The sequence below is a fragment of the Streptomyces sp. NPDC023573 genome (assembly GCF_055559735.1).
On record NZ_JBVHKB010000004.1, the window covers coordinates 509208 to 561784 of the forward strand.

Genomic DNA, 52577 nt, shown 5'->3' on the forward strand with positions numbered 1-52577 from the left:
TCAGCTGGCCGCGAGCGGCCACCAGATAGCGGCCGTCCTGCTCGGTCACGGTGATCCTCGTGCGTGCCAGCCGGTGCAGGGCGACGGCCACCGCCACGACGATGCCGATCGCCACCCCTTCGAGCACCCCGGCGAGAATTACGCCGCTGATCGTGGCGCCGTACACCAGGAACTCCCGGTGCCTGTGGACCTTGCGGATGTGGGCGAAGTTGACCATCTGGACCCCGACCACCATGACGAGCGCGGCGAGGGCTGCCAGAGGAATCCATTCCAGGGCTGTGACCAGCAGTACGGCTGCCAGCAGCACCCAGACGCCGTGCAGCACGGTGGAGGCGCGGCTCGTCGCGCCCGCTCGCACATTCGCGGAGCTGCGCACCGCGCCGCCCGATACGGCCAGTCCTCCGGCGAGACCCGATACCGCGTTGGCGACACCTTGGGCCCGCAACTCCCGGTCGAGATCCGACCGCTTCACAGGGGCGTGCGGCATCGACCCGTCTTTGGTCGCGGTCGTCGCTCGGTCCGCGGCCAGCTTGTCCACCGAGACAGCGGCCAGCAGGGATTCGAGGCTCGCGACGAGCATGACGGTGAACACGGCTGTCACCAGGGCCGCCACCGGGCCCCGTGGCATTTCAGGCAGTGCGTGCGAGTGCCATGAGGGCAGGTCCACCCGGGCGATGCCGGGCGCCGCGGCGGCGGCGACAGCCGTCGCCATGACCACGGCGGCGAGCGCGGCAGGAATTCTGCGCAGTGCCGCTCCGACCCTTCCGGGCAGACGCGGCCACGCGACGAGAAGGGCGATGGTCAGGGCTCCGATGAGGGGCCCGGCCGGCTCGAAGTGCGCGAGGTGGGAGGGGAGTGACAGGACGTTGTCGAGGGCGGAGCTCCGAGGCACCTCGCCGAACACGATGTGCAGCTGGGCGAGAGCGATGGCCACCCCGATGCCTGCGAGCGTGCCGTGCACGATGGCCGGGCTGACGGCAAGGGCACTGCGGGCCGCCCTCAGCGAGCCCAGCAAGATCTGCAGGAGGCCCGCGCCGACGGTGATCGCGCATGTGGTGCGCCAGCCGTAGATCTGGATCAACTCGGCTGTGACTACGGTCAGTCCCGCCGACGGGCCACTGACCTGGAGCGGTGTGCCGCCGAGCAGTCCGGCGACGATGCCGCCGATGGCCGCGGAAACCAGTCCGGCGGCGAGCGGGGCGTCCATGGCGACGGCGAGACCGAGCGACATGGGCACGGCGATCAGGAAGACAGTGATCGATGCGGACAGATCCGCACCCGAGACGCGGAAGCGTCCGCGCTGGGGCGGGGGTGGCGGACTGTGTGGTCGCTTGAATCCCGAGGCCCGGGAAGGGCGTGAACTGCGGGATGAGTGGTCGTTACGGGTGGGTACGCAGGCAGACATGTTCCCGTCTCCTCCGGGGCAGCGCGGTCGCGGTATGTGAAATGACGACGGCCGTAGGTCACGGCGTGCAGCGGTGGGGTACAACGGCGGGATTTCTCAACTCTCCGTAAACGAATCGTAATGGAGAGTAAAGAATAGTGTCCATGCTTTCGAGCGAATAGCCCATTCAGTCACTCTTCTCAGTGAATAAGCAGCTTTTCATCCGGCTTGTCGTACTGATTCCGGGAGAGCTGCGTGTGAGGTTGACCGCGCCGTGTCGGCACTTCAACGCACAAATCCTGCAAGGAAGAGGGTGGACGGATGATGGCCGCCACGAAGCGGATCGCCCTGGGTGCCGTGGTCACGGCGCTGATCGCCGGCCTGGCCGGCTGCTCGGACCCAGGTACGGGGGCCGCGGGTTCCGCGCCCGGAGCCGGCAAGCGGTCCGCCCCCGGCGCGGACGAGAACTCTCCGGCAGCGGCGCCGAAGGGTGCGGTCAAGCTCATCGGTGACGGTTCCACCGCCTTTACGGGAGCCCAGCCGAAACTCCCGGCCGCCGAGCGCCTCAAGCCCGGCCAGAAGCCTCCGCAGTTCGTGGTGTTCTCCTGGGACGGTGCGGGTGAGGACAGTCAGAAACTGTTCTCGCACTTCCGCTCGGTCGCGAAGAAGTACGACGCGAAGATGACGTACTTCCTCAGCGGCGTCTACCTCTTGCCGGAGAAGAAGAAGGAGCTCTACGACCCCCCGCAGCATTCGGCGGGCCGCTCCGACATCGGGTTCAACGACGATGAGGGAATCCGCAACACGCTGACGGAACTGCGAGCCGCGTGGTTGGAAGGCAACGAGATCGGCACCCACTTCAACGGGCACTTCTGCGGTCCGGACGGGGGTGTCGGCACCTGGTCGGTCGACGAGTGGAAGAGCGAGATCCGCCAGGCGAAGTCGTTCGTGAAGAGCTGGAAGACCAACGCTCCGGACCTCAAGGGCGAAGCGCCGCTGCCCTTCGACTACGACAAGGAGCTGATCGGCGCTCGTACCCCGTGTCTCGAGGGGCAGAAGAACATGGTCGCGGCCGCGCGCACCATGGGGTTCCGCTACGACTCCAGTGGCATCGGCAACCAGGTCTGGCCTGCGAAGAAGGACGGGATCTGGGACCTCCCCCTGCAGCTCGTGCCCGTGCCGGGCCGCGCGTTCGAGACGCTTTCGATGGACTACAACTTCATGTTCAACCAGTCGGGTACGACGCAGGGTGACCCGGACAAGCACGAGTACTGGGGCAACCAGATGCGGGACGGTCTGCTTCAGGCGTTCGACCGCGCCTACAGCGGGAACCGAGCCCCCCTGATCATCGGCAACCACTTCGAATCCTGGAACGGCGGCACCTACATGCGCGCGATCGAGGAGACGATCAAGACGGTCTGCACCAAGCAGGACGTGCAGTGTGTTTCCTTCCGCCAGCTCGCCGACTGGCTGGACGCGCAGGATCCGGCGACGCTCGCCAGGCTGGGGACCCTGAAGGTCGGCCAGGAGCCCAAGCCCGGCTGGACCGCGTTCCTCGCGGGGACCGCTCCGGGCAAGCCCGCGAGCAGCCCCGTGCCTGCCAGGCCGGCGGACCAGTCGGCAGGCAGGGGGGCCGACGGCAACGCGGGACAGGGGTAGACCTCCGGCGCGCCGCTCCGTCCGGTCAGGCCGGCTGGGCGGCGCCCGTCTCCGCGCGGTGCTCCTGCAGGACGAAGGCGGGGTCGACCTGGGCAGCCAGGTCGGCGCCCGTCTTCTCGTTGCCCCAGCTCTCCGCGTTCTTCAGGTGGAAGTGCACCATCTGCCGCGTGTAGCGCTCCCAGTCGCGCAGCCCGTACGAGTCCTCCGCGGCGTTCTGCAGGGCCTGCAGCGCCATCCGGTTGTCTGCTTCCAGCAGTTCGAACGGGGCCGGCCGGCCCTTCTCCATCGTCCGGACCCAGTCGGACTGACCGACGCCGACCAGCAGGTCGTCGCCGACCTCGGCGCGCAGGAAGTCCAGATCATCCTCCCCCTGCACCTTGTTGCCCACCACCTTCAGGGCGACACCGAAGTCACGCGCGTACTCCTTGTACTGGCGGTAGACGGAGACGCCCTTCCGGGTCGGTTCGGCGACGAGGAAGGTCATGTCGAAGCGGGTGAACATTCCCGATGCGAAGGAATCGGACCCTGCCGTCATGTCGACCACGACGTATTCGTCGGGTCCGTCGACCAAGTGGTTGAGGCAGAGCTCGACCGCCCCGACCTTGGAGTGGTAGCAGGCGACACCGAGGTCGGACTCGTCGAACGGTCCGGTGGCCATCAGCCGGATTTCCCCGTCGTCGAGCCGGACCGTGCGGGCGCAGGCGTCGTAGACCGGGTTGTCCTCGCAGACGCGCAGGAGCCGGGACCCCTCCCCGGGGGGCGTCGTCTTGATCATCGTGGCGGCGGATGCGATGCGGGGGTTGCTCCCGCGGAGGTAGTCCTTGATGAGGGGCAATTGGGCGCCCATGGCCGGCAATGCGGCGGCTTCCCTCTCATCCAGGCCGAGGGCGGCCCCGAGGTGCTGGTTGATGTCGGCGTCCACTGCGACGACTTGGGCTTCATTGGCAGCGAGGTGACGGATGAAGAGCGAAGACAGCGTGGTCTTGCCGCTGCCGCCCTTCCCTACGAAAGCGATCTTCATGTTCACCTAGCGTAGCGGCATCATCGCTCACTGCATTCATTCTTGGTGAAGAAGGCCACTCCGGGGCGGCATCCGTGGCAGGGGCGCGTAGCCTCGCTACCTATGAGTACGACTTCCCCTGACCCGCTTGCCGCCCTGGGTGACCTGCCGGGGGTCTCCGACGCGGTGGACTCCGTACGCAAGGCTGTGGACCGGGTCTACGGGCACCGGGTCATGCGGCGCCGCAGTAACGAGGTCACCGCGGAGGCGGCCCTGCGCGGAGCTCGCGGTTCGGCGGCTCTCTCGGGGGCCGACTGGAATCTCGAGGAGGTCCGCCGGCGCACGGACTTCAGTGGTGAGGACGAGGCCCGCACCATCGGGGCGGCGTTGAGGCTGACGGCGGAGGCGGGGCAACTGCTTTCGATCTGGCGGCAGTCACCGCTCAGAGTGCTTGCCCGCCTGCATCTGGTGGCGGCGGGCGGCGCGACTCCGGACGAGACGGTCGGCAGGCCGCGACTGGTGGGCGAACCGGTCGACGAGCCGTTGATCGAAGCGGCCGTGCCGGGCGCGGACGAGGTGTCAGGACGTCTCGAAGGGCTGTCGCAGCTGATCATCGCCGGCGGTTCGGCACCCGCGCTTGTGACGTCCTCGGTGGTCCACGGCGAACTGCTCGCGCTGCGCCCCTTCGGCTCGCACAACGGCTTGGTCGCCCGGACCGCCGAGCGGATCGTGCTGATCGGCAGCGGGCTCGATCCGAAGTCGATCTGCCCTGCCGAAGTCGGTCATGCGGAGCAGGGGCGCGCGGCTTACGTGGCGGCGTTCGAGGGCTATCTGTCCGGCAGGCCGGAGGGAATGGCGGCCTGGATCGCTCACTGCGGACGCTCCGTGGAACTGGGCGTGAGGGAATCAACGGCTGTGTGCGAGGCGCTGCAGCGCGGCGCGGCCTGAGACTCGTCGGCCGCAGGGCTGATTGCATGGGTTGTCCGGCCGGGCCCGGAGAGGTGCGGCTGCGTGCGGCTGCGCCTGCGCGTCACGGAAAGGGTTGCGGCGGTACCGGTCGCGGTACCGCCGCTGGCACGTCCGCCCAGTTACCAAGCGTCCTCGTTGCAATGCCCATCAGGTCGGGTTCTTTGCCCTCACCTGGTGCGGCTGGCCCGTAATCGACGGGTCGACGTCGCGTGGGTGCTCGGCTTTCGTGCTCGGTCCGTGGGGCCTACTGCGTAAGAGGTGATCCTCGCGGATGTCCCTGGTCTCGCGGGCCGTTGAATCCTTTGTACTCCGGGACAAGGGGGAGCGGAAGCCCTGGCCGTTTTTCTTTACTTTTACGTTCAAATGTCAGCGAGTCGGACATGTTGGGGCGAGGGTGGACCCGGCTGTCCTCGCCCCTGCCTGTCAGGTCGTGAGTGCGGCCGCCCGGCGACGACTGGCGTACCAGACCAGCCCCGCGGTCACCGCGGCCGCACCGAGCGCCGCTGCCGCCACGAGCGCCGGCCGCGGTGGCATCGAGAAAGCGGGCAGACGCTGCTTGAGTCGGACCGGACGGTCGAAGGCGAGAATCGGCCACTCCCGGAGCGTGGCCTCGCGCCGCAGGGCCCGGTCCGGGTTGACGGCGTGCGGGTACCCCACGGACTCCAGCATGGGCACGTCGGTGGCGGAGTCGCTGTACGCGTAACAGCGCGACAGGTCGTACCCCTCCGATTCGGCGAGCGCCCTGATCGCCTCTGCCTTGGTCGGCCCATAGGCGTAGTACTCGACCTCGCCGGTGAAGCAGCCGTCGTCGCCCACGACCATCCGGGTCGCCACGACCCGGTCGGCGCCGAGCAGTTCTCCGATGGGTTCGACGACTTCGGCGCCGGAGGTCGAAACGATGACCACATCGCGCCCGGCGGTGTGGTGCTCCTCGATGAGGGTCGCGGCCTCGTCGTAGATGATGGGGTCGATCAGGTCGTGCAGGGTCTCGGCGACCAGATCCTTGACCTGCTGGACGTTCCACCCTTTGCAGAGCGCTGAGAGGTATTCGCGCATCCGCTCCATCTGGTCGTGATCGGCACCCCCGGCAAGGAACACGAACTGTGCGTACGCGGTGCGCAGTACGGCACGACGGTTGATCAGCCCACCTTGGTAGAAGGACTTGCTGAAGGTCAGTGTCGATGACTTCGCAATGACCGTCTTGTCCAGGTCAAAGAAGGCTGCTGAGCGCGGCGAGAAGCAGTTTTCCACAAAGGTGAGCATAGGGGCCCGCCATTCGGCGTAAAATCCGGCAGGTGGGTTTGCTTGAGAGGGGGCTCGGGTACACCATGGAAGTCACGGATCGTTCGCGACCGTGCTAACCCGGTCCGGCTCCTCCCCCCCCGAGTCGGCCGTGGGGACGACCCCCGCTCTCCCCCCCGGCGGGGGTCGTCGCATGTCCGGATGCGTTTTGCGGCCAGGGATCCCGGCCCTTCCTCTCGCTCGCCGGTGTCTACCGCCCTCTCGCACGGATCCTCTCGATCGTGACTCATCACTGTGCGTGGCGGAAGAGATGCGCTGTGAAAGTCCCCTGTACGAGCTACCGAGATATCCACAGCGCTTGAGTTGTCCACAGTTCTTGAGCAAGATCCACATGTTTTTCCGCGCCGTTGCATGTTGATTCCACCCGCGAAGTCCGCGGGTTCCGGAATCGTGGGTCTCGGAAGCGTTCGAGATCGCCGCGAAACCGCACCGGAGGAGACAGTGAGAGGGCGAGATCATGGCTGGATCTTTCGCGGACGAAGGTTTGTCGAGCGCCGAAGGGCGGCGGCACGGACCGCTGATCCTGACCGAGGACCCGGATCTGCTGGACGATCTGCTCAGGTTGTGCGCGGCGGCCGGGGCGGTACCGGAGGTGCAGCACGGGCCGCCAGGCGTGAGAGGCGGCTGGGACCGGGCATCGATGGTGCTGGTCGGGGATGACGCGGCGCGTAGATGCCGCGGGATGCCACGCAGGCCTGGCGTCGTGCTCGTCGGACGGGACCAGAAGGACCCCGACGTCTGGCGCCACGCGGTGGAGATCGGGGCCGAATACGTGCTGAGACTGCCCGCTTCCGAAGGCTGGCTCGTCGACCAGATCGCCAATGCGGTGGAGGGCGTGGGCAGGCCTGCGCTCACCGTGGGAGTGATGGGGGGCCGGGGCGGCGCCGGCGCGTCCACGCTGGCCTGCGCCCTTGCCGTGACAGCCGCCAGGTCGGGCCGGCGGACGATGCTGATCGACGGCGACCCCTTGGGCGGCGGGATCGACGTCCTGCTCGGTGGCGAGGAATCCGAGGGATTGCGGTGGCCGGATTTCGCCCGTTCGAAAGGGAGGCTGGGCGGAGGCGCGCTGGAGGAGTCACTGCCGGCATTGCACGGGCTGCGGGTGCTCAGCTGGGGTCGGGACAACGAAGTGACCGTTCCGCCACAGGCCATGCGGTCGGTGCTCGCCGCCGCTCGCCGGCTGGGTGGAGTGGTGGTCGTGGATCTGCCGCGCCGGTTCGACGAGAGCGTGACGGAGGCGCTGGCGCAGCTCGACGTAGGTCTGATGGTCGTGCCCGGGGAGTTGAGAGCGGTCGCGGCGGCACAGCGCGTGGCGGCTGTGGCCCGCACGGTCCTGGAAGACCTGCGGGTCGTCTCGCGGGGGCCCTACACGGCCGGCCTGGACGAGCAGTGGCTGGCGCGGACACTGGCCCTGCCGCTCGTCGGCGACCTGCCGGCGGAGCCGGCGCTGGCTTCGGCTCAGGACAGCGGTGTACCCCCTGGCGGGAATTCCCGCGGCCCGCTGGCCCGCTTCTGCACGGCCTTCTGGGAGCTGGCGGATGTTCCGGCCCGTCCGGACGTCGCTCCGGCCCGGTCTCTCGGGGGAGTGCCGTCATGACCGACGCGCTGCTCGACGCCGTACGTCAACGACTGGCCCGCAGCGGTGCGGCGCCCACTCCGGCGGGGGTGGCTGCCGCGCTGAGGGAGCAGGGCCGCCTGCTCGGTGACGCGGAGGTGCTCGGCGCGGCCGAGGAGCTGCGGGGGGAGCTGGTCGGCACAGGAGTGCTGGAGCGGCTCCTCGCGGACCCTGCGGTGACCGATGTGCTCGTGTCCGCTCCGGACCGGGTGTGGGTGGACCGCGGCGGTGGACTGGAACTGACCCGGGTCGTCTTCCCGGATGCGGCGGCGGTCCGGAGGCTGGCTCAGAGGCTCGCCGCGGTAGCGGGACGACGGCTGGACGACGCCCGGCCGTGGGTGGACGCGCGGCTGCCGGACGGGACGCGTATGCACGCCGTCCTGCCGCCGGTGTCCGTCGGGTCGACGTGTCTCTCGCTGCGTGTGGTGCGCCCCCGCGCCTTCGCCCTTGCGGAGCTCGTGGCGGCGGGGACGGTTCCGCCCGGTGGTGACCGGCTGCTGAGAGCTCTGGTGGAGGCCCGGGTTTCGTATCTGATCAGCGGAGGGACGGGCGCGGGGAACCCGGAACAGGGCCTATGACACCCCTGCTGAGAACGACGCGCACCTGGTCCGTAGAGCGTGCGTACCAGCTCTCTCACCTGCGGGTTTGTGGGTGCAATTGGCGGCGAAGGTGCGGGGTGGGTGCAGCCTTGGAATCCAAGGAGCGGGTACGAAACGGACACGAGAGAGCCCCGGCCGCGTGTGCGACCGGGGCTCCCGGTGTCCTGCCCGCACCCCGGCCGCCGCCGACCTCGGGTACGGGCAGGAGTTCAGCGGGCCAGCTCTTTCGCCGACCAGTCTCTTCGGTCCGCGTCGGCGTACCAGTCGTGATGGTCGCCGTCGTGTCCCGGGCTCAGCGTGCAGCGGGCGCCGCCCTCGGGGCGTGCGGCCCAGCAGTAACCGTGCGGGTGGTCAGGTGTCGATGCCATCAGCGGGCCTTCGCCATGGCGGTGCGGTGCCTGGCCCGCAGCTCGTCACCGTAGGCGCAGGTCGTGCCGTCCGTGTTGCAGGGGCGGCACTTCTCGGTGTGGCTGAGTACCTGCTCGTATGTGTTCTCTATGGCCCTGTCCGTCTGGGACTGGGCGGCGGTACCGTATGCCATGTCATCAGCTCCTCAGGCTGGTGTCCGCACCCCCGGACCGGTGACACGGTCGCGGGGGTTCTTCGTGTTCGTGCAGCGTAGACCCACCATGCTATGGCGTGCTAGGTATGCCACATCTCGCGTGACATGCGGTGCCATGCCAGCTTGGACGCGTGATCGAATTCGTCCCTGACCAGCCGCGATGGCGCCAGGTCGCCGAGGTGATCCGGCAGCGGATTGCGGACGGCGTCTATCCGCCGCGCTCCCGTGTGCCGTCGGTTCTCCAGCTGCAGGCCGAGTTCGGCATCGCTGCGGCCACCGGGCAGAAGGTGCATCGTGCGCTGCGCGAGGAGGGGCTGATCTACACCGAGCCCGGGCTCGGCAGCTTCGTCACCCGCACAGACGCCTGACCCGGGTTTTCCCGGGACCCCAGGAAAACCCCGGAGACACGAAAGCCGCCCCCCGTCCCGGCCGAAGCCAGGGCAGGGGGCGTTGTTCATGGGTACTGCCGGCGGAACGGGTCCAGGGCCAGCGGCCCGGGCTCGGGGTCCGGTTCGGTCGGTGCCCCAGTACGGCGACAGACCAGGGCATCGGGATCGTCAGGCGGCGGCTGGAGGCTGTATCCGTCCGGGCAGGACGGCCCGGCGGGACCGGCCGGTCCCCGCTCTCCGGGTGCTCCGTCCGTGCCGTTGGTGCCGTCCTTCCCCGCGGGCCCGGGAGGACCAGCAGGACCAGCGGGACCAGCAGGGCCGACCGCCCCGTCGGTACCGGCCTGCCCCGGGGCGCCGGTGGCAGCCGGCCCGGGCTCGCCGGTCGCCCCGTCCTTGCCCGCGTCGCCCTTCGGGCCGCGCGCCCCGGTCGGGCCGGGGATCGGCACGGGCACCTCGGCTCGGTCCGGCAGGTCATCGACGGCGCGCGCCGGGTCCGGTGCCGCCGGGGTGCCACCCTCGGCCTGAATCTGTGCGCGCAGCGTCCGCACATCCCCGGCCAGGGTCGACACGGCGTCGCCGCGCCGGTCAGCCTCGGCCGCGACCTGGTGCGTGCGCTGCGCTTCGGCGTCGATCCGCAGCCACACCAGGAGCACCGCGCCGGACAACACCAGCAGAACAGCGGTGAGCGCCAACGACCGCCAGCGGCGAGCGAGGAGGTTCGGTCTGCGGTGCGTCACGACGGCGTACCTCCCAGCTCGGCGATGCGGGCATGCAGCCGCGCGTTCTCGGTCGTCAACTCGGCAATCTGCGTGATCAGCTCGGTCTTTCCCGCGCGCTCGCCCGCAAGTTCGGCATACGCCGCGGCGAGGCGTACCTCGTTCTCGGCCAGCTTCTGCTGTGCCTTGTCCCGCTCTTCCTGCAAGTTGTCGACGAGCGAGCTGTACCCGCCGATCACGGCACCGGACTGGGTCACGCGGTTCTCGCCGCGCTTTCCGATCCAGGCCCCGCCGGCCGTTGCGAGCCCGACGACGATGACACCGACCGCGCCGAGCGTCGCAGCGTCCACGTGCTGTACCTCCTGGTGCGGGGTGGATCAGGTGCGCACGGAGTCGCGCGGGGTGTGCCTCGCCTGGTACCCGGCCAGCCACGTCAGGGCGGTCGGGACGAGGGCGAGCACCGGCGCCTGCAGCCAGACCGGGAGCGGGCCCAGCAGGCTGTTGTCGGCGACGACCGCGTTCAGTACGGCGATGACGAGGCCAGCCAGGAACGTGGCGGTGGACGCGGCCTTCACCTTCGCCTCGGTGGGTGCAGCCATGTCAGGACTCCTTCTTGAGTTCGGCGACCTCGGCGCGCAGCAGGCGCACCTGGTCGAGGATGTGCGCGAGGTAGTAGCCGGCGCTGTGCGGGGTGCGGGTGCTGGAGTCGCCCTTCTTCGTCTCGGTGCCGATGTCACCGATGCGCAGCAGGTTGCCGTGTAGGTCGGCGATCTGCTTGTCCGTGCTGGCCACAGCGGGCTCCTTAGACGGGGTGGTCGGGGCGGTGGTCCCGGGGGACCAGGACGCGGGGTGAGCGAGGCGCTCGTCGATGAGACGGCGCACGACGGGCGGGGCCACGTCGACGCCGCCGGTGCCGGTGCGGGGGTCGATTTTTCCGGGCTGCCACTCCTTGTGGCCGATGACGCTGCGCGCGGTCCAGCCCTTCGCCGGGCCGCCGAGGGCCCGCAGGATCGCGGCCGACGCGCGGACCATGGCGTCGCGCTGGACGGCGGGCCACGGATCTTTCCCGTTGCCGAGGTTGATGCACTCGAAGCCGTAGAAGTGGGTGTTGCCGTCGGTGTTCGCCTCGTTGGGGATGAGGAGCTTGTCCCGGTCGTAGTCCTCGTTCTGGACGTGGCGCAGGACGTCGTCGTCGCCCTTGCCCGCGTGGTTCGCGCGGCCGGCGGACACGAGGTAGACCGTGCCGTCCTTGTCGATGACGCCATGACAGAGCGGGCCCGGCAGGGCGGAGTGCCCGTTGTGGCAGAGGGCGACGGACCCGGACGTGCCGGTGGTGACGGTGTGGTGGAGCATCACGCCGTTGATCGGGCCGAACCCACCGGTCGACTTGGGCCGCTGGTGGGTGCGCCAGTTCTTGTACTCCACGACGCGCACGCCCTCGGCGCGCAGCGCGGAGAGCAGCCGGTCAGGGGATAGGGGTGCGGCCATCAGGTCTCCAGACATGCAGGGAGCCCCGGCCGTGGCGGCGCGGGGCTTGAGGTGGTGTGGGCTACAGGGTGGTGGCGCCTGGGAAGTCTCCCGCCGGCCCGAAGTCCTCGGTGAGGAGGAAACCGGCGTGCGTGGCTGTGGCGGCCAGGTGGTAGCTCGCGGTCCCGGAATCCCGGGCCAGAGTCCCGAGGAGCGGAGCGAGGATGCTGGACGATCCGGCGTTCACGAAGATGTTCGAGTACTCGAAGCCGTAGTTGGCCGAGGCGCTCGGGGTGGTAATTCGGAATGAGTCGAACACGGTGACCCCGGCGATCGTGTCCCGTCGGACCCGGATGCGTCCCTCACTGCTTGCAGCATTCGGGGTCAGCAGCCCCTTGACCGTCATCCTGTACGCGCGGCCGGCTTTGAACGTGATCGTGGGAGTCGTGATCCACACGGTCTCGGCGGACGCCGGGGTGCCGGGCGTGTTCGTGCTGATCGCCGTGTAGTTCACGGTGAAGGGCGCGCGAGCATTCTCTGTGGCTGCGATGAGCCGTTCCCCGGAGAGGGCGAGGTCGGGCATGGGTGCCTCCTACAGGGCGTAGATCGTGGGCTGGGCGAGGCGGATGTCCGTGCCCTCGGTGTGCGGTTTGGTGATCCCGTTGACGGAGCGGTCGACGTAGAACGTCTGCGTGCTGCCGGTGCCGCTGATGCCGTGGACGTTGACGACCTCACCGCCGAGCGTGGCGGTGAAGGGGAAGTGGTCGGGCATGTCCGGGCCGGTCAGGGAGTCGGTGCGGGCGAGGCGCACGTCGTCGGCCACCCACCATTCGCCGACCGTCCAGGTGGACCGGCCTTCAACGCCGAGGCGCACGCCTACCGCGCCGGCGGGAAGCGTCCCGGACACGGTGAGCTGGGTCCATGCCCCGGCTGACACGGACGGTGCCGTGCCGTAGATGAACGTCTCCGCGCCGCCCGAGGTGCGCCAGACGATCGCGACCCGCATGTTGTTCGCCGCGGCGCCGCCGGAGTAGACCCACGCGGATCCGGCCCACACCTGGCCTGCGGCGGCCGGGCGCACGGTGCTCATGTCGGCGAGGTTCATCGTCCCGGTGTCGGTCGGATGGACCCGGGTGACGCGGAGCGCACCGGTGCCGGAGTGGACGAGGTCCCGCTCCCAGGAGACGGCCCCGATGGACGCGCCGCGGGTGCACGCCCACCCGCCGGTACCGTGCTCGAACCCGGGGTCGGGCTGCTCGTTCGGTGCGGCCGTGACCCACCGGGTGCCGTCCGTCACCGCCACCGGCAGAGAAGCGGCTGACGAGGTAACGGGCGCGTCCAGTTCCGACCCGCCCGTGTCATACCGGCCCTGCTCGGGGTCGTCGTACACACCCACCGACCAGGGGCCGGCCGGACTGCAGTTCATGGCGAGCGACCACTCGATCGCGGTGATGCGCTCGGTGTAGCCGAGCATGTGCTGGTCGATCACTCCGGGCGGAAGCCAGGCCGGCGGGTTGCTGATCTGGACGCGGTCCCCGAGGTCCATGGCGAGGACCTGGTCGACGAGGTGCGGGGCGGTGTGCAGCCACACGGTGATCGTCGGGTAGCGGGCCTCGTCCCACGTGCCAAGGTGCATGCGCCACTGGGCGTGCAGGGGCGGCTGCTCGTCGGTGTAGAGGGACACGGTGAGCGACTCGTCATACGGGCCGACCCCGTCGGGCGGCGGCTGCACGGACAGCGCACCGGACTCCAGCACCGCGCGCCCGGAGGACCCGCCGCGCCTCGTCACGGTGACGTCGTTGCGCAGCGCCTGGTCGTCCTCGACAGGCTCCAGCGGCGGCGGCACCTCACCGGGCGCCGTGTAGTCGAGGGCCAAGGCGATGCGCTGGTTGTAGCGCGTGGCCCGGTCCCGGTAGACGAGGGCCGTGGCGTCGATCCGTTCGTAGAGAATCCCGCCATCGGTGGCCGCGCACTCCTCGAGGAGGGCGAGGAGCGTGTCAGGGCGCTGCGGCCCCATGGCTTCGGAGAGGACCGTCATGTCTCCGTCGACCCAGGAGAGGGTGACCTGCTGCGCCTCTTCTGTGGCCAGGCGGGCCAGCCTGTTGAGGGCCGTTTCCCCGTTGAATCCGTCGTCCGCCCCGCTGAAAATCGCCGAGCCGGGCGGTGAGGAGATCAGGTTCCCGGTGGCGGGGACGTCGAAGACGGCCAGGTGCCCGAGCACCATGTCTGCCGTGTCGGCCCCGTAGGTGCCGGACAGGCCCACGACGGCGCCCTGCGTCCCGGTGTAGACGGTCCGGGAGGTCCAGCGGGAGTTGGCTGCGATGTCCCGCCAGCTGACGTACAGGTAGGTGCTGCCGCCACTCGCCGCGGTGTAGACCGCCAGCCGGTTCCACTTCCCGGCGAAGTCGCTGATCGCCCCGGCGTCGTTGTAGAGGAACGCGCCGAGGAGAACGCCCTCGTCGTCCAGGGCTTCGATCCGGACGCCGGCCGTGGACGCGTAGACGACGGCCGTGCGCATCGCCGACCCGGCGGTGCTGATGCGCAGGATCTCGGTCTGCGTGGCGGGCATGGTCGGCAGGTAGTAGACGAACTCCACCTGCCAGCCCTGCGTGCTGCTGCGCGGCACGACAGCCCGGAAGCTGGCCGGGTTCTTGGTCTTGGGCAGGGCGCTGCTGCCGCCGAGGGAGTCGTCCGCCGCGAAGTCGAACCCGGACATCGTCATCGGCCGGATCCCGGGGACCGGGGAGTAGGCGGCGGTGGCCTCGGCCCCGTCCTCCATCGGCCAGTACGCGATCAGGTCCGGGTCTGAGGGGACACGTCGACGCAGTGTGCTGTCGAGGGCCTTCTTGCCCTGGCCCATACGGCGGGTCATCCCGGCCGCCTCGATCGGCACCCAGACGTCCGACCCGGACACGTCCCACCGGGACGGCCACGAGGAGATTTCGCCGTGGAACCGGAACTCCCGATCCGTTACCGAGGCCAGCGCGCCGACCGTCCACGTGCGGCCGGCCGAGTCCGCCCAGCTGGTGATGCCTTCGGCCAGGGCCCGCAGGTCCGGGCTGGCCACGACCGTGCCGCCGATCCCGGATCGCACCTCGGCCCGGTGCACCCGCCCGCGCACCGGGGTGTAGTTGGTCACCGCGGGCGGCCCGAGCTCCAGCGGGGCGGTGCCTGAGTAGATGCTCGTCGTGCCGGTGACAACGAGCGGGGTGCCCATCGACGTCCAGGGGCCGTCCAGGCTCTCGGCCCAGTAGAACGCGGCCGTGAACCCGCCGCTGCCGTTGCTGACGTCCAGGGTCGCCCGCACAGCCGCGCGCTTCGGCAGAGCAGGCAGGATCTGTTCCGCGAAGAACTGCGTCGTCCCGTTCGGCGACCAGTTCAGCGTCAGGATTCCGCCGGCCAGGCGCAGGAGGTAGCTGCGCTGGTTGCCGACTGACACCCATTTCCCGATCAGGGTCTGGATCGGCGCGGCCCACCAGTCGACCGTGGCCTCGATCCGGATGTCGAGGTCCCCGGTGATGTCGAGGGCCGACGCGTCCGCGGTGCGGGCGTAGGAGGCGGTGTTGCCCTCCAGCCGCAGATAGGACTCGGGGCCCTTCAGGCTGAAGCGGACCGGCGTGTTGCGGCCGATCAGCCCGAAGTACGGCGACATCGGGTTGCGCGGGCTGTACTTCCCGTGCCGGTTGTTCAACTTGAGCGTCATCTTCGACGGGGCGGGCTTGGCCGCCTCGTTCTTCGCGCCGCGCTCGATGACGACCGCGTCGGACTCCCGGACGTCGCCGGTGATATCCGTCCACTCCCCGTCGATCTGGAGCTCTGTGCGGCGGTCTACGGACAGCGCCATCTGGATGTCTCCTTACTGTCCGAGGGCGAGCTGTACGTCGCCGCGGCCCTCGACACGGACCGCCGTGCGGATCCGTTCGAGGAGGAAGTTATCGACGTCCGACCCGGAGGAGCGGAGCTCCAGCACGGTGCGCTGCTCCCCGCCGGTACGGCGCACGCCGGCAACGGACCGCATCATCGAGTCGAGCTTCGACAGGGGCAGGACCGCCTCGTCCTCGGCTCCCTCACCGATCATGGCGAGGGTCGGTCCGGTGGTGATGCCGCCGTCGGCGAGCATCGGAATGTTCGGTGTCGACAGGGTCACGCTCGGGATGGACACGCCCATGATGGAGCCGCCGCCGATGGTGAATGACAGGTTGTTCCAGCCGCTGATCAGGCTGTTGACCATGCTGCGGAACGACCGGCTGATCCCGTCCCACATGCCCGATGCGGCCCGGCTGATCTTTCCCGGGAGCCCGCTGATCCAGGACACGACCTGACCGAACCAGCTGCTGACCTTGCCGGGGATCGCGGCGAGCCAGCCGACGATGCCGAGCACGTCACTGACGGCCTTCTCGATCTGCCCGGTGATCCAGGACCAGGCCTGCCCGGTCTTTTGCGAGATCCAGTCCCACGTCTCGCCGAGCTTGCTGGTGATCCAGGACCAGGCCTCGCCGAGCTTGCCGGTGATCCAGTCCCAGGCACGCCCCGTAGCGGCGGCGATCTCGTCCCAGTAGACGACGATCAGCACGATGATCGCGATCAAGGCGATGATGCCCGCGATGATCCACGTCCCGGGGAAAGCCCAGAGCGCCGTGTTCCACGCCCACTGAGCAATCACGGCGATCCCGATCGCCAGGGCCAGCCCCAGCAGGATCGGCGTCAGGATCTTGATCAGGGCGGGGTTCTCCTTCAGGAAATCGCCCACGACCTTCAGAGCCGGGCCAAGCATCTCGCCCAGCGTCGTGGCGAGCGTCCGCATGATGCTCTCCATCGACTGCGCGGGAGAGGCGGCCATGGCAGCGTTCGCCTCGGCGGCCGCACCCTTGACGTCAGCCATTCCGTTGGACGTCGCCGCCGTCGCCGGGTCCATCGCCCACAGGGCATCCGCACCCTCGCCGGCCATGTCGCCGAACAGCTCCACCGCCAGGGCCGACTGCTTCGCCGGGTCCTTGATTCCGCGCAGCGCTTCGATGGTCTTCTGCAGGGCCGCCTTGGCGGGCTCGCCACCCTTGTTGATGTCGGCGAGCATCTGCTTGGCGGGCAGCCCCAGCCCCTTGAGCGCGGCCGCGGCCTTGTCGGATTCCTCCGACGTGATGCGGGCGAATTCATGCAGCACGTCACCGGCCTGGTCGATGTCGCGGCCACCGGCCTGCACGTACTGCGACAGCATCCCGAACGACGTCTGCGCGTCCAGACCGATCCTGGCCCAGTGCTTTCCGTACTCGTTCACAGTGGCGGGGATGTCCTGGAGCATCGCCTTGGGCAGGTTCTGCGCGGCCACCGTGAGAACGTCGAACGCCTCGGTGCCGTCCTTCGCCAACCCGTTATTGATCATCGCTCCGGCGGCCTGGGCCGCGTCGGCCACGTCGATCTCGAACGTGCTGGCCAGCATCAGGGCGCTGGTCGTCATCGACTTGAGCTCGGCGTCGGTGAGCTCGCTCAGGTCGCCGACCGAGGAGGCGACCGCCTGGATCCCCTCGTTCACCCCGCCGATCGACTCTCCGAACCCCTCGGAGAACACGGCGCCAGCCACGTCGCCGGCGCGCGCCGCCTCCTGTTCGGACAGGCCCAGCTGGTTGGCGAGCTTCGTGTTCGCCGCGGACGCGTCCATGGCGTTGGCCAGGCCCATGGCGAACAGGCCGCCCACGGCCGCACCGGCACCCAGCGCGCCGATGCCGCCGAGGCTCGTCTCCACCTGATCGGCTGCACCCTGCGCCCCGGACGTCAGCTCCTCAGTGTCGATCCCGATTGATACGAGGAGCTCTTCCAGGGTCGCCATCGCCGTCCCCCTCCTGCTCGTTGCTGCCGCCCATGCGGCGGTTCATCGTTTTGACCGTGGCGAGCATCTGCTGCCAGTCGGCCGGCACACGCTTCGCGCCCTGGTCCCACTTCGGCATGAAGTCCTTGGGCTCGGCCTTGCGGCCCTTCCCTCGGGCTGTGTTCGACACGGTCGCGGCGAGGATCGCGTGCAGGACGTCCTGCCGCTCCGGTCCGAGCGGCCCAGCGACGTGCTCGTAAGCCATCCACTCCGTGAGCTCGGCCGAGGTGCAGCGGGCGAGGAGCTCCGGCACGGTGCACCCAAGTTCGAGCGCTAGTCGGTGGTAGAACCGTCGCTCGGGAGAGGCTCGGATTTTCCCGCCGCAGCCTCCACGTCTTCCTTCCTCAGGCCCGACAGGCGTTGGGCGACGGAGCCGAGCCGTTCGAGGACGGCCCCGTTCTTCCGGCCGAGCTCCTTGATCTCCTTGTCGGAGAACAGCCGCTCGAAGTCCTCGCCGACCAGGGACTTGGCGACGAGCTTCGCCGACTGGTCGGCCATGTTCATCCGCTGAACGGACCCGTTCGGGCCGAGCACGACGAGGCTGGACTGGTAGGCGTTGCGCTCGGTCCCCGACATGCCGAGGACGCGGACAGTGCCACCCCACTCGGGTACCTCGACGTCCTCCCACTGCCGGTCATCAGCCGAAGCGATCTGGTCCTTACTGAGCAGTGCCATCAGTGGCGCCTTCCTTGAGTGAGTTCAGGACGTCGACCCGCGCGCCGGTCATCAGCTGATGACCGGCTTGCCGGTGACCTTGAACGTCAGGGACGCCGCGGCCTTGTCGTCGTAGGGGGACTCCGGCTCGAAGCCGGTGATGAACGCGCCGAACGCCCACGTGGTGGCAGGCACGTCCGGGAACACGATCTTGTAGTTCCGGGGCGCCGCGTCGTCGAAGTCGGCGACCAGGACGTCGTGCAGGGCGGGCTGGTAGTTGATGTCCGCGCTGACTTCGCCCGGGTCCTTGAGCCCGCCGAGGAACTCCATCCACCCGTCCGGCGACCCGTGAGAGGTGACGTCCAGCGTCTCCCTCGACAGGCCCGGCCCGGACAGGTTGGTGATGTCGGCGATGGTGGTGAAGGCCTCCACGGCCTCACCGTCACCGCGCTGCAGCTGTACTCCGAAGCCGTCCATACCAGCCATGGGGTGCCTCCTGTGGCATGAGAAAACCCCGTGCCAGGAGGCGCGGGGTGCAGGGGAACGAGGGGGGTCAGTGCTGTTCGGTGATCACTCGGTACCGGAGCACCAGGTGCCGGATGTCGCCCGGCGGTTCTGGATCGGTGAGTGTCTGGCTGAACTCGAACCGGGTGGCGATCCAGTCCAGGCCGGGCAGGGTGAGCGGCTGGTGATCGAGGAGTTCCGTGACGCGGGCTCCGATCCGCAGTGCCTGCGCGTAGCCGCGGTACTGCGACCACACGTGCAGGGTGACGCTGGTCTGCCGGCCGAACCCGCCGTGCCGGTTGTCCGGGGTCTCGATCGCCTCGCCGAGCACGATGAACGGGTACGGCACCGTCTCGGGCAAGTAGTCGTAGACGGCGTCCGTCATGTCCGTGAGCTCGGCGTCACCGGTCAGAGCGGCCAGGATGGCGCCCTGCACGGCAAGCATTGGGGACGGGGCGGTCGTCACAGAACCCTCCTCACCTCGGCCTGGATGCGGGCCGCGATCTTTCTGCGCTCCCCTTCGAGGGCGGGTCCGAGGACCGGCCGGGCGGGGATGCGGCGGGTGCCGTGCTCCAGCAGCGCGGCGTACAGGTCGTCGGAGTCCCACCAGCCGATCTCTGCGCGCAGCCGGTTGTTCTCGAACCGGGCCTTGACGCTGCGCTGCAGGTTGCGGGTGTCGACCCGCACGTTCGCGGCGGCCTCCGCACGGACGGCTTCGGCAGACTCCTTCAGGGCCTTGAAGGCGGCGAGACGGATCTGCGGCGCGAGCTCATCGAGGCGCTCGCGCAGCGCGTCCAGGCCCTGGATCTCAACGCGGATTGCCCCGCCGCCGGCCCCGCCTCCACCGCTGCCGCGACGTCTGGCCATGCCGGTTTACCGCCTGCTGCGTCGTTCGCGCCGCAGCTCGGCAAGTTCGCCGGCCACCGCCACCACGCCCCAGGCAAGCGCGCGCAGGATGCCCCCGTCGCCCTCGCCGAGGCAGTCTTCGGCCTGGCGGCGGGCCTCGTGAGGCGGGACCTGCGGCAAGCGCGGCTGCTCGGATTCGGGCATGTCAACCTGCCTTCTGTGTCAGTTGGCACGGAGCCTTGGAGTAGATCGGGGTGGAGGGCTGCACGGTGGCCAGGACCAGGAACACCTGCGCCTGCCCGAGCGCGTCCGTGCCGCGCAGCTCGTCGCCGCGGCGCACGTCCGCGCGCGGGAGCAGAAACACGGTGTGATCGTGCTTGCTGCTGGCCTGCTGGGCGAGCAGCTGATCGGCGTTGCTGGGCTGGTCGACCTTGGCCCGGACAGTGCCGGGCTGCTGGACCATGGTCGTGGTCTGCCCGCCGTACCCGTCGTCGACGGCGACCGGCCGCCATACCTCCAGGCGCCGGTTGAAGAACCGGCCGGGCCCCCTCACAGGGACCTCAGCATCGACACCCCGCCGCCGAACCTGGCGGCCAGGCGCTCCCGCAGGTACGCGGGGAGCTCCATGTCGGTGGCCAGGCCGTCACCGCCGTAGGTGACCGCGTAGTCCCCAATCCGTTCGGAGGTGACGACCTGCGTGCCGAGGCTGGCCCCGCCGTCCTCAGCCCGGTACGAGGCCAGGGCCCCGGCGACCAGGCGGCCGACGAGGTCGATGATGTCGGCCGGCACTTCGGGCAGGCCGTGCGTGTAGGTCGCCTCGACCTCCGGCGGATCGTCCTGGTCGCCCCAGCCACCGAAACGCCACAGACGATCCGAGCGGAGCCGCCAGTCCGTCACGGCCGTGCCGTCGATGGTGACCTCGGCGACGGCAGTGACGGGGGAACCAGGCAGCTGCAGGCGCTGCCCGCGCACCCCCTCCAGCTTTACCGTTGACGTGGTCTGGGAGATCGGAGAGCCAGCTGCGTCGCGGATCGCAGCCGACGCTACGGCCAGGTAGTTCTGGACGATCGCGGTTTCCGATTCGTCCACGGTCAGGCCGAGGGCGACCAGGTCGGCCACCGTCGCCAGCGGTTCGAGTGCCACGGTGACCTCCCGGTCGTCAGCCGACCATGTCGATCAGGTCGGCCTTGGTGTAGTTCGCCGCATCTTCGAGCGACATGTGGTTGGTCCGGGCGACGTAGACCACCCAGTCCGCCTTCGGCGCGTTGAGCGCGGGGCGGTCCGGGTCGGGTGCGGAAGCCGGAGCCACAGCGGGCTCCGCCCTGGCCGCGCCCCGTTCGGTCTCGCTTTCCTCGTCGGTGTCGGGCTCGGTGGGCTGGTCGTCCCAGTGCGCCCACTCGCCGGACTTCAGCCGCTTGCCGATCTCCTCGCGGGTGAACGGCTGGCCGACGGTCACCCGGAACGGGGCGCCGGCCGAGCCGCGCAGGAGGAGTTCCTGTCCGTCCTTCATCAGATGATCACGTCCGCTGCGGCCAGGCCCTTGGGGCGGACGACCTTGGCGCCGTACAGGTGGAGGCCCTTCACGATGTCCGCGAAGCCCTTCTCCTTGCGGGTCGCCTCGGTCTTGTTGATCTGCTCGGCGTAGGTGACCGCGCCGTCATAGCCCGCGATAACGAGCTTGCCCGCGCCGGCGCCCGGACCGGCGGGGGCGTTGTTGGACAGGCGGACCGAGAAACCGGCCGCCTCACCGATGATGCCGTTCATGCGGGTCGCGGCCGCCTGCGCGTCGCCGGAGCCGACGAAGCGGGTGTCCTTCTGCAGCAGGCCGTAGAACTTCGGGGTGACCACGGCCCACCGGTCCTCGAAGGGGACGTCGTCCTCGGTGAGGACGGTGCCCAGGTCGACCAGGAGGTCGTAGGCGGACGCCGCGGTGGTCAGTGTCTGCTCGGCCACCAGGTTGCCCGCGTCGACCCCGGCCGCCATGAGGCCGGCGACGTAGGCGTCGGCCACGTCGCGCAGCTTGTACGCCGCCTTGCGGGCCTGCTCGGTGAGGATGGCCCCACCGTTGAGGGCCTGGCGCTTCTCGACGTCGTCGACTTCGAACGCGAAGTACTTCGACTGGTCGATCAGCAGCGTGGCGTCGGCGTCGTCGACGTCCTCGATGGTGATGTCGGTGTGCGGGGTGTACGTGCCGATCGTCGGGTCGGCGAGCGAGGTGATGTGGACGGTGTCGCCGTACTGGGCGATGTCGCCCTCGTAGTCGCGGTTGACGACGCCCGCGGCGCCGTACACGTGGGACTTCTCCAGGGCGACCAGGAGGTTGGCGTTCCAGACTTCCGGCTTGAAGGCGCTGATGGCCATGTTGTTCTCCTCGAGAAAGGGGGGTTACCGGGTGAGGCCGAGGTAGTCGTTAAGGCGTCCTTCGTTCTGTGCCTTGACGATCTCGGCGTGGTTGCCCGCCGCGGACAGGCGCTTGACGTCTGCCTCGGTGAGCTGGGTGGGCCGGGTCCCCTTGCGGGCGCCGGAGTCCGCGGTTCCTTGGAACCGTGGTTTGGTGCTGCCGCCTTGCGCGGCCAGGTAGGGCTTGGACTGCAGCAGCTCGTCGATCGCCTCGGAGACTTCCTCGGCGTCGATGTTGCCGTCGTCGTCCACCTCGAACTGAGACAGGTCGAGGAAGCGGTGGGCGTCGGCCGGGTCGGCGAGCTTGCCGGCGGCCGCGGCGCGAACTTCGGCTTTCACGAGGCGCTCGTTCACGCGGGCCAGGGCCGTCGTCTCGGCCTGCCGGAGCATGGCCTCGGCGTCAGGTGCGGCGCCCTCGGCCGGCTTGTTGTGCTCGGCGAGCTGGGCCTCGAGGGCGCGGCGCTTCTCGCGCTCGGCCTTGAGCCGGTCCTTCATGGTGGCCAGGGCCTTCTTGCCCGGGTCGCCCAGGCTGTCGGAGCCTTCCGGGTCGGCCTCGGTGTCGTCGGCCACAGGGTCCAGGTCGGTCTCCTCCGGGTCGAGGAGGTCCTCGTCGGCCGGATCGGTGGACGGCTCGGCAGGCGCAGGCGTGCTCATGGTGTTCTCCCATTGCGGGTGTGGGCCCAGGCGTTGCGCGCGGGCAGGAGGGTCAGGCGATGAAGCCGTGCAGGCGCAGAAGGCGCACGGCGTGGGTGCGGTCGTCGGCGATGCGGAAGATTTCCTCCGGCATCAGGCGCGGCGTCCTGGACCGCAGGCGGGCCGCAGTCTCTGAGCCGTTGCGGGAGCCGAGCGCCTTCGCGAAGCCCTTCTCCGTGGCCAGCCGACGGGCAGCGAAGCCCCGGCGGGTGGTGCCCTCGGAAGTGATCTGCAGCTTCCGGCCGAACACCGTGGCGGACTGCATGCCGCGGCGTGCGTTGACCAGCTGCCCGATGTCGGCTCCCTCGGCCAGGGCCTTCGCCCCGTCCTCGCCGAACGTCTTTCGCTTCTGCGCGTCGGACATCTGTGCAACCAGCTCTTTCGGGGAGGCCGGCTTCGGGCGGTGCTCTCGGGTCACCGGCTCCATGCCGCAGTGACAGCGCGGATGCCGGGCGAACGCCTTGTCGGTCTGGTACTCGTTCCCGGCGAGGACGATGCAGCGGCCACAGGCCCCGGCCTCGACAACGCGGATGTACCCGGTGACAGCAGGCTTGGCGGTCATGGCTGCCGCGTCCGCCGCCCGGCCGGCGTCGGCCACTACGGTGGCCACGATGGCGTCGAGCAGTCCTTGCCCTGCCGCCATGGCTTGCCCGATCGGACGGCCCTGCGTCACGAGACGCAACGCCGTCCAGATCGGCGCCATGAGGACACCGGCCAGAGGGCGTCCGGAGCCGTCGACACCGGTGAAGGCGCTCGGAATCACAGCATCAGCATCCGGTCGGTCCTCGTCGGTACCGACCAGAGCGGCCAGCCACGGCCCGGTCTGCTGTGCCGCGGCCAGCTGCCCGCCCATGACGATGCCGAGCACGTTGCCCGCCAGGCCAAGCCACGACTGGTAGAGGTTGCCGTGGTCAACCTGCCGCCACACGCGGTGGGTGGCCAGCGCCGTTGCCAGTGCCAGGCGCCGCCGCGCTTCGATGTGCGCGACCGCCTCGGAGGACGGGCTCACGCCGCCGGCTCTTCCACCTCGTCCGCCCCCGGCGGCGTCCCCGCAGGAACCATGGGCGCACCCGAGGCGGTCATCTGCCGTGTCAGCTCGGTGACCGGGTCCATCTCCAGCTCAGCAGCACGCATCGCAATCACGTCGGCCACTTCCGTGGGAGTCAGCCCGTACTTCAGGGCCAGCCACTCGAAGGGGAAACCGATCTGCTTCAGCTTCAGCAACGCGTCGGCGAGCTGGGCGTGCGAGCGAGACTCGGCGTCCTTCCACAGGATCCGGCCGGAGCGCAGAGCCTCGGCCTTGCCCTTGTCGCCCTGGGCCAGGGCAATCAGGCGGGCCATCTCGCGCAGGCCCTGGCCGGACCAGATCTGTTTCTCCTCGACCCGCTTGACCAGACCGGTCTCAGCGGCCAGCAGAGCGCCCTCGGCCAGGTTGGCCATCTTGCCGATCAGGTAGTGCTGGGGGGTCCGCGTCTGAGCGGCAAGGTGGCCGACGGCAACCTCGATCAGGCCGGTGTACATGGTCAGGTTGGCGGCCTGCCACTCGCCGATCTTGACGTCCTTGCCGTTGAACATCATCACGCGGTCGACTGCGAACCGCTCGATGTCGATGGGCTTCGAGCTGATGACCGTGCCGTCGGCGTCCAGCACCGGGAGCATCGGACGCTCGGCGCCCATGATGACGCGCTGCGGGAAAGAGGCGTAGTCCGCGGCGGTGAACAGCTGTGCCCACAGCAGGTTGATGGCGTTCTGCATGGCGATCACGCCGCCCACGTCGCTGATCGGATCAGACGCCAGGGCTGGCTTGTTCGGGAGCTCCACCATCGGCACCACGCCCATGGGGTTGGGCTGCGGGTTCGGCTCGTCGTTCATCTCGCGCGGTGCCCAGCGCTTCAGCTCCTCGTCCACATCGGACAGCTGCGGAGACTTGCCCCCAGCGCCGACCAGATGCGGACGCTCGAACTTCCACACCTCGTCCGGCAGGTACAGGGTGGCGTAGTCGCAGCCGCCGTCCTGCCACCGCTTCAGCGCTGCACGCCGCAGTCGGCGGGAGCCGGGCTCGTAGGCGACGATGCACTGGCCCGGGTCCTCGAAGGTGACGACCGGCATGCTGTCGTCGGCAGGGTTGCCCCACACGAGAACGAAGCTGCGGGCATTGACGACCGAGCCGAGGAAGCCGAGCTGACTGTCGGCGTCCAGGCCGTTGACCTGCCACACCTTCCAGAGCTCCTTGTCCGCCGACGTCTCCCCGGACGCCTGAATGCCGGTGACGGTCATCCGTTCCACCGGGCTGTCCGCCACGACCTGCGTCCAGTTGTCGGAGAAGTCCTTGTACCTGTCCCCGTGGAACTTCGCGAACTCGTCCGACGCGAACTTCATCGGGTGCTGGCCGCCGTAGAACGCGTTGTGCGTGGCGATGTCCTGGCCGCGCAGCTGGAGCTCTGCTTCGAGCAGCTGCACCAGCTGGAGGGCCTGCGCAATCGTCGCCATCGGGCCCCCTCTCAACTGCCGTAGTAGTAGGACTGGGTCTTCTCGGCCAGGCCTGCCCGAATGACGTCACCCAGCGCCTCGTGGGCGAGGATGCTGGAGACGGTGACGTCGATCTTCTGGTGGTCGCTGGCCTTCTTCAGGACGTACCGATTCATCGGGCGCGCGGCCGCGCGGGTGTTGGCGATGTGGTCCGCGGTAATCGGGCAATCGTCGTGCGTGAATGTGACGCTCCCGCTGGCCGCCCTCACCACGTCCGTCTTCAGCCGCTCGCAGGCTGAGTGCATCTGAATTGGGCGGCTCGTGAACCAGCGGATTACTCGTTCCTCGCCGTACAGGTCGGCCCATTCGTCGACCTCCGTTTTCCAGTACGGAGGATCTGCGTACAGGCGGACCACGTCGTACCGGGCCATCAGCTGCGACATCGCCGCATGGACCTCAGCCGCCGGCACCTGGCCGCCGTAGTCCGCCGGGTTCCAGATGGTCGGCTCGTCGTTCGGCCCGTAGACCGGGGTGAACTGGTAGCCGTCCATCGTCTCTGCGCGAATGCCCGTCCAGTCATCGACCTCGGAACCGTCGAAGCCCAGCACAATGCGGGTCATGGGCTTTACTCGCCGGGGCTTGGCCTTCGCTGCCCACTTCGCTACGTCCAGCCATGTTGCCGAGCCGGACACACACCGGTTCCCGAAGAACCGCTCGGCCTGCGCCGGGTCCTTCTCCATCAGCTCGGAGGCTTCCGCCTCGATGCCGTCCAGGTCTACGTGGGAGGACCCCGCATAGACCACGGCGTGGATCCTCCGGCGCTCCCGCTTGTTCGCGTAGGACAACGTCTTCGGCGCCTCCGGGTGGTACTTGAAAATGTCCCGCGACTTCGACTCATGGGTGGTCTGTGCGACCGAGCCTTCCGACGGATCCCACCCGTTCGTCGTCTCCATCGACCGGCCGCCCATGCCGGCGGCGCCGCGGCGCTGGGTCTCGCCTGCCTTCCGCAGCTTGTTCGCCGCGGTGTACAGACCGGACTCGTCCTGCATGGCGAACACGATGGGGTTACCGAGGCGGGACAACGCCGACGAGGTGACCGTCTCGATCTTCCCGTCGTCGCCGACCCGGGTGAACTCCTCGCCCGGGCGCATCACCTCGGACAGCGGGCCACGCTTCACCATCTGCCGAAGCGGCCGGTACACGTTGTCGACCTGGGCCTCAGACGTGGCCATCAGCTGAATCAGCGGGGTCGGCCAAGGGACACCCATCGGCTCCCCAGACTCGTATACGTACCACCAGCCGCAGCCGCAACCATGGTCAGAGCACCGGTAGCGCTCGCCGCCCTTAGCCCATCCGTCGAACACGACCGGCCCGGCAGCCTCGGCCAGGACCACCGTCGCAGACCACGGCCCTTTGCCGGTCTTCTGCGGGGCCACCACCTGCGAACGTCGGTAGCGGAACGCGGTCGACAAGCGCCGCTCACCGTTGTCCCGGTACGGGCTCACGCCCGGCTTCACCTGGTAGTGGTTCAGCGTGCACCACAGCTGCCACGGGTACAGCTCCATGTCCTGGCCCGCACGGAACCCGTCCGGAACAGGGCAGTGAGCTTCGATCCAGTCCACCACCACGAAGAGCGTGGGGAAGTCGACGACGAACTCGGGCCCGGCGTCAGGACCCTTCGCCACTGGGCACGACCTTGATCCGGTCACGGGCAGAAGGGCGCCGTGACGCCATCGCCAGAACCTCGGCGTCGGCCTCCTCGGCAGCCGGCGAGATACGCCACCGGTTGCGGAGCATCCCCGCCACGCTCAGGCCCATGCTGTCGAGGTAGCCGCGCACCATCTTCTTCACGTCGACCCGGGCGTCCGGCTTCTCCGCCTCGGCGAGAGTCCGCGCGAACAGCGCCACCTCCAGGACTTGGCCAAGCTCCTCCCACATCAGGGCCTGCGGCTTCTCCCACAGGTCGCCCCAGATGTTCCACTCCCGGTCCGTCGGTTCGGTCAGCGGCCACTCGGGTGGCTCACCAGCACGGCCCTCGGCCGGCAGCGTCCGCCACCCAGCCGCGTCCGTCTTGCGTCCGCGCCGCAGCGCGTTCGGATCCGGAGCCGGGCCCGACGCAGCATGTCCACCACGGGGCATGTCGATCACTCCTTCAACGCTGCGTTGCGCAGCACCGATGCCGTCACCTTGCGTGACAGCGGGGGACCCTCTGACCTGACTGACCCCCGAGCGCCCTCCCCCGCGTCTGCCGTCCCCTAGGGCCTTGGGGGTACCCCCCTGGGTCAGGTCGCTCAGCGTGACGAGGCTGGATCAGTGTCCGAAGGTCTCGCGTGCGGTCTTGCGGCTGTGATGCCTCTTGGACATGGCTTGCCAGTTCGTCGGGTCGAAGCCGCGGGGTCCGAGGGGGCCGAGGCCGTCGATGTGGTCGACCTCGGTTGCCAGGTCGCGCTGCAGGGGGAGGAGGGGCGAGCACTCGTCGCATTCGCAGTACGGGTGGTCGCGTAGGTATGCGGTGCTGGCGTTGCGCCAGCGTGTCCCTCGTCCTGCGTTGCGGTGGGCTGGTCTGTCCTGGGTGGCCTTGGTCTGGCATGGGGGGCATCGACCCTGGGGGGTGAGGGTCGGGCAGCCTGGCGTCGGGCAGACCTGCATGGCCTTACGCATGGGCGGGGCGTATCACCTGGCGGAAGCCAGCGCCCTGGTGCGCCAGCTGCAACCTGCCGTGCATCTGCACGATGGCTCCTTGGAGGCGTTCCATGTTCGCCTGGCAGCTCTCGGTGTGCTCGTTGCCTCGGGTAAGGAAGCCGGTGCTGCAGCACGGCATGCCGAGGACGTGGCGCTGAGGGAAGCGTCCGTACAGGTATGCGGCCTGGGTGCGCTTGATGTGTCGCAGCGTGCGGTCGCGGTTCGGGTAGACGGGCACGGCGCCTCCTGGCGTGCCGAGGCCCGGCGGTGCGGTGTGCACGGCCGGGCCTGGGGTGGTGTGTGAGGTCAGGGCTTGGGGCAGGTGCGGCCCTCGTTGGTGCTGAACTCGCTCGCGCCTTCTTCGAGGCCGGTGGTGGCTGCTCCCAGGCTGCCGATGGCGTGCTGGCCATTGGCAAGGCGGTTGTCGGCCTTGGCGGTGCCACCGGTGGAGCAGTTGATCATCACGTAGTAGCCGGCCTCGTCGGTCAGCTTGCTGGTGACGTCGTCGAACACGGCCCGCAGGTTGGTGGTGTGATCGACTTCCACGACGATGTCGCGCTTGTTGCCGCTGTCGTCCTGCTTGACGACCTTGTACGCAGGCGTGTCCACGTTCTTGGCCTCCTGGTCGTCGCTGTCGCACGCGGTGAGGCTGAGCAGGAGTGTGGCCGCGGTGAGCGCGGCGGCTGTGATGCGGGTGCGCATGGTCCCCCCTGGGACTGAGTGGTGAAGGGGGCCACGCTGCCACATGTGGAGGCGGAGTGAAGGTGGGGTGGCTGTCCTGTGACACGGCAAAGGCCCCGACCGGGGGGTTAGTCGGGGCCTTCATCGCGAGTTGTGGTCGGCGGTATGTGGGCACGCCGGACGCCCCTTGAGTGTTACACCCGTGAACGATGCTGGTCAAGCGGCGTTGACGAGGGCGGGGGCGGGGAGTTCGTTCAGGTCGATGAGGGTGCGGCCGGCGCGGTCGTGGCCGTGGTGGGTGAGTGTTCCGCGGTGGAGGCGGACGCGGAGTGTTCCGGGCTTGATGCCGGTGGCTGCGGCGGCGGCGTACAGGTCGACGAGGAGCGGCTCAGGCTGCATGGGACCAGTGTGCCGCCTTGCGTGCAGGGAGGGACGAGGAAGGCCCCTGGACGGGCGTCCAGGGGCCTTCTCGGTGGTGCTGGGGCGTGGGCTCCCTGCCTCCCTAAGATCACGTTTCCGCTGATCAAGGGCGGTTTCGGGGGTGAGGGAGCCTGGTAGGGAGAACTCCCTGCCTCCCGGCGGCCTCCCTCTACTCGTTCTCGTCGTCGGAGCGCTTCAGGACAGCCGCGATGAGGCGCTCGGTGCTGACGTGCATCTTGCCGTCGGTCTTGTACGGCTCGGCCCCCAGCGGCTCCAGGTAGGACTTGAGGTCCGCGAACGTCCAGGCCTTGTATGCCGCCGGGTTGAGCTCGGCCAGGCCCTGCAGAACCTCCTGGGTCCGCATGCGCGGCTCGTCGCCGAGGACCTTGATGATGTCGGCCAGGTGGTCGATGGGCTCGGCCGGCGCTTCCGCCGTCCCCCGGGTGGTGACGGCGGCTCGACGTGCCTTGGCCCGCCCGGCGATCTCCTTCGCCTGGTCCTCGTCGATGTAGTGGGTGCGCACGGTCACGGACGTCTGGCCGGCGGACAGCTGGATGCCGTCACCGGCGACGACGACGGTGCCCTTGTCGAGGCCCTGCCGCAGCTTGTGGGGTGCCGCGCCGCCGTCGATGGCCGAGTCGCCGATCGCCATGCGGGCCTGCGACTCGGTGCCCAGGACGAGGGCCGCCCGGATGTGGTTGCCCTCACGGGACCGCTTGGGCAGGTTCTCGTTCGTCGGGTCCTGGGTGCCTTCCCAGGTGGTGACGTTGACGGCCCTGCCCTGGTCATGGATGGCCTTGATGGCCCGGAAGTACCGAGACGTGTTCTTCGACCCGCCATACGGGATCTTGCTCTCGTCGACGGCCGCGGACCCGTAGGCGACCTGCGCCTCGTCGATGATGACGACGAGCGGCGGGTGCGGGGAGGACGGGTCGAGGAGGCGCCGGTTCATCTCGCGGACGGCTTCCTCGGCCATCTCCGTGACGTCCATGACGTGCTCGTCAGTCGGCCCCTGGATCAGGACCTCGGCCAGGCCTTCGAACATGCCCCAGTCGCCCATGCCCTTGAGGTCACCGATGCGGAACTTCACCGTCGGGTCGAACGCCAGCCACAGGGCCAGGGCTCGCAGCGAGGCGGTCTTGCCCTGGTTGGACAGGCCGGTGATGAGAAGCATCCGCTGGAACAGGCTGATCAGGGCGGCGTCGCCTCGCAGGTCCTGGCCCCAGGGGGCGCGCCCAGTCTTGTAGTTGGCGGTGACGTCGAGGTCGGTGACCAGGGGGGACGGGCCGATCGGCTCGTCCAGGGCCCCGCTGTCGGCGATCCACAGGCGCACGGTCCGCGGGGACGGGGGGATGGTGATGAACACCTCGTGCTCGTGCCGGTTGAGGTTCTCGGCGAGCTTCCGGCGCCGGTTCTGGATCTCCTCGGTCGACACCCCGGACGGCAGGTGGACGTCGACTTCGACACCGCATCCGGCGATCACGATGGGGCTCAGCATCTGCGCGCCGACGTCGCCCATCTCCTTGATGGACTTCTTCAGGGATGCGACACCGAGGTCGCGCATGGCGGTGACGACGATCGAGGGGGTGATGGCCTCGCCGTTTCCGTTGCGGTCCTTGGCGGGCAGCGCCCAGTCGGGGGCGGTGTGCTGGTTCCGCCCGACGGCCCACAGGGCACCGAGGGCCGCCCACGGGAGGAGCATCGAGGCGACGCCCCAGACGACGGTGCCGATGACGACGGCCCACCGGATGGCGTCGACTAGGGCCAGGGTGGGCGTGAGGACGTCCCCGATGTCTCCGTTGGCCACGGCCATGGCGACACCGGTGCCGAGCAGCAGGCCGGCGCCGACTGCGGTGCCGGACACGGCGCTCTTCGCCAGCTGCTGCGGGGAGGTGAGGAGCTCCATGCGGCGGCGGTGGCGGGCGGCCCGGAACTGGGCGCCGCGCTCTTCCCACTCCTTCGCTTCCTCGAGGTTCCCGGCGGCTTCGGCGGCGCGGATCATGCGCTCGTACCGGGCGGCGCTGCGCCCGTCCCACGCCCGGCGGGTGACGATGCGGGTCCCGCCGACGAGGTATCCGGTGTGGCGGACGGCCAGGTGGCCGAGGGTGCGGGTGCGGTCGTGGTCGGTGATGGCCTTGACGGCTCGGCCGGTACGGACGTGTAGGCGGGGCTTCTGCTGCGGTACGGCGGCGGGTTCGGCCGACGGGGCCGTCTTGTCGAGGAGCTCGGGCGGGATCGGGTGGAGCTTGGTGAGGGTGTGCCCGTTGATGGGGCGGGCGTCCGTCTCGGTCATGATGGGGGCTCCTGCTGGTCTGTTGGCTGGTCAGGGGCACGGGGCGGCCGGTTGTCTTGGCGGATGGCGGCCGCCCCGTGGTGGAGCTAGGACTGTTCTGCGCGGTGCAGGACGCTCTCGGACCTGCGGAGCTGCTTCTCGGCGGCCCGCAGGACGTCCTTGGCGGCGGCCCGCTCGGGCCCCCATTTGCTGGTGCGGACGGCGGCCTTGGCGTCGGCGACGGCCTGGCGGTCGGCCTCGGTCTTGTTCCGCAGGGCGGCGAGTTCCCGGGCGCCTCGGTCGGCGGCCACGGCGTCGATCTCGTGCATGCGGCGGGTCACGGCGGGGTCGAGGTTGTTGCCGATGGACTGGTGGAAGCCCTTACGGAAGAGGCGGCCACGCTCGCGGGACTCGGCCTTGGTGTAGCTGTACATGGGGTGTCCTTCCTGGTGGTGAGGGCTGGGGACGACAGGGCGGGCCGGGTTAGGCGGTCGGGTTGGGCATGGCCCGGCACGTGGTGGCGTGACCGTTGGCTTCCTTACGGGCCTGCCAGTCCCAGGAGCCGAAGTCCCGGTTGCTGTGGTCGCCGCAACCGAGGCACGTCCAGCGGTGGTCCTTCGCGCCGTAGCTACCGGAGCCGGTGACGTGAACCTCAGCGCCGCCTTGGGTGAGGAATCGCATGAGAGGGGTGGAGGTGGACGTGTCGGCCGCGGTGGGCTCGGGGTGCATCGGGCTCTCCAAGTCGGCGGTCGGGCGGTGGAAAAGTCGGTCCAGCAGGGTGGTCATGGCGGGTCCTTGTCGTCGGTGGTGGTGGACGCCGGGCTGTTCCGGCTCCCCTTGGCGCCCGGTCTCACTCCGGGCGCCGCGGGCAGCTGTCAGTCCTTGCGGATGTCCTGCCACACGCTGCGGAGGATCAGGACGCACACCGTGAGGGCGACGCCGCTGATGGCGACGGCGACCGCGGACACGGCCACGGCGAGGAGGAGAGCGGACCCGCCGAGCCCGATCCCGATCCACTTGGCCGCGCCGCCGGACTGCTGGACCACGGGCGCCGGCGGTGCCGGGGTCTGCTGTGCCTGGGTGATCTGCTGGGCCTGCAGGACGGCGAGGACGAGGGCGACCTGCTCGCTGTTCGCCGCCGCGTCGATGGCGTCCTGCGACGCCTTGTTCAGGTCGCTCATGACCGCCCGCTTCCGACGATGTCGCGGCGGAGCTCGGTGGCTTCGCGGCGGGACAGCCCGTACTCCTCGCGGAGCCTCTCGATGGTCACCGGCTTGTTCGTGGTGGTGACCAGCTCCCGGTTGAGCTTGCGGGCCTGTCGCCGCAGTTCAGCGGGGGTGATGGTAACCGGGACGGTGACCACCTGTCGGGGCTCTGCGGCGGCCAGACTGCCGGTCAGTTCGGCGGGGCGGTGGTGGTCATCGGTGGTGTCGAGGGATGACCAGTCGAGCATCTTCCAGTCGGTCTCGATCGCGGGCCTGGTGACCACCTGGGCGGGCTCTTCGGTGACCCGTTCGATGGTCACCTCGGTGGTCACGCCGGAGGCGACGATCGGGAGGAGGTCGACCCCGGCGGGTACCACCTCGGGTGCTGGGCGGATGACCACCGGGTCGCCGTACCGTTGGGGTGCGGGCGGCTCGACGGGGTGGTCGGCGACCTCGGTCGCCATGAGCGCGGTCGGCTCCGGCTCGGCAACCGTGACCGTCTCGGTCACGGTCGGTGCCTCACTGAGCCGGTGGACGCGCCACAGGACGAGCGGGGCGATCGCGGACACGGCGACGACCAGGGGCCACTTCACCGGCAGGATGTTGGAGCTCACCAGGTGCGAGGCGGCGTTCACGAGGATCAGGGCGACGACCGCGGCGGTGACATCCCGCTTGGCCCGCAGCGCCTTGACCGCGTAGATGTCGAGGGCGCCGGGCACGCCGGCGGCGACGTAGGTGCCGAAGCCGCAGGCGCGGGCCAGGTCGTACTCGGCCGAGGCGAGTACGACGAGGACGGCGATCAGGGCGCCCCACAGGAGCGGGTCCTTCTTCATCGGCCTGCCCCCTTGGCGCGGAGGGTGGACAGCTCGCGGGCGTAGACGCGGAGCGTCACGGCGTGCTCGATGAGGGCGGCGGCGGCACGGTCGAGGCCGGCGGGGTCGAACTCGTGCCAGTCGCCCACCTCGATCGCCGCGTTGATGAGGGTGTCGGTCGGGCTGAACGGCCGCCACACGAAGCCGACGGGCAGGGTGCGGACCAGGCCGTGGCACTCGGTGGGGATGACGAGGTGGGTGACGGCCCCGGAGTGCTCGATGTCCTCGCGGTACTGCTCGTAGGCGTGGTCGGCGGTGCACCAGTCGGGTTCGGTGACCTGGACGTCGCCGTGGTCGGCGGTCGGGATGGTGATCGTGCGGGGCCCGGTCATCGGCCTGCCTCCGCGTCCTGGTCGACGCGGCCGGGGATGGGGAGCTCGGCCAGCCTCGCTCGGAGGTAGTCGGCGTCCCATCCGACATCGTTCGGGTTCTCGGCCAGCGAGGCGCGGGCGATGACGACGGCGAGGCTGGCTCGCCGCTCCATGAGGGACCAGCACGCCGCGGGGTCGGCCGTGGTCGCCGGGTGGTGCGGGAAGTCGATCGCTTCGAGGACGGCTTCGAGGAGGAGGCGCATGTCGTTCATCGGTTGCCGCCGCCCTGGCGGGCGCGGCGCAGGGCCTCGCCCATGTCCGGGTCGGAGTCGCCGTTGCCGATGGCCGCGGTACGGAAGCCGGTGGACGCGGGGGTGTAGTAGGCGCCGGCCTGGTCGAGGGGGCGGTTGGCGTACTGCCAGCTGCCGAGGTCGGCGGGCCGCTCCATGAGGTTCTTCTTGGTGCGGAAGTGGCCGGCGACGGTGCGGCGGGCGATGGTGGCGACCCAGCTGAAGACCTTGGCGTCGGTGGTGGCCTCGCACTTGTGGAGGTGGAGCCAGACCTGGGTGAAGGCTTCGGCGGTGAGGTCGTCGGTGAGGTGCTTGTCCTCGGCGTTGATGATGCGGCTGCCGACGAGGGCGGTGATGCGCGGCAGGTGGGTGGCGTAGATGGTGGCGAAGCGCTCGTTGAGCTGCTGCGCGGGGGTCGTCGCGGTGGTGGCCGCGGGCATGGCAGAGTTAGCCATAGCCGTCTCCTTGCTGAGATCAAGGTGGGCGGTGAAGGGGTCGGGCGACGCGCGCGCCTCGGGTGTTCCACCACCCGAGAGCTGTCGTCCGGCCCCGCTTCTATGTGGTTGTCGTGCCCTTGGGCCCGTTCTTCTTGATCGCCTTGTCGATGGCGTTCCAGCTCTTTTCCAGTTCCTTGGCCACGTCGGCCACGGTTCCGAGCTCGGCGACGCCGTCGAGCAGGGCGAGCGCTCTTCGTTTGGCGGACTCGGATACGAGGAGTTGGAGCTGTTCCACCAGCGCGTCTTCCCCTCGGACCCGGTCCCGCCAGGGGATCGCGTTCACAAGAAGCACTCTATCCAACCCTGGGTTAGACGCGCAAGGTCTGCGCGGCATTACTGGCCCGCGCGTCCTCGGTCATCCACGTCTTCAGCTGCGGCCACACGACGGGCGGGTACTGATGGCCGCACCACTCGCAGCGCACCGCCTTCTCCCTGGGCGCCAGCCACAGCACCGCGCCGCACAGCACGCCGGACACGTCAACTGCCGGGCAGTTTCCCACCCGTGTTCCTCGACGAGGCGGGGGCGGGGGCGGGGCGATGATCGACGACACCGACCGGGCCAGGTCCCGGATCTCCTCGGCGAACGTGCCGGCCTGCGACCAGGACACCGCGATCCACGGCATGTTGCGCAGCAGCCCGGACACGGCAGCGGCCAGGCGCCCGTCGACCCCGCCCGGCCGTGGCCCGCGCATCCCGCGCTCCTGGCGGACGGCGGACAGCCAGTCTTCGAGGGTGCCGACCATCTGGCCTCGCAGGTCGAGGACGTCCTCGACGACCGGGAGCGGGGCGGGGCCGCCCTTCCCGGTCCGGCCCTGCCCGACGGCAGTGGTCGGGGTGAGGAAGGGCAGCAGCCCGTCGTACAGGCCGGGCAGGCACTCCAGTCGCACGACGGTCGCCTTCGTGCAGCCCGGGCAGAGGTAGCCGCCCATGGCGTCGTGCTCGTCGCACAGCAGGCACAGGTTCACGGCTGCTCCTGGTGGTCGTACTCGGTGGCCCCGCACATGGAGCCGTAGCCGGTGGCGGTGCACGGGTGGAGGAACCGTTCACCCTGGTAGGCGTGGCTGGTGATGGGGTACTTCACGGGCGGCATCTCAACCGCCTTGATCAGGTCGTCGAGGACGCAGTCCGTGTCGACCCAGACGAAGCCGTCGACGCGACAGAGGGCGGGCATGGTGTCGTCGTCCGGGTCGATGTGGCGACGCAGCGCCAGGCGCAGGCGCTCCCGCAGGGCAACCGTGACCGTAACGGTCACAACTGGCCTCCCCGAAGGAGGGCTGTCGCTTGCGGCCCCCCAGAAAGGGGCCGCAACCGTTGCGCTATCGCCACGGTTTGCCGGACCTGCGTGGTCTGCTGCCCCACGCAGGTGGCTGTCGATCGCGTCGCGCAGCTGGACGAGGCGCTCGGGGGTAAGCCCGATGTCGACCGCCCACTGCTGCGTGTCCAGGTAGGTGATCTCCGGCAGGTGCACCATCACGTACCCGTCAGGGATCACCGCGAACTGCACACCCTCCGGGTCATAGTCGCCAGGGGTACACGCTGACGTGTACCCCTCACTTACTTCCTTCGAGGAAGCAAGTGGGTCGCCAGGGGTCGGGACTGACGCGTACCCCTTCTCGTCGTCGTGGTTCACGCCCGCTCCTCCCGTCGCTGGGCCAGCCGGTAGAGGCGGAACCCGTTCATGAACTGGTCGCCGCGCGCCTGCTTCAGGGCCCGGTTCGCCGCGGTGTGCGCGGCGGCCGCGGCGCGCTGCACGGTCACGGCGTCCGCGACCAGCCGGATCATGGCCGCCAGCATCATGCCGAGGAGGATCCCGTGCAGCAGCCACGCCATCTCGTTACTCATCACTGGTCTCCGATCTAGAAGGGGGGCTCGTCCGAGTAGCCGGCTGCCGCCGGTGTGGCAGCAGCGGGCGCGGGCTGGCCGCCCCAGCCGCCGGCCTGCTGCGGGGGCTGCTGCTGTGCGGTCGGGGCGCCAACCGTGGTCCTCTGCACCACGGTTGCCTGCCCACCGGCCGGGTTCTTCGTGACCTTCGCCGAGGCGCGGGCCAAGCTGGGCCCGACCTCGTACACGTCGAGCTCGTACACGGTGCGCTTCACCTGGTCGCGGTCCTCGTAGGACCGCTGCTTCAGCTGGCCCTGGACGATGACGCGCATGCCGCGGGTCAGGGTCTCGGCCGCGTTCTCGGCGGCCTGCCGCCACACGGAGCAGGTGAGGAAGAGGCCGTCGCCGTCCTTCCACTCGTTGGTCTGCCGGTCGAAGACGCGGGGGGTGGATGCGACCCGGAACTTGGCGACGGCGGCGCCGGCCGGGGTGTAGCGCAGCTCGGGGTCGTCGACGAGGTTGCCGACGACGGTGATGACGGTCTCTCCGGACATGAGGATCTCCTTCGGGCGGGGATTACGTGATCGCGTAAGCAGGCTGACCTGTGGCTTTGCTCACGGTCAGCTGGCGAGGGCCTTGCTGAAGACGGCGGCGATGTCGGGGAAGCCGTGGGCAAGGGCGCCGTCGCGGAACGCGGTCATGGCCTTGCGGTCGAGGCGGACGTCGGGCCGGCCGAACGCGTCGGTGGTGACCTGAAGGTCGACGCCGAGGTTGGCGGCCATGCTCTTCCACTGGGCAGCGGAGAAGTTGTCGAGCTGCTCGTTCACAGGGAGCTCCTTCGGGGTGAGGCTTTCCATCTGAAAAACGGGGATGCTGGGCGGGTGGTCGGGCCCGGTTCCAGCGGGCCCGACCGGTGTTGTCCCCGTCAGACGAGGGCGGCGGAGGGGGCGTTGATCACGCGGGCACTCACCTCGTGGTCGTGCTCCCGGAGTTCGGCGTGGGTCCAGACCGTGTCGAGGTAGACGAAGACCGGTTCCACGCTTGTGAAGGCAGAGCCTTCGGTGTCGCGGGCGTGGACGACGGTGGCCCATCCGATGACCGGGCAGGTGATCTGGTTGTCCGCGCCGTGGTGGAAGGTGATGGTCCAACCGGGGGCGGCGGAGGCCATGTTGACGATGTTGCCGGGCGCGATGTTCATGAGTTCTCCTCGGTGTCGTCCGTGGCCGTCTCTGCCACGGTTCCGTCCGTCGTGCGGGCGAAAGCCTGGTTGCGGAGCTTGGCGGCGTGCCGGGCGGTGAGCCCGCGCTTGCGGGCGGCGGACAGTTCTTCGCGCCGACGCTTCGCCGCTTGGATGCGGGCGCGGGCGGCGGCGATCTGTTCAGCCACGACGTCGTCGACGTTCATCCGCTCTCCATTCATCCCTCCTGGGGTCGGAGGGGGGACATGTCCCCGGAGGGGGGACAGGGGGGGACGGGGGGACAGGGGGGACAAGCGGGCTCAGCCCTGCCAGCTCGCGCGCTACGTAAATCAAAGAAAGTTCTTCTCTTCTCTTATAAGCGCAGGTCAGGAGCTTGGTTGAAGGTGTGACCATTAGGGTGGGTAATGAATGTTGCGTCCGACCCCCCGGGGGAGGGGGGACACGCGTCCCCCCTGTCCCCCCCTGGGCGTCACGTGGGGCGGGACCTGCCGGGGACGAGCTGGCCCGCGTTCTCCTCGATCCAGCCGCGCAGGACGGCAAGCTCCAGCGCGTTGCTGACGTGCTTCTTGTCGCGGCCGGCGACCTTCGCTCGAAGTTCCTTTCGAGTCGCACCGTTTGCCTGGTGCACGACCCCAGCAAGGCGCGTGGCGAGTCGGTCCACGGCCTTGTCCGCCCGCTCGTTCTCAGCCATGGCCTTCGCCTGCTCGAGGCGCAGCTCCTCAGAGATGCGGGCGACGGTGCGCTTCTCCGCCTCGGCCCGGCGCTGCCGCTCGCTGTACGCGATGACCCAGTCCCGCGCGGCACACGACGCGGCCCACACGGTCTCGGCCAACTCCCAGTCCGCAACGGTGACGTGCAACCGGCCGGCGAGAATCGCCAGGAGCGAGGACACTTTGATCTTCATGACGGGTGCGTGGGAGTCGAGGGGCTTTACACCTTCACCTGCCGTCTCCCCGCGGGCGTTGGCCAGGTCGACGCGACGGAGCTCGGTGGTGATGCTCTTGTCGAACGTGATGTGCGTTTCGGTGGTGATGGTCAGAGCTCTGCGCCACGCGGTGAGTTCGCCGGGCATGGGGACCACTTCGTCCGGGATGGACGGGTCGGTGACCGTGCCCCAGAGAAAGCGCTGGGGAGTGCCTTCGGCGGTGTCTTCGAAGAGGGGCGCGGCCGTTTCGGGCTGGAACCCCACGAGGAGGCCCATGCTGTAGGACCCGCCTGGGATGTAGCGAGAGTTGTCCTTGCTGGCGTTGGTTTGGCCGAGGGTCTGGCCGACGGCGGCGCTGCGGAGTGTCTCGCCGAGCGTGGACCCGGAGCGTTCGTTCATCAGCCGGGTGAGGGATGCGCCTTCGTCGATGTAGAAGAACGCGTTGTGCCGGACCTGCGTTCGCACGCTGATCGTGACGGGGTCGCCCTTCTTCGGCCCGCCCTTGATGATCTCCCCGGTGGGTTCGTCCTTGCTGCCCATGAACACCTCGGCCATGCCCTCACCGGAGCCGATGGGAAGACCGTCGCGGAAGTCCATCTCGGGCGGTGCTTCCAGCAGCCTGTTACTGACTCGCACCCCGGTCGACTTACCGGATCCAGACGGGCCGACCAGGGCGACGAAGAGATTGAGGGAGACGTAGTCGGCGACGCCGGTGTCTGCGCGGATGTGGTGCGGGATCATGCCGGAGAGACGGGCGAGAGTGGAGTAGAAGGCGACGTCACCTGACCGGTTCCGAGAGTGAGCGGCCTGCCTGATCTGCTGGAGCTCAGGACGGGCGGCGTAAAAGCTGGAGGGCAAGAGCCCGGGGATAACCCGCGGGGCGCTGGCTTCTTCATCCGGGGCCGGGTCTTCCTCCTCGAAGTCGGGAGGCGGGGGGATGGGGAAATCCCGTCGGGTTCCTCGGTCGTCGGTGCTGGAGACCGGCGGCCAGGGGTGCCGGGGCTGCGACATCCCGGCCGCGAGTCCGGACTCGATGGTCGCTCGAGCGCGCCCGTCGGGGTGGCCACCGGCGTGAGCGGCGGCGAGCAGGTCCCCGCGCGCTTCGGACTCGCTCAGTGCGCCTGCGCCGACCAGGGTGCCGACGCTGAACGCGGCGGCGTTGATGATGTTGTTCTGGTCGCCGTTGGGTGCGCCGGAGATGGCATCGCATTCCGCCTGCAGAGCCTTGCGGGTGTACGCGTCATGCCGGTCAGACCTGACCGTGTAAGACCGGTGCGTCTGGACTGGGACGTTCCTGTTGAGCTTGGCGAGAGCCGCGTCCACCCCCTGGTGGATCGCTTCGGAGGTAGTCATGCTGCCGCCCGAGCCATGGGCGTGAGCGCGGCCGGCCACGTGACGCCAGGCTGCAGGAACCGGCCGTGCCCGGACCACCGGTACTTCAGCCCGCTGCCGTGTACGGACGGCGCGAGCAGGATGTACCCGTTGTGCTTGACGTCGAGGCCGGGGCCGAGCGTTCCAGGCAGGGATACAGCCGGGCTGCTGTACAGCATGTGCAGACCGCCGCCACCAGTGAGCTGCATGACGGCACCGGGCAGGCAGCCGATGCGCTGCTCCAGAACGGAGAGCGCCATGTGGCCGCCGTGGCGGGGGTCGATGTCGAGGACGGCCCAGCCGTTTAGCTTGCAGGGCGCCCCGATGTTGGCGTCGGGCTCTTCCGTCCACCACTTGTGGATAAGGGCGGGGTCGGTGGTGGCTGCCCAGAAGCCGTGACAGGTGGGCACTCCGCACTGGCACTCGTCAGGGCGGTGCTGCACGTACAGGCTGCTCTGCTTGTCACAGCGGGGGCAGTTGGCGTAGGGCGCCTTGCTGCGGCGGACCCTGAAGACCTTGATGCCGAGCGCGGCGTAGGCCAGGGCTGCGTCGCGGTGGTTCTTCGGGATCTTCGTACCGTCGTTCACGAACGGGCTCTCTTCTGCGAGCTGGGGTGGGGTGTCCGTGAGGGCAGGGCCGCTATGGCTGCAGCCCGGCCGGCTGGTCACCCGGTGTTCTTCAGCTGCTGGCCGAGCTCGTCGGCGAGCTGGGTGATGGCCTGCTGCCAGCGGCGCGCGGCGGCCCGGAGGCAGACCTCGCTGGGCTGGGCCTCGAGGTCGGCGCGGATCGCGCCGAGCGTGACGTGGAAGCGGGCCTGCTCGGCGGTGAGCGCCAGGTGCTGGGCGCCCTGGCCGTCGCCTTCGACTGCGTCAAGGTCGACGGGCCCGTCGACGGGCCACTGGCCAGGGCGCTCGGTCATGCCGCCTGCTCCTTCGGCTGTGAGGGCACGTGGAACGCGGCCCTGATGACGTTCTTCTGCTGCTCGGAGAAGGGGGGCGCCGTGGCGACGATGCGGTGGATGCGCGCCCAGTAGGCGGCGTCACCGTGGTCGGCTCCGGCCGGGCGGCCGGGGACGTCGTTGTCCCCAGCTGCCGCGGTTGTGGTCTGGTCGGTCACGGGCGGGCCGCCGCTCGGTTGGCCTTGTCGGTGAAGTCCGACAGGACGAGCGTTTCGAGCGAGCCGGGGAGCGGGGGGAGGTCGAGGCCGATGGCGTCGGCGAGGAGCTTTCGGGCGGTGGCGTCCCGCTCGAAGTCGGGCCGGCCGGTGGGCATCAGCAGGAGGATCGGGTGTCCGGTGCGGACGATGACCCCGCCGTAGAAGTTCGGGTCGGCGATGCTCGCGTCGCCTATCTCGGCGTCGAGCTGGGTGAGCAGCTCGGTGAGGGGCGTGGTGAAGAGCTCCTCGGCGGTGACGCGGGGGCTGGCGGTCTCTACACTCGTCATTGAGTGCCTCGCTTTCGTGCTGTTCACGCGGTGTGGGTGTGGTGCTCGTCGGAAGCCGTCGCAGTTACAGCTGCGGCGGCTTCGCTGCTTTCGGGTGCGATGTGGAGGACCCGAAGCAGGTCTGCGGTAACTGCCCGATAGGAGCGGCCCGCGCGGATGACCTGGCACGGGAAGTCGCCAGCTTTTGCGAGGGCGTATGCGGTGGTGCGGCCGAGTCCGAACGCTCGTGCCGCCGTCTCGATGTCTACGGCGGCGGGCAGGGCGAGCAGCTCGCTGCGGGTGAGAGTCCTTCGACTCGTTGCCGTTGTCATGATTCGTGACACTCCTTGCGGAAGTTGCTTCCTGAGGAAGTGACCCGAGTGTGAGCCGGGCGTGCATCCGATGTCAAGCCGTGTTGTCTTGTGCAGACACAGAAGTCGTGGGACTGTCTTCGCCGTGACACAACGTCCGTCCTGGCCCATCCGGTGCCAGTTGGTCCGCACACATAACCCGTGGGAGTCTCGCCGTCATGACACAAGAAGCAGAGGTGCCCGAGTGGTCGGCGAAGCTGGCCTTGTCGATCGCGGGCGAGGTGCGGCGGCACCGGCAGGCGCAAGGTCTAAGCGCTCAACAACTGTCGGATCGGTGTGCCCGGATCGGGATGCCGATTCAGCGCTCAGTGCTCGCGAATATGGAAAGCGGCCGGCGGACGACCGTGACGGTTGCCGAGGTTCTCGTCCTCGCTCACGCGTTGGACGTTCCTCCTGGGGTTCTGCTGTTTCCCGTGGGGTATCAAACGCAATGCGAGGTGTTGCCAGGGGGGTACCAGGAACCCGCTTCAGCTGTCGACTGGTTGTCGGGACGAACCTTTTTTACTGAGGGTGCCTCTGGCGATTTCTTCGAAACGCCGCTGGGAATTGTTCGGCTGCATCAGGATCAGGTGCGCAAACTGCGGCAGGCGATGCGGGCGCGTAAGCATGCCAGGAGAGTTGCGGCACTTGCTGCCGACGAGTATCGGCAGGCTGACCAGCGTCGGGCAAATGTGAGTACGGAGCTTGACGAGGCGGTCCAGAGGGAGATCGGCGGGATCGAGTCAGCTACTGACTCTGACCATCTTTCGGCGCGGCGCTCCCGCCTCGCGGAACAAAAAGCGTCCCAGGAGCAGGTTGCTGAGGCTGCGAGAACCCAATACGAATATGCGCGAGAGCGAATGGTGCACGCCGAGCAAGCCGTGGTGACCTCGGAGCATGCGGTTTCCACCTACAGAGAGCAGCTGAGGTCTCGGGGTTTGGCTCTCCCTTTGCTTCCCCGTGAACTCCTGCACCTGGACCCCCATTCTCCTGCCCTTGAAGACATGCGGGAGAAGCCGGAAGATTTTACTGCGTCCACGGAGGGACAAGCGCTTCAGGACGTGCGTCTCAGCGAGGAGATTGAGCAGAGAGGCGAGTCTGCCGTGGCGCCGCCGGTGGACCCTGCCTCTGAGGCAGACGTCATCGCTCCCGTTTCCGGTTGGTCCCTGCCAAGAGAGGCTTATAACCAGGTGGCCGCAGAGGAGATTGCCGAAGCGCTCTCTCGAGTACTTGAGCGAAAGGGCATGCGGCTGGTTCACCGATCGGAACTAGACGATGACAGTGATGCTGACGCACCTCAGTGACGGCGTGATCGGTTCACCGCTTCCACCGTGTCTCGATGGCTTCGTAGTCGAAGTACCCGCCATCGGGCATGCGGCCGGGGCGGGGCTTGTGCAGGATCACCCGGAGCAGGGACCGCAGGACGGTGCGCCGGCGGTCGAGGTCGAGTGCGTCCCACGCCTTGCGTACATCGGGCACGCCGACCAGGCCGACGAGTGGATCCTTGGCCGCGGCCCGGGCCAGCTGGGCGGTGACGCCTTCGAGCTGGGCGCGCGCCGTGTCCGTGCCTTCGGTGAACTGGGCCATGGTGATCTGCCCGAAACCGAACATCCCCGCCAGGTCGGTGAGCCGCCGCCGGATCTGCTCGCTCTCCAACTGCAGGGCCGCGACGTCGACTCCGTCCGCGGCCGGGGCGAGGAGCTCGCCCGCGTCGTCGCCTGACAGGCGCTCGACGAGGAGGTCTTCGATGTACCGGTCGAGGGTCTCGGCCTTCCGGCCGCCACCGTGCTGGGCGTCGCACCGGTACGAGGGGTGGTTTCCGCCACCCGTTCGGGTGCATGTGACGTTCGCCGTGCAGCCCGGGCGCCCGCATTCGTAGATCAGCGACCCGAACCACTTCGGTGTCGGGCCCAGCGTTGTCACGCGGGACGGGTTCGTCAGGATCGCCACAACAGCCCTGAAGCGCGGCTCGTCGACGGCGGGCTCCCAGAGTCCGCGTCCGATCTCCTCGCCCCTGTAGACCGCGATTCCGGCGTTCCTCGGGCGCAGCAGCATGTCGCGCGCCGACTGGTGGTCGATCGCCTTGCCCGTCGTCGACTTCAGCCCCTTGTCGGCCAGCCACCTCACCCAGCCCCGGACCGACCCGCCGGACAGGATCTGATCCGTGCCGGCTTCGAGGGCCGCGGCCTCCTCGGGGACCAGCTTGTTCATGTCGAGGACGGGCACATCGATCTCCTCGTCGGTGCCCTTCACGGTCTTCTTCCGTGTCTCGCCGGTGGGCACGCCCCACCCGAATGGGCGAAGGCCGCCGGACCACTGTCCGGCCTTGGCCTTCTGCCGGCGCGCGGCGGCGACACGGTGGCCCTTGTGCTCGGACTCCTGGCGGGCGACGGCTCCGAGGATCCGCGCGGTCATCCGGCCGGACGGTGACGAGAGGTCGATTGATCCGGCTTGGCAGGTGTGCGTGGACACGCCGCGCCGCTCGGATAGGTCGATGTACTCCTCCAGCTCGGTGGGGGAGCGGTGCAGTCGGTCGGTGTGCCAGGCGATCACGATCGTGGCGGTGCCCAGCTCGAGGTCGGCGAGCATCCGCCGGTAGTCCTTGCGGAGCTTCCCGGAGAACGCGGAGACGTCGTTGTCGACGTACACCTCGACGACGTCCCAGCCGTTGCGTTCGGCGAGCGCCTGGCAGTCTTCGCGCTGTCGGTCGACGCCGAGGTTGGCGCCGGTGCGGTCCTGCGAAATTCTGCAATAGATCACTGCGCGTGTTCGGTGGGCGGGGTCTGCCGCGGTGCTCTTCATGAGCCGAGTGTCCGTCACCAGGGGTGGCTTTGTCACAGGTTCGGGAAGACGACTCTGCTGTCGAGCCTGCTGGGGGCGGTCGGTGAACGGGAGCGCATCGTGCTGGCCGAGGATTCGGCGGAACTGCGCCCGGATCACCCGCATGTGGTCCGGCTGGAGTCACGGCCCGCCAATCAGGAGGGTGCAGGGCAGGTGACGCTGCGGGACCTGGTGCGCCAGGCATTGCGTATGCGTCCTGACCGGCTGGTGGTGGGAGAGGTCAGGGGCGCGGAGGTGACGGAGCTTCTGGCAGCGCTCAACACCGGGCACGAAGGCGGTTGCGGCACGGTGCACGCCAATGCGGCCGAGCACGTTCCGGCGCGCCTGGAGGCACTCGGGACGGCTGCCGGCCTCGACCGTGCCGCACTGCACAGCCAGTTGGCGGCAGCCCTGTCCGTGGTCGTTCATCTGGTGCGCGACAGAGGCGGGCGGCGGCGTGTGGCAGAAGTGCATGTGCTCGAACGGGATTCCGCAGGCCTGGTCGTCACTGTGCCCGCGCTGCGCTGGGGTGCCGAGGGGTTCGAGCCTGAGCGGGGCTGGGAGAGGCTCGGGGCACTGATCGGAGACAAGCCATGACCCCGGGGGGTTCCGACGCGCTGACGCAGGTGCCCGCGTTGTTCATGGCCGGCTGTGCGGGCCTGGCGGGCGCTATGGCCGTGGCCCGGGATCCAGGGGCGCGGCGCGCCCGGGTGCTGACAACTCGGCGGGAGGAGCCGTGGGGGCCGGCGGCGCGGGCCTCGGCCCGCGCGATCTTCTCCGGGCGGCGGGAATGGCTGTGTGCCCCTGTAGCGGCCCTTCTCGCTGTGCTGGGTGAATCGGTGCTCCCCCTGCTCGCGGGCGCTGTGGCGGTACCGCTCGTGCGGCGCTGGCTGCTTCGTCGGGCACGGCGGCGTGAGCGTGAGGAGGCGGCCGACGCGGTGACCTCGCTCTGCGGGGCGCTGGTCGGCGAGTTGCGGGCCGGGCACGAGCCCGGGCAGGCGCTGCTCGCCGCAGCGCGGAACGCCGGTGCACTGGGCGTCGCCGAGCCCGCCGTGCTGGCCGCCGCGCGGTTCGGTGGCGATGTGCCGGGGACGCTGCGGCAAGCGGCGACAGGGCCCGGTCTCGGCGGGCTCGCGGGCATGGCCGCTTGCTGGCGCGTTGCGGTGGACGGCGGCGCGGGTCTCGCGGCCGGCCTGGCGCGCCTGGAGAGCGCACTGCGGGGTGAGAGACGGCGGCGGGAGGAGCTGCGGGCACAGCTGGCGGGCGCTTGGTCGACCGTAGTGGTCCTGGCGTTGCTGCCGGTGGCGGGCTTGGGGCTGGGGGCGGCACTCGGAGCGGATCCGCTGGAGGTTCTGCTGCACAGCCCGGCCGGACTCGTCTGCCTGGCGGCGGGTGGGCTGCTGGAAGCGGTGGGGTTGTTCTGGGCGTCGCGGATCGTGCGGACGGGGGAGGCGGCGTGAGCGGAGTGCCCGGCGCGGGGGACACGTTGGTGGCGGCCGGGGCGGTGGGGACGGCGCTGGGCTCGACCGCGTATCTCGCCTTCGCAGTCGCAGGCCGGCGGCATGATCGGGCGATACGCAGACGGGGGACGCTGCTGGCCGGGTGCTTCGTGAGTGGCCCGGGGCCGAGATGGATGGGCTTGCCGGCGCCCAGGTGGAGCGGTGCTCGGCGGTGGACGGTGTTCCTGGCCGTATGGGCAGGTGTCTGGTTCCTCGTCGGAGGAGTGGCTGGGAGCGGGGCCGGTCTCGCGGCGGCGTACGGCGTTCGGCGGTGGCAGCGCTCTCCCAGGGGGCGCAGGGCCGGCAAGGACGCGGAGGCTGCGTTGGTCTTCCGGCAGCTGCCGATCACCGCGGATCTGTTGGCGTCCTGCCTCTCGGCAGGCGCCGGGCCACGGGAAGCGGCGGAGGCGGTCGGGGAATCCATCGGGGGGCCGGTCGGGGAGCGGCTCGCTCGCACAGCGGCCGAGATTCTGCTCGGCGGTGAACCCGCGGAGGCATGGGGCAGGTTCGGGGAGCTGCCCGGTGCCGCACCACTGGCCCGCTGTCTTGAGCGCGCCGCGTCGACGGGGGCTCCGGCCGCGGGACCGGTTTCCAGGCTGGCCGATGAGATGCGTGCCGAGCGGGCGAGTGCGGCTGTGGCGCGTGCCCAGCGGGCCGGTGTGCTGATCACCGCGCCGGTGGGGCTCTGCTTCCTGCCCGCCTTTCTGGCCGTCGGTGTGGCGCCGGTGGTGATCGGGCTGGCGGCCGGCCTGCTGCACCGCGGCTGAGTGGGAAAAGCCGTATCTCCCGGATGCCGGCATCGAGCGTGAGCGGAGGCCTGACTCCGGCTTGCTCGAAGTGCCGGACCGAGGTTCTGAACGAGACAACGTGATTCGTGGACATGGGGGTCGAAATGAACAGGAAGGCCGTGGAGCGGTCTCTGAGTGCGCTGCGTCGTGAGTGGGAGGCCAGGTTCGGCACGCGTGTCCGGGCCCGAGGCCGTGACAGGGGGATGACGACGTCCGAGTACGCGGTGGGGACCATCGCCGCCTGTGCGTTCGCGGCGGTGCTCTACAAGGTGGTTACCAGCGGGACGGTGCTGTCGGCCTTGCAGTCGCTGATCAAGGACGCCCTCGATGCGAAATTCTGAGGAGCTGCGAAGAGGCCGGAGCGACGACCGGGGAGCGGTGACGGCAGAGGCGGCCATGGTCCTCCCCGTGCTGGTGGCCTTCGTCCTCGCCCTTCTCTGGGCACTGGTTGCCGCATCGGACCAGATCCGTTGTGTGGACGCCGCGCGTGCCGGAGCGCGGGCCGCGGCACGGTCGGAGCCGGAGGACTCGGTGCGGTCCGCGGCTCAGGAGGCGGCGCCGGCCCGGGCTCAGGTTGCGGTGGAGCGGACCGGGGGGCTGTGGCGGGTCCGTGTGGAGGCGCCGACGCCGGGGCCCGGGCCACTGGGCGTGACGCTGAGCGCCGAGGCGGTCGCCTTGGCCGAGGACACGGTGGGGGCGGAGCAGTGAGAGGGATGAGGGTCTGCCCCGGGTCACGGGACAGGGGGCTGGCGACGGTTTGGACGGCTGTCGTGACCGTGTCGCTCTGCGTGGTGTTCGCGGCGGTGCTCGCTCTCGGCCAGGCCGTCTCCGCCCGTCACAAGGCCGGCGGAGCGGCGGATCTGGCCGCGCTCGCCGCGGCCGACCAGGCGTTGCGGGGCGCGGGGACGGCGTGCGGAACCGCCGGCGAGGTGGCTTCGGCCCAAGGGGCGGAGATCGTGCGCTGTGCGGTGCGGGGAGAGGTCGCCGACGTGACGGTCCGGGCGCGCTTCGGCCCGTACGCACCTGAGGTCAGGTCGAGGGCGGGCCCTCCGGGCCCCTCGCCGCGCCCGGCGCCGTCGTCCGCCGAGGAGCCGGGGCACCCGCGTGGCCTCATCCGGCGGCGTTCTCCGGCCGCGGGTCCTCCGGGCTCTCCGGCCGCGGACCCGTCGGGTTCTCCGCCGGAAGGCCTTCCCCGGGCTCGGACGGCGCGGTTCTGAGCAGTTCGGTCAGGAGGCGTACGGCGCCTCGCTTGTGCAGTGGCTCGTTGCCGTTGCCGCACTTGGGGGACTGGACGCAGGACGGGCAGCCCGCCTCGCACTCGCAGGACGCGATGGCCTGGCGCGTCGCCGTGAGCCACGTACGAGCTGTGTGGAAGGCGCGCTCCGCGAAGCCGGCACCGCCCGGGTGGCCGTCATAGACGAACACCGTAGGAAGGAGCGTGTCCGGGTGCAGCGGAACGGAGACACCGCCGATGTCCCAGCGGTCGCAGGTGGCGAAGAGCGGAAGCATCCCGATGGAGGCGTGTTCGGCGGCGTGCAGGGCCCCTCCCAGGATCTCCGGGGTGATCCGGGCGGCATCGAGCTGGTCCTCGGTGACCGTCCACCACACGGCACGGGTGCGCAGGGTACGGGGCGGCAGGTCGAGTCTGGTCTCGCCCAGGACCTCCCCGGTGATCAGTTTGCGGCGCAGGAAGGAGACGACCTGATTGGTCACCTCGACGGAGCCGAAGCAGAGGCGCCCCTCGCCCCAGGGGATCTCGGTGTCCGTCTCCAGCACGGCGATCGCGGTCGTGTCCCGGGCGTTGGTCGAATACGGAGGGACGGCTTCCTCCACCAGGGCCACGGAATCCTCCAGGTCCAGCGCGCGGACGAGATATGTCCGGCCCTGGTGGAGATGGACGGCACCCTCGTGGACGGCGGTGTGCGCCGCTGATTCGTCGACGGTGCCCAGCAGCCGGCCGGTGCCCTCCTCGACGATCTGGACCGGACGGCCGCCCCCGCCGCGGATGTCGGTGAGGTCGGCGGCGCGTTCACGGCGGGTCCAGTGCCAGCCCGTCGTACGTCTGCGCAGCAGCTTCGCTGCCTCCAGCTGCGGCAGGAGCTCGGGCACCGCGGGGCCGAAGAGCTCGATGTCGGATTCCGTGAGCGGGAGTTCCGCGGCCGCGGCGCAGAGGTGGGGAGCGAGGACGTACGGGTTGTCGGGGTCAAGGACGGTCGACTCCACGGGCTGCTGGAACAACGCCTCGGGATGATGGACGAGGAAGGTGTCCAGCGGGTCGTCCCGGGCCACGAGGACGGCGAGAGCGCCCTGCCCCGAGCGTCCGGCACGACCGGCCTGCTGCCAGAGGGAGGCGCGGGTGCCCGGGTAGCCGGCGATGACCACGGCGTCCAGGCCCGAGACGTCGATGCCTAGCTCCAGGGCGGTCGTGGCGGCCAGGCCGAGCAGATCTCCCGAGTGCAGTGCTCGTTCCAGGGCCCGGCGTTCCTCGGGCAGGTAACCGCCGCGGTAGGCGGCGACGCGCCCGGGCAGCGAGCGGTCCACCTCGGCGAGCCGCTCCTTTGCGATGAGGGAGATGAGCTCGGCGCCGCGCCGGGAGCGTACGAAGGCGACGGAGCGCACGCCCTGGAGGGTCAGGTCGGTGAGGAGGTCGGCGGTCTCGGCCGTGGCGGTGCGGCGTACGGGAGCACCCTTCTCGCCGTGCAGCTCGGTCAGCGGAGGCTCCCAGAGGGCGAAGACCAGCTCTCCCCGGGGCGAGGCGTCGTCGGCGACCTCCTTGACGGGCAGGCCCGTGAGACGGCCGGCGGCGACCGAGGGCTGCGCGGCCGTGGCGGAGGCGAGGAGGAAGACGGGCTCTGAGCCGTAGCGGGCGCAGAGACGGCGTAGACGGCGGAGCACCTGGGCGACGTGGGAGCCGAAGACGCCGCGGTAGGTGTGGCACTCGTCGATGACGACGAAGCGGAGGGAGCGGAGGAAGGAGGCCCAGCGGGGGTGGGACGGGAGGATGCCCCGGTGCAGCATGTCGGGGTTCGTCAGGACGTAATTGGCGTACTGGCGCACCCATTCGCGTTCTTCCACCGGCGTGTCCCCGTCGTAGACGGCCGGCCGGATCGCGGCGCCGAGGGGTTCCGCGAGGGCCTTCACCGCGCGGCGCTGGTCGGCGGCCAGAGCCTTGGTGGGGGCGAGGTAGAGAGCGGTGGTGCCGCGGCCGTTCGGGGCATGGGAGCCGTCGAGGAGGGTACTCAGCACCGGAGCGAGGTAGGCGAGAGATTTGCCGGACGCCGTCCCGGTGGCGATCACCACGGACTCGCCGTCCAGGGCGTGCTCGGCCGCGGCGGCCTGATGCGTCCACGGATGGTCGATCCCGGCCCGCCCGATTGCCGAGACCACTTCCGGTCGGATGCGATCGGGCCAGAGCGCATGGGTTCCCGCACGCGGGGGCAAGTGCTCCGTATGAGTGATGCGCGTTGCCCGGCCCGCCGTTGCGGCGAGCCGGTCGAGAACCACCGCGGGAGAGGGGCGCGAGCCCGCGTTCTCGGGTGGTCGACTGGGGCGGTGATTCTTGGCCATCGGCACCGAGTGTGTCACTGGCGTGACGGACAATGGTCCCAAGGCGTCGTGCATGGCTGCTGGTAAGTGATTGAATGCCATCGCGGCTGGCGATCCGTCCCCTGGCCTCCGTCGGGGAGACCGAGGGGCGACCGCTCGATAGCAAGGTGCTGGAGGATCCGTGGACCTGTCCCTGTCGACTCGCAATGTGTCCGGGCCTGGTGGCGACCGTACGGTCGTCGAGGTCGGTGGCGAGATTGATGTGTATACCGCGCCCAAGCTGCGCGAGCAGTTGGTCGAGTTGGTGAATGACGGCAGCTACCACTTGGTTGTCGACATGGAAGGCGTCGACTTCCTCGACTCCACCGGCCTCGGCGTGCTCGTGGGCGGCTTGAAGCGTGTCCGGGCCCATGAGGGCTCGCTGCGCCTGGTGTGCAACCAGGAGCGCATTCTCAAGATCTTCCGGATCACAGGTCTGACCAAGGTGTTTCCCATCCACACCACGGTCGACGAGGCTGTCGCGGCTACCGACTGACTCGTCGGGTGCAGGCCGGCAGCTCCAAGGCCGGCAGGCACGCTGTGACGGACCGGCAGGCGGCAGCAGGCAGGCCGCCACGAGCAGGCGGTCGACCAAGTGGTCGGCTGCCGGCTTCGTCGGTTCCCGGAGGAGAATGAGAACAGGGGTGCCGGGCGCCACGCCCGGGCCCCTGAGATGCACGCCCGTACGTTCGAGGGGGATGGCATGCCAACCGTTGAACTCCGCTTCAGCGCTCAGCCCGAACACGTCAGGACGGCCCGCCTCGTGGCAGCCGCCGTGGCGCGCAGGGCCGGTGTCGACGAGGCGGTGCTCGACGAGGTCAGGCTCGCGGTCGGCGAGGCGTGCAGCCGCGCCGTAGGGCTGCACCGTAGCCATGACATCGCCGCCCCGGTCACGGTCGTTCTGACCGAGGAGGAGAAGGCTTTCTCCATCGAGGTCGGCGACGGGCACGTCGCCCCGGGAAGCGACGCCTCGGTGACGGGAGCGCAGGGCGGTGGAGGCCCGGACGATCCCGCGACCGACGCCGACAGCGAGGACGAGATGGGCCTCGCGGTCATCAGCGGACTGGTCGACGACGTGGAAGTCCGCACAGGTGCGGACGGTGGAGTGATCCGCATGTCCTGGCCGACGACTCCCGCCGTCGTGCTTCCCTGACCTGACCTGACCTGACCTGACCTGACCTGACCTGACCTGACCTGACCTGACCTGACCTGGCTCTGGTCGGCCCCTGGCCCGCTGAACCTGATCACGTTTTCCGGCCCTGCTGAGCAGGGCCTTTTTATTTCCGCTTGATCAATGATCTACGGCAATTCCCGTGCGTGTCATGCGTCTGCCCCATTACTGCAATCGGGTTCACATGCGCGCGAGATCATTTGTCATTGGGTGGACGAAAGTCGATTTCATTGACCACCCACTGTTTTGATCAGGCTCCGCTCCCTACAATCCGTCCACGTCTTGAGCGCTCAGCGTCAAGGAGGACGTATGGCGGAGTTCTTCAACACCCCACTGGCAGAACTGACGCACGTTCCCGTACCTTCCGGCCGGTCCACCGCACTCGCGGCCGCCGCACTCACCGACAGCAACCGGCTGATTGTCGTCGTCATCGCTGTCGTCGCCCTTGCCGCGCTGGTCGTGGCCAAGTTGCTCGCACGCCAGGTGCTGGCGGCGGGTGAAGGCACCGAACGCATGAAGGAGATCGCGGCGGCCGTCCAGGAAGGAGCGAATGCCTATCTTGCCCGGCAGTTGCGTACCGTCGGCATCTTCGCTGTCGTCGTGTTCTTCCTGCTCCTGCTGCTTCCGGCCGACAACTGGTCGCAGCGGGCCGGGCGCTCGCTGTTCTTCCTGGTGGGTGCGCTTTTCTCGGCAGCCACCGGTTACATCGGTATGCGGCTCGCCGTACGCAGCAATGTGCGTGTGGCCGCCGCCGCGCGTGAGGCGACTCCAGCGGAAGGAGAACCGGAGAGAGATCTCACCACCGTTTCGCACAAAGCGATGAAGATCGCTTTCCGTACGGGTGGTGTGGTCGGGATGATCACCGTGGGCCTCGGCCTGCTCGGTGCCTCCTGCGTGGTACTCGTCTATGCCGCCGACGCGCCCAAGGTGCTGGAGGGATTCGGTCTCGGCGCCGCGCTGATCGCCATGTTCATGAGGGTGGGGGGCGGCATCTTCACCAAGGCCGCCGACGTGGGTGCCGACCTCGTGGGCAAGGTGGAGCAAGGCATCCCCGAGGACGACCCGCGCAACGCCGCCACCATCGCCGACAACGTGGGCGACAACGTCGGCGACTGCGCGGGCATGGCCGCCGACCTCTTCGAGTCCTACGCCGTGACGTTGGTGGCCGCGCTGATCCTCGGCAAGGCCGCATTCGGCGACGCGGGGCTCGCCTTTCCGTTGATCGTCCCGGCGATCGGGGTGGTCACGGCGATGATCGGGATCTTCGCGGTCGCGCCCCGGCGCGCGGACCGGAGCGGGATGAGCGC

General features: G+C 69.4%; 67 protein-coding genes and 2 pseudogenes (2 of these 69 cut by a window edge). 15 read left to right on the forward strand and 54 right to left on the reverse strand.

Features of this window, described 5'->3' with window-relative positions; genetic code table 11:
- Positions 1 to 1405 carry the 5' portion of a SulP family inorganic anion transporter gene (locus ACZ32T_RS16215; protein WP_467367377.1) on the reverse strand. The gene continues 1106 nt to the left of window position 1, outside the view, so only the first 1405 of its 2511 coding nucleotides appear in the window; the start codon lies at positions 1403 to 1405; the stop codon falls past the left edge of the window.
- Between the two features lie 300 nt (positions 1406 to 1705).
- On the opposite strand from ACZ32T_RS16215, the gene ACZ32T_RS16220 reads away from it, so the two are divergent.
- Complete coding sequence (locus ACZ32T_RS16220) at positions 1706 to 3043, forward strand: polysaccharide deacetylase family protein (RefSeq protein WP_467367379.1); 1338 nt, start codon at positions 1706 to 1708, stop codon at positions 3041 to 3043.
- 25 nt (positions 3044 to 3068) lie between these two features.
- On the opposite strand, the gene ACZ32T_RS16225 is transcribed toward ACZ32T_RS16220, so the two are convergent.
- Positions 3069 to 4064, reverse strand: coding sequence for an ATP-binding protein (locus ACZ32T_RS16225; protein ID WP_467269663.1), 996 nt, complete (start codon positions 4062 to 4064; stop codon positions 3069 to 3071).
- A gap of 102 nt (positions 4065 to 4166) precedes the next feature.
- Between ACZ32T_RS16225 and ACZ32T_RS16230 the strand changes: the two genes are divergently transcribed.
- Complete coding sequence (locus tag ACZ32T_RS16230) at positions 4167 to 4991, forward strand: Fic family protein (RefSeq protein WP_467269665.1); 825 nt, start codon at positions 4167 to 4169, stop codon at positions 4989 to 4991.
- A gap of 444 nt (positions 4992 to 5435) precedes the next feature.
- On the opposite strand, the gene ACZ32T_RS16235 is transcribed toward ACZ32T_RS16230, so the two are convergent.
- Positions 5436 to 6275 carry an HAD family hydrolase gene (locus tag ACZ32T_RS16235; RefSeq protein WP_467367381.1) on the reverse strand — a complete coding sequence of 280 codons (840 nt, stop codon included), beginning with the start codon at positions 6273 to 6275 and terminating at the stop codon, positions 5436 to 5438.
- Between the two features lie 496 nt (positions 6276 to 6771).
- On the opposite strand from ACZ32T_RS16235, the gene ssd reads away from it, so the two are divergent.
- Positions 6772 to 7911 carry a septum site-determining protein Ssd gene (ssd, locus tag ACZ32T_RS16240; protein WP_467367383.1) on the forward strand — a complete coding sequence of 380 codons (1140 nt, stop codon included), beginning with the start codon at positions 6772 to 6774 and terminating at the stop codon, positions 7909 to 7911.
- Positions 7908 to 8486 (forward strand): annotated as a pseudogene (locus ACZ32T_RS16245) (ATPase, T2SS/T4P/T4SS family); the annotation flags it as partial. The gene ssd and the pseudogene ACZ32T_RS16245, both read left to right, overlap by 4 nt.
- Before the next feature lie 251 nt (positions 8487 to 8737).
- Here ACZ32T_RS16245 and ACZ32T_RS16250 read toward each other — a convergent pair.
- Entirely contained in the window at positions 8738 to 8896 is a 159-nt protein-coding gene (locus tag ACZ32T_RS16250; protein ID WP_467367385.1) for a hypothetical protein, read from the reverse strand.
- Positions 8896 to 9069 (reverse strand): hypothetical protein, encoded by a 174-nt coding sequence (locus ACZ32T_RS16255; protein ID WP_467367387.1) that lies wholly within the window; start codon positions 9067 to 9069, stop codon positions 8896 to 8898. The genes ACZ32T_RS16250 and ACZ32T_RS16255 overlap by 1 nt, the downstream gene beginning before the upstream one ends.
- Before the next feature lie 152 nt (positions 9070 to 9221).
- On the opposite strand from ACZ32T_RS16255, the gene ACZ32T_RS16260 reads away from it, so the two are divergent.
- Positions 9222 to 9458: a GntR family transcriptional regulator gene (locus ACZ32T_RS16260; protein WP_467367390.1), complete on the forward strand. Its 237-nt coding sequence runs from the start codon at positions 9222 to 9224 to the stop codon at positions 9456 to 9458.
- 86 nt (positions 9459 to 9544) lie between these two features.
- On the opposite strand, the gene ACZ32T_RS16265 is transcribed toward ACZ32T_RS16260, so the two are convergent.
- The 47 genes from ACZ32T_RS16265 to ACZ32T_RS16495 form a co-directional block, all read right to left on the reverse strand.
- Complete coding sequence (locus tag ACZ32T_RS16265; RefSeq protein WP_467367392.1) at positions 9545 to 10216, reverse strand: collagen-like domain-containing protein; 672 nt, start codon at positions 10214 to 10216, stop codon at positions 9545 to 9547.
- Positions 10213 to 10545: a hypothetical protein gene (locus ACZ32T_RS16270; protein ID WP_467367395.1), complete on the reverse strand. Its 333-nt coding sequence runs from the start codon at positions 10543 to 10545 to the stop codon at positions 10213 to 10215. Before ACZ32T_RS16270 ends, ACZ32T_RS16265 begins: the two co-directional genes overlap by 4 nt.
- Before the next feature lie 27 nt (positions 10546 to 10572).
- The gene (locus tag ACZ32T_RS16275) at positions 10573 to 10794 is read right to left on the reverse strand and encodes a holin (RefSeq protein ID WP_467367397.1); all 222 of its coding nucleotides are present in this window, start codon (positions 10792 to 10794) and stop codon (positions 10573 to 10575) included.
- A gap of 1 nt (position 10795) precedes the next feature.
- Positions 10796 to 11683, reverse strand: coding sequence for a peptidoglycan recognition protein family protein (locus ACZ32T_RS16280; protein WP_467367399.1), 888 nt, complete (start codon positions 11681 to 11683; stop codon positions 10796 to 10798).
- A 61-nt stretch (positions 11684 to 11744) separates the two neighbouring features.
- The gene (locus ACZ32T_RS16285) at positions 11745 to 12245 is read right to left on the reverse strand and encodes a hypothetical protein (protein WP_467367401.1); all 501 of its coding nucleotides are present in this window, start codon (positions 12243 to 12245) and stop codon (positions 11745 to 11747) included.
- 9 nt (positions 12246 to 12254) lie between these two features.
- On the reverse strand, positions 12255 to 15506 hold the full coding sequence (locus ACZ32T_RS16290) for a carbohydrate binding domain-containing protein (RefSeq protein ID WP_467367403.1): 3252 nt from the start codon (positions 15504 to 15506) through the stop codon (positions 12255 to 12257).
- A 12-nt stretch (positions 15507 to 15518) separates the two neighbouring features.
- Entirely contained in the window at positions 15519 to 17486 is a 1968-nt protein-coding gene (locus ACZ32T_RS16295) for a phage tail tape measure protein (protein ID WP_467367405.1), read from the reverse strand.
- The gene (locus ACZ32T_RS16300) at positions 17440 to 17778 is read right to left on the reverse strand and encodes a phage tail assembly protein T (RefSeq protein WP_467367407.1); all 339 of its coding nucleotides are present in this window, start codon (positions 17776 to 17778) and stop codon (positions 17440 to 17442) included. Before ACZ32T_RS16300 ends, ACZ32T_RS16295 begins: the two co-directional genes overlap by 47 nt.
- Before the next feature lie 20 nt (positions 17779 to 17798).
- The gene (locus tag ACZ32T_RS16305) at positions 17799 to 18200 is read right to left on the reverse strand and encodes a hypothetical protein (protein WP_467367409.1); all 402 of its coding nucleotides are present in this window, start codon (positions 18198 to 18200) and stop codon (positions 17799 to 17801) included.
- 51 nt (positions 18201 to 18251) lie between these two features.
- Positions 18252 to 18665, reverse strand: coding sequence for a phage tail tube protein (locus ACZ32T_RS16310; protein WP_467367411.1), 414 nt, complete (start codon positions 18663 to 18665; stop codon positions 18252 to 18254).
- A gap of 67 nt (positions 18666 to 18732) precedes the next feature.
- The gene (locus ACZ32T_RS16315; RefSeq protein WP_467367413.1) at positions 18733 to 19149 is read right to left on the reverse strand and encodes a DUF3168 domain-containing protein; all 417 of its coding nucleotides are present in this window, start codon (positions 19147 to 19149) and stop codon (positions 18733 to 18735) included.
- On the reverse strand, positions 19146 to 19550 hold the full coding sequence (locus ACZ32T_RS16320; protein WP_467367415.1) for an HK97-gp10 family putative phage morphogenesis protein: 405 nt from the start codon (positions 19548 to 19550) through the stop codon (positions 19146 to 19148). The genes ACZ32T_RS16315 and ACZ32T_RS16320 overlap by 4 nt, the downstream gene beginning before the upstream one ends.
- 6 nt (positions 19551 to 19556) lie before the next feature.
- A complete protein-coding gene (locus ACZ32T_RS16325) occupies positions 19557 to 19733 on the reverse strand; it encodes a hypothetical protein (RefSeq protein ID WP_467367417.1) in 177 nt (58 codons plus the stop codon).
- Between the two features lies 1 nt (position 19734).
- Positions 19735 to 20082: a phage head closure protein gene (locus ACZ32T_RS16330; RefSeq protein ID WP_467367419.1), complete on the reverse strand. Its 348-nt coding sequence runs from the start codon at positions 20080 to 20082 to the stop codon at positions 19735 to 19737.
- Positions 20079 to 20672, reverse strand: coding sequence for a head-tail connector protein (locus tag ACZ32T_RS16335; protein WP_467367421.1), 594 nt, complete (start codon positions 20670 to 20672; stop codon positions 20079 to 20081). Before ACZ32T_RS16335 ends, ACZ32T_RS16330 begins: the two co-directional genes overlap by 4 nt.
- A 16-nt stretch (positions 20673 to 20688) precedes the next feature.
- Positions 20689 to 21039 (reverse strand): hypothetical protein, encoded by a 351-nt coding sequence (locus tag ACZ32T_RS16340; RefSeq protein ID WP_467367423.1) that lies wholly within the window; start codon positions 21037 to 21039, stop codon positions 20689 to 20691.
- Complete coding sequence (locus ACZ32T_RS16345) at positions 21039 to 21890, reverse strand: major capsid protein (protein WP_467367425.1); 852 nt, start codon at positions 21888 to 21890, stop codon at positions 21039 to 21041. The genes ACZ32T_RS16340 and ACZ32T_RS16345 overlap by 1 nt, the downstream gene beginning before the upstream one ends.
- A 24-nt stretch (positions 21891 to 21914) precedes the next feature.
- Positions 21915 to 22583: a phage scaffolding protein gene (locus ACZ32T_RS16350; protein WP_467367427.1), complete on the reverse strand. Its 669-nt coding sequence runs from the start codon at positions 22581 to 22583 to the stop codon at positions 21915 to 21917.
- A 52-nt stretch (positions 22584 to 22635) separates the two neighbouring features.
- Positions 22636 to 23631: a VG15 protein gene (locus ACZ32T_RS16355; protein ID WP_467367429.1), complete on the reverse strand. Its 996-nt coding sequence runs from the start codon at positions 23629 to 23631 to the stop codon at positions 22636 to 22638.
- Positions 23628 to 25112: a phage portal protein gene (locus ACZ32T_RS16360; protein WP_467367431.1), complete on the reverse strand. Its 1485-nt coding sequence runs from the start codon at positions 25110 to 25112 to the stop codon at positions 23628 to 23630. Before ACZ32T_RS16360 ends, ACZ32T_RS16355 begins: the two co-directional genes overlap by 4 nt.
- Positions 25113 to 25123: 11 nt before the next feature.
- Positions 25124 to 26716: a hypothetical protein gene (locus ACZ32T_RS16365; RefSeq protein WP_467367433.1), complete on the reverse strand. Its 1593-nt coding sequence runs from the start codon at positions 26714 to 26716 to the stop codon at positions 25124 to 25126.
- A gap of 43 nt (positions 26717 to 26759) precedes the next feature.
- Positions 26760 to 27230: a hypothetical protein gene (locus ACZ32T_RS16370; protein WP_467367435.1), complete on the reverse strand. Its 471-nt coding sequence runs from the start codon at positions 27228 to 27230 to the stop codon at positions 26760 to 26762.
- 514 nt (positions 27231 to 27744) lie between these two features.
- Positions 27745 to 28011: a hypothetical protein gene (locus ACZ32T_RS16375; RefSeq protein ID WP_467367437.1), complete on the reverse strand. Its 267-nt coding sequence runs from the start codon at positions 28009 to 28011 to the stop codon at positions 27745 to 27747.
- Between the two features lie 68 nt (positions 28012 to 28079).
- A complete protein-coding gene (locus ACZ32T_RS16380) occupies positions 28080 to 28475 on the reverse strand; it encodes a hypothetical protein (protein ID WP_467367439.1) in 396 nt (131 codons plus the stop codon).
- 195 nt (positions 28476 to 28670) lie between these two features.
- On the reverse strand, positions 28671 to 28853 hold the full coding sequence (locus tag ACZ32T_RS16385; RefSeq protein ID WP_467367441.1) for a hypothetical protein: 183 nt from the start codon (positions 28851 to 28853) through the stop codon (positions 28671 to 28673).
- 190 nt (positions 28854 to 29043) lie between these two features.
- Entirely contained in the window at positions 29044 to 31167 is a 2124-nt protein-coding gene (locus tag ACZ32T_RS16390) for a P-loop NTPase family protein (protein WP_467367443.1), read from the reverse strand.
- Positions 31168 to 31253: 86 nt separating this feature from the next.
- On the reverse strand, positions 31254 to 31580 hold the full coding sequence (locus tag ACZ32T_RS16395) for a hypothetical protein (RefSeq protein ID WP_467367445.1): 327 nt from the start codon (positions 31578 to 31580) through the stop codon (positions 31254 to 31256).
- A gap of 49 nt (positions 31581 to 31629) precedes the next feature.
- Positions 31630 to 31932: a hypothetical protein gene (locus ACZ32T_RS16400; protein ID WP_467367447.1), complete on the reverse strand. Its 303-nt coding sequence runs from the start codon at positions 31930 to 31932 to the stop codon at positions 31630 to 31632.
- An 89-nt stretch (positions 31933 to 32021) separates the two neighbouring features.
- A complete protein-coding gene (locus ACZ32T_RS16405) occupies positions 32022 to 32327 on the reverse strand; it encodes a hypothetical protein (RefSeq protein ID WP_467367449.1) in 306 nt (101 codons plus the stop codon).
- Positions 32324 to 33184: a hypothetical protein gene (locus tag ACZ32T_RS16410; protein ID WP_467367451.1), complete on the reverse strand. Its 861-nt coding sequence runs from the start codon at positions 33182 to 33184 to the stop codon at positions 32324 to 32326. Before ACZ32T_RS16410 ends, ACZ32T_RS16405 begins: the two co-directional genes overlap by 4 nt.
- A complete protein-coding gene (locus ACZ32T_RS16415) occupies positions 33181 to 33555 on the reverse strand; it encodes a DUF6907 domain-containing protein (RefSeq protein WP_467367453.1) in 375 nt (124 codons plus the stop codon). Before ACZ32T_RS16415 ends, ACZ32T_RS16410 begins: the two co-directional genes overlap by 4 nt.
- The gene (locus tag ACZ32T_RS16420) at positions 33552 to 33806 is read right to left on the reverse strand and encodes a hypothetical protein (RefSeq protein ID WP_467367455.1); all 255 of its coding nucleotides are present in this window, start codon (positions 33804 to 33806) and stop codon (positions 33552 to 33554) included. The genes ACZ32T_RS16415 and ACZ32T_RS16420 overlap by 4 nt, the downstream gene beginning before the upstream one ends.
- Positions 33803 to 34279 carry an RNA polymerase sigma factor gene (locus ACZ32T_RS16425; RefSeq protein WP_467367457.1) on the reverse strand — a complete coding sequence of 159 codons (477 nt, stop codon included), beginning with the start codon at positions 34277 to 34279 and terminating at the stop codon, positions 33803 to 33805. Before ACZ32T_RS16425 ends, ACZ32T_RS16420 begins: the two co-directional genes overlap by 4 nt.
- A 100-nt stretch (positions 34280 to 34379) precedes the next feature.
- Complete coding sequence (locus ACZ32T_RS16430) at positions 34380 to 34604, reverse strand: hypothetical protein (RefSeq protein WP_467367459.1); 225 nt, start codon at positions 34602 to 34604, stop codon at positions 34380 to 34382.
- 25 nt (positions 34605 to 34629) lie between these two features.
- On the reverse strand, positions 34630 to 35286 hold the full coding sequence (locus ACZ32T_RS16435) for a hypothetical protein (protein ID WP_467367461.1): 657 nt from the start codon (positions 35284 to 35286) through the stop codon (positions 34630 to 34632).
- Positions 35283 to 35573 (reverse strand): hypothetical protein, encoded by a 291-nt coding sequence (locus tag ACZ32T_RS16440; protein ID WP_467367463.1) that lies wholly within the window; start codon positions 35571 to 35573, stop codon positions 35283 to 35285. Before ACZ32T_RS16440 ends, ACZ32T_RS16435 begins: the two co-directional genes overlap by 4 nt.
- Before the next feature lie 374 nt (positions 35574 to 35947).
- Positions 35948 to 36163 carry a hypothetical protein gene (locus tag ACZ32T_RS16445; protein WP_467367466.1) on the reverse strand — a complete coding sequence of 72 codons (216 nt, stop codon included), beginning with the start codon at positions 36161 to 36163 and terminating at the stop codon, positions 35948 to 35950.
- Positions 36164 to 36177: 14 nt separating this feature from the next.
- Complete coding sequence (locus ACZ32T_RS16450; protein WP_467367468.1) at positions 36178 to 36696, reverse strand: single-stranded DNA-binding protein; 519 nt, start codon at positions 36694 to 36696, stop codon at positions 36178 to 36180.
- 66 nt (positions 36697 to 36762) lie between these two features.
- Entirely contained in the window at positions 36763 to 36969 is a 207-nt protein-coding gene (locus ACZ32T_RS16455; protein WP_467367470.1) for a hypothetical protein, read from the reverse strand.
- A 98-nt stretch (positions 36970 to 37067) separates the two neighbouring features.
- Positions 37068 to 37340, reverse strand: a complete 273-nt coding sequence (locus ACZ32T_RS16460; RefSeq protein ID WP_467367472.1) for a hypothetical protein — start codon at positions 37338 to 37340, stop codon at positions 37068 to 37070.
- Positions 37337 to 37546, reverse strand: a complete 210-nt coding sequence (locus ACZ32T_RS16465) for a hypothetical protein (protein WP_467367474.1) — start codon at positions 37544 to 37546, stop codon at positions 37337 to 37339. Before ACZ32T_RS16465 ends, ACZ32T_RS16460 begins: the two co-directional genes overlap by 4 nt.
- A gap of 263 nt (positions 37547 to 37809) precedes the next feature.
- Positions 37810 to 39618 (reverse strand): hypothetical protein, encoded by a 1809-nt coding sequence (locus ACZ32T_RS16470; protein ID WP_467367476.1) that lies wholly within the window; start codon positions 39616 to 39618, stop codon positions 37810 to 37812.
- Entirely contained in the window at positions 39615 to 40223 is a 609-nt protein-coding gene (locus tag ACZ32T_RS16475; protein WP_467367478.1) for a bifunctional DNA primase/polymerase, read from the reverse strand. The genes ACZ32T_RS16470 and ACZ32T_RS16475 overlap by 4 nt, the downstream gene beginning before the upstream one ends.
- Before the next feature lie 77 nt (positions 40224 to 40300).
- Entirely contained in the window at positions 40301 to 40555 is a 255-nt protein-coding gene (locus ACZ32T_RS16480; protein ID WP_467367480.1) for a hypothetical protein, read from the reverse strand.
- Complete coding sequence (locus ACZ32T_RS16485) at positions 40552 to 40752, reverse strand: hypothetical protein (protein ID WP_467367482.1); 201 nt, start codon at positions 40750 to 40752, stop codon at positions 40552 to 40554. Before ACZ32T_RS16485 ends, ACZ32T_RS16480 begins: the two co-directional genes overlap by 4 nt.
- Positions 40749 to 41078, reverse strand: a complete 330-nt coding sequence (locus ACZ32T_RS16490) for a hypothetical protein (protein WP_467367483.1) — start codon at positions 41076 to 41078, stop codon at positions 40749 to 40751. Before ACZ32T_RS16490 ends, ACZ32T_RS16485 begins: the two co-directional genes overlap by 4 nt.
- Positions 41079 to 41101: 23 nt before the next feature.
- Positions 41102 to 41389, reverse strand: a complete 288-nt coding sequence (locus ACZ32T_RS16495) for a hypothetical protein (protein ID WP_467367485.1) — start codon at positions 41387 to 41389, stop codon at positions 41102 to 41104.
- Between the two features lie 197 nt (positions 41390 to 41586).
- Here ACZ32T_RS16495 and ACZ32T_RS16500 point away from each other — a divergent pair, with 197 nt between their 5' ends.
- Positions 41587 to 42711 (forward strand): helix-turn-helix domain-containing protein, encoded by a 1125-nt coding sequence (locus ACZ32T_RS16500; RefSeq protein WP_467367486.1) that lies wholly within the window; start codon positions 41587 to 41589, stop codon positions 42709 to 42711.
- A gap of 13 nt (positions 42712 to 42724) precedes the next feature.
- On the opposite strand, the gene ACZ32T_RS16505 is transcribed toward ACZ32T_RS16500, so the two are convergent.
- Positions 42725 to 44209: a recombinase family protein gene (locus ACZ32T_RS16505; protein WP_467367488.1), complete on the reverse strand. Its 1485-nt coding sequence runs from the start codon at positions 44207 to 44209 to the stop codon at positions 42725 to 42727.
- Positions 44210 to 44251: 42 nt separating this feature from the next.
- On the opposite strand from ACZ32T_RS16505, the pseudogene ACZ32T_RS16510 reads away from it, so the two are divergent.
- From ACZ32T_RS16510 to ACZ32T_RS16535, 6 genes and pseudogenes are all read left to right on the forward strand, one after another.
- Positions 44252 to 44824, forward strand: a pseudogene (locus tag ACZ32T_RS16510) (ATPase, T2SS/T4P/T4SS family); the annotation flags it as partial.
- The gene (locus ACZ32T_RS16515; RefSeq protein ID WP_467367490.1) at positions 44821 to 45687 is read left to right on the forward strand and encodes a type II secretion system F family protein; all 867 of its coding nucleotides are present in this window, start codon (positions 44821 to 44823) and stop codon (positions 45685 to 45687) included. The pseudogene ACZ32T_RS16510 and the gene ACZ32T_RS16515, both read left to right, overlap by 4 nt.
- A 5-nt stretch (positions 45688 to 45692) precedes the next feature.
- Positions 45693 to 46493: a type II secretion system F family protein gene (locus tag ACZ32T_RS16520; protein ID WP_467367600.1), complete on the forward strand. Its 801-nt coding sequence runs from the start codon at positions 45693 to 45695 to the stop codon at positions 46491 to 46493.
- A gap of 125 nt (positions 46494 to 46618) precedes the next feature.
- Positions 46619 to 46855: a DUF4244 domain-containing protein gene (locus tag ACZ32T_RS16525; RefSeq protein ID WP_467269675.1), complete on the forward strand. Its 237-nt coding sequence runs from the start codon at positions 46619 to 46621 to the stop codon at positions 46853 to 46855.
- The gene (locus ACZ32T_RS16530; RefSeq protein ID WP_467367492.1) at positions 46842 to 47222 is read left to right on the forward strand and encodes a TadE family type IV pilus minor pilin; all 381 of its coding nucleotides are present in this window, start codon (positions 46842 to 46844) and stop codon (positions 47220 to 47222) included. The genes ACZ32T_RS16525 and ACZ32T_RS16530 overlap by 14 nt, the downstream gene beginning before the upstream one ends.
- A 5-nt stretch (positions 47223 to 47227) precedes the next feature.
- Positions 47228 to 47731 carry an Rv3654c family TadE-like protein gene (locus ACZ32T_RS16535; RefSeq protein ID WP_467367494.1) on the forward strand — a complete coding sequence of 168 codons (504 nt, stop codon included), beginning with the start codon at positions 47228 to 47230 and terminating at the stop codon, positions 47729 to 47731.
- Here the strand turns inward: ACZ32T_RS16535 and ACZ32T_RS16540 are convergent.
- Entirely contained in the window at positions 47625 to 50162 is a 2538-nt protein-coding gene (locus ACZ32T_RS16540; protein ID WP_467367496.1) for a DEAD/DEAH box helicase, read from the reverse strand. The genes ACZ32T_RS16535 and ACZ32T_RS16540 overlap by 107 nt on opposite strands.
- A gap of 79 nt (positions 50163 to 50241) precedes the next feature.
- Here ACZ32T_RS16540 and ACZ32T_RS16545 point away from each other — a divergent pair, with 79 nt between their 5' ends.
- The 3 genes from ACZ32T_RS16545 to ACZ32T_RS16555 all read left to right on the forward strand — a co-directional run.
- Positions 50242 to 50595, forward strand: coding sequence for an STAS domain-containing protein (locus ACZ32T_RS16545; RefSeq protein WP_003967428.1), 354 nt, complete (start codon positions 50242 to 50244; stop codon positions 50593 to 50595).
- A 207-nt stretch (positions 50596 to 50802) separates the two neighbouring features.
- Positions 50803 to 51252 carry an ATP-binding protein gene (locus ACZ32T_RS16550; RefSeq protein ID WP_467367498.1) on the forward strand — a complete coding sequence of 150 codons (450 nt, stop codon included), beginning with the start codon at positions 50803 to 50805 and terminating at the stop codon, positions 51250 to 51252.
- 327 nt (positions 51253 to 51579) lie between these two features.
- On the forward strand, positions 51580 to 52577 hold the beginning of the coding sequence (locus ACZ32T_RS16555) for a sodium-translocating pyrophosphatase (protein ID WP_467367500.1). Its footprint extends 1459 nt past the window's final position; 998 of the gene's 2457 nt are visible here — the first part of the coding sequence; its start codon is at positions 51580 to 51582; its stop codon lies off the right edge, out of view.

Bases quoted from the DNA above. Each gene is read 5' to 3' on its own strand.
- ACZ32T_RS16465 (WP_467367474.1), bottom strand. From the start codon at position 37,546: ATGAACGTCGACGACGTCGTGGCTGAACAGATCGCCGCCGCCCGCGCC.
- ACZ32T_RS16505 (WP_467367488.1), bottom strand. From the start codon at position 44,209: ATGAAGAGCACCGCGGCAGACCCCGCCCACCGAACACGCGCAGTGATC.
- ACZ32T_RS16415 (WP_467367453.1), bottom strand. From the start codon at position 33,555: ATGACCGGGCCCCGCACGATCACCATCCCGACCGCCGACCACGGCGAC.
- ACZ32T_RS16370 (WP_467367435.1), bottom strand. From the start codon at position 27,230: ATGCCCCGTGGTGGACATGCTGCGTCGGGCCCGGCTCCGGATCCGAAC.
- ACZ32T_RS16525 (WP_467269675.1), top strand. From the start codon at position 46,619: ATGAACAGGAAGGCCGTGGAGCGGTCTCTGAGTGCGCTGCGTCGTGAG.
- ACZ32T_RS16445 (WP_467367466.1), bottom strand. From the start codon at position 36,163: ATGAGTAACGAGATGGCGTGGCTGCTGCACGGGATCCTCCTCGGCATG.
- ACZ32T_RS16385 (WP_467367441.1), bottom strand. From the start codon at position 28,853: ATGCAGCCTGAGCCGCTCCTCGTCGACCTGTACGCCGCCGCCGCAGCC.
- ACZ32T_RS16395 (WP_467367445.1), bottom strand. From the start codon at position 31,580: ATGTACAGCTACACCAAGGCCGAGTCCCGCGAGCGTGGCCGCCTCTTC.
- ACZ32T_RS16500 (WP_467367486.1), top strand. From the start codon at position 41,587: ATGACACAAGAAGCAGAGGTGCCCGAGTGGTCGGCGAAGCTGGCCTTG.
- ACZ32T_RS16325 (WP_467367417.1), bottom strand. From the start codon at position 19,733: ATGCCCGAATCCGAGCAGCCGCGCTTGCCGCAGGTCCCGCCTCACGAG.
- ACZ32T_RS16255 (WP_467367387.1), bottom strand. From the start codon at position 9,069: ATGGCATACGGTACCGCCGCCCAGTCCCAGACGGACAGGGCCATAGAG.
- ACZ32T_RS16410 (WP_467367451.1), bottom strand. From the start codon at position 33,184: ATGAAGAAGGACCCGCTCCTGTGGGGCGCCCTGATCGCCGTCCTCGTC.
- ACZ32T_RS16285 (WP_467367401.1), bottom strand. From the start codon at position 12,245: ATGCCCGACCTCGCCCTCTCCGGGGAACGGCTCATCGCAGCCACAGAG.
- ACZ32T_RS16425 (WP_467367457.1), bottom strand. From the start codon at position 34,279: ATGGCTAACTCTGCCATGCCCGCGGCCACCACCGCGACGACCCCCGCG.
- ACZ32T_RS16360 (WP_467367431.1), bottom strand. From the start codon at position 25,112: ATGGCGACGATTGCGCAGGCCCTCCAGCTGGTGCAGCTGCTCGAAGCA.
- ACZ32T_RS16405 (WP_467367449.1), bottom strand. From the start codon at position 32,327: ATGAGCGACCTGAACAAGGCGTCGCAGGACGCCATCGACGCGGCGGCG.
- ACZ32T_RS16460 (WP_467367472.1), bottom strand. From the start codon at position 37,340: ATGAACATCGCGCCCGGCAACATCGTCAACATGGCCTCCGCCGCCCCC.
- ACZ32T_RS16305 (WP_467367409.1), bottom strand. From the start codon at position 18,200: ATGGCACTGCTCAGTAAGGACCAGATCGCTTCGGCTGATGACCGGCAG.
- ACZ32T_RS16380 (WP_467367439.1), bottom strand. From the start codon at position 28,475: ATGCGCACCCGCATCACAGCCGCCGCGCTCACCGCGGCCACACTCCTG.
- ACZ32T_RS16495 (WP_467367485.1), bottom strand. From the start codon at position 41,389: ATGACAACGGCAACGAGTCGAAGGACTCTCACCCGCAGCGAGCTGCTC.
- ACZ32T_RS16275 (WP_467367397.1), bottom strand. From the start codon at position 10,794: ATGGCTGCACCCACCGAGGCGAAGGTGAAGGCCGCGTCCACCGCCACG.
- ACZ32T_RS16480 (WP_467367480.1), bottom strand. From the start codon at position 40,555: ATGACCGAGCGCCCTGGCCAGTGGCCCGTCGACGGGCCCGTCGACCTT.
- ACZ32T_RS16345 (WP_467367425.1), bottom strand. From the start codon at position 21,890: ATGGCCATCAGCGCCTTCAAGCCGGAAGTCTGGAACGCCAACCTCCTG.
- ACZ32T_RS16420 (WP_467367455.1), bottom strand. From the start codon at position 33,806: ATGAACGACATGCGCCTCCTCCTCGAAGCCGTCCTCGAAGCGATCGAC.
- ACZ32T_RS16250 (WP_467367385.1), bottom strand. From the start codon at position 8,896: ATGGCATCGACACCTGACCACCCGCACGGTTACTGCTGGGCCGCACGC.
- ssd (WP_467367383.1), top strand. From the start codon at position 6,772: ATGGCTGGATCTTTCGCGGACGAAGGTTTGTCGAGCGCCGAAGGGCGG.
- ACZ32T_RS16450 (WP_467367468.1), bottom strand. From the start codon at position 36,696: ATGTCCGGAGAGACCGTCATCACCGTCGTCGGCAACCTCGTCGACGAC.
- ACZ32T_RS16515 (WP_467367490.1), top strand. From the start codon at position 44,821: ATGACCCCGGGGGGTTCCGACGCGCTGACGCAGGTGCCCGCGTTGTTC.
- ACZ32T_RS16225 (WP_467269663.1), bottom strand. From the start codon at position 4,064: ATGAAGATCGCTTTCGTAGGGAAGGGCGGCAGCGGCAAGACCACGCTG.
- ACZ32T_RS16535 (WP_467367494.1), top strand. From the start codon at position 47,228: ATGAGGGTCTGCCCCGGGTCACGGGACAGGGGGCTGGCGACGGTTTGG.
- ACZ32T_RS16310 (WP_467367411.1), bottom strand. From the start codon at position 18,665: ATGGCTGGTATGGACGGCTTCGGAGTACAGCTGCAGCGCGGTGACGGT.
- ACZ32T_RS16235 (WP_467367381.1), bottom strand. From the start codon at position 6,275: ATGCTCACCTTTGTGGAAAACTGCTTCTCGCCGCGCTCAGCAGCCTTC.
- ACZ32T_RS16350 (WP_467367427.1), bottom strand. From the start codon at position 22,583: ATGAGCACGCCTGCGCCTGCCGAGCCGTCCACCGATCCGGCCGACGAG.
- ACZ32T_RS16550 (WP_467367498.1), top strand. From the start codon at position 50,803: ATGCCAACCGTTGAACTCCGCTTCAGCGCTCAGCCCGAACACGTCAGG.
- ACZ32T_RS16290 (WP_467367403.1), bottom strand. From the start codon at position 15,506: ATGGCGCTGTCCGTAGACCGCCGCACAGAGCTCCAGATCGACGGGGAG.
- ACZ32T_RS16400 (WP_467367447.1), bottom strand. From the start codon at position 31,932: ATGACCACCCTGCTGGACCGACTTTTCCACCGCCCGACCGCCGACTTG.
- ACZ32T_RS16320 (WP_467367415.1), bottom strand. From the start codon at position 19,550: ATGGCCAGACGTCGCGGCAGCGGTGGAGGCGGGGCCGGCGGCGGGGCA.
- ACZ32T_RS16295 (WP_467367405.1), bottom strand. From the start codon at position 17,486: ATGGCGACCCTGGAAGAGCTCCTCGTATCAATCGGGATCGACACTGAG.
- ACZ32T_RS16220 (WP_467367379.1), top strand. From the start codon at position 1,706: ATGATGGCCGCCACGAAGCGGATCGCCCTGGGTGCCGTGGTCACGGCG.
- ACZ32T_RS16230 (WP_467269665.1), top strand. From the start codon at position 4,167: ATGAGTACGACTTCCCCTGACCCGCTTGCCGCCCTGGGTGACCTGCCG.
- ACZ32T_RS16530 (WP_467367492.1), top strand. From the start codon at position 46,842: ATGCGAAATTCTGAGGAGCTGCGAAGAGGCCGGAGCGACGACCGGGGA.
- ACZ32T_RS16470 (WP_467367476.1), bottom strand. From the start codon at position 39,618: ATGACTACCTCCGAAGCGATCCACCAGGGGGTGGACGCGGCTCTCGCC.
- ACZ32T_RS16340 (WP_467367423.1), bottom strand. From the start codon at position 21,039: ATGAAGGACGGACAGGAACTCCTCCTGCGCGGCTCGGCCGGCGCCCCG.
- ACZ32T_RS16280 (WP_467367399.1), bottom strand. From the start codon at position 11,683: ATGGCCGCACCCCTATCCCCTGACCGGCTGCTCTCCGCGCTGCGCGCC.
- ACZ32T_RS16390 (WP_467367443.1), bottom strand. From the start codon at position 31,167: ATGACCGAGACGGACGCCCGCCCCATCAACGGGCACACCCTCACCAAG.
- ACZ32T_RS16490 (WP_467367483.1), bottom strand. From the start codon at position 41,078: ATGACGAGTGTAGAGACCGCCAGCCCCCGCGTCACCGCCGAGGAGCTC.
- ACZ32T_RS16540 (WP_467367496.1), bottom strand. From the start codon at position 50,162: ATGGCATTCAATCACTTACCAGCAGCCATGCACGACGCCTTGGGACCA.